Below are 57,671 nucleotides of genomic sequence, written 5' to 3'. Positions count from 1 at the left end.
ACCGCCGGGCCCGGCTGGGCGTTCGTGCTGGACGGCGCCTCCTTCGCACTGAGCGCCGCGCTGCTCACCCGGCTCCGCATCGACCACGTGCCCGGCGAACCGCGCTCGCTGCGCCGGGACCTCGCCGAGGGCTGGAACGAGGTGCGCTCCCGGGACTGGTACTGGACCAGCCTGATCGCCCACGGGGTGTGGAACGGCGCGAGCTCCGTGCTGCTCACCCTCGGCCCGCTGATCGCCGCCACCCGGCTCGGCGGGGACGGCGCCTGGGTGGCGCTGACCCAGGCGGGCGCGGTGGGTCTGCTGATCGGCTCGCTGATCGCCGGACGGCTGCGGCCCCGCCGCCCGGTGCTGGCCGGGAACCTCGCCCTCGCGCTGTACGGGCTGCCGCTGCTCGCGCTCGCCCTCCCGGCCCCGGCGCCGCTCGCGGTGGCCGCACAGGCGGTGGCGATGGCCGGGTTGGGCTTCCTCAACCCGCTCTGGGAGACGGTGGTCCAGCAGGAGTTCCCGCCCGGGGCGCTGGCCCGGGTCACCTCGTACGACTGGCTGCTGTCGCTGGCCGGTGCCCCGCTCGGGTACGTCCTGGCGCCGTTGGCCGCCGACGCCTGGGGCGACCGGGTGCCGCTGCTGGCGGTGGCGGGGCTGGTGACGGCGGTCTGCGCGGGCACGGCGGCGGTGCCCGGCGTCCGGCGGTACGGCGCCCGGCGGGCCGCCGGAACCGCGCCCGCGCCCGGGCCGGCGGCCGAACGGCCACCGGCCCGGACCCGGGCTCACGATCGGGCTCGGACCCCGGATCAGGAGCCGGACCAGGCCCGGGAGCAGGCCCCGGGACGGGACCGGACCCCGGAACAGGACCCGGCCGGAATCAGGGCCTGACCGCCGCCGTTCAGTTCCAGATGCCGGTGATGTCGGCGGCGGAGGCCGCGTTGCCCGCGTGGCCGGAGGTGCCGGCCAGGTCCTCCAGGGTGCGCAGCACGTTGTAGTGGTTGTAGGTGGTGGCGCTGCTGCTGCCGGGCGTCACGTGGGCGCCGTAGATCACGGTCGGGATCCGGTTGCCGGACAGCTTGTTGTCCTCGTCGAAGGTGACGACCAGCAGGCTGTTGTGGGTCTGCGCCCAGGTGGCGTACGCGCCCAGGTTGTTCTTGATCCAGGTGTCGCCGGTGCCGACCGAGCAGTCGTGCATGTCGCTGCAGAGGTTCGGCACCACGAAGGAGACGTTCGGCAGGGTGCTGTAGTCGGTCGGGAACTGGGCGAAGGTCTTGGCGGAGCCGAGCGGGACGTTGCCGAAGCCGAACCAGGGGTTGTGCTTCTGGGCGTAGCTGCCGCTGCTGCACACGGTGCTGCCCTGGCTGGGCAGGGACTCGTTGTAGCTGCCCCAGGTCTTGCCGGCGGCGATCACCTCGGAGGCGAGGTTGGCGGCCTGGAAGCCGCCGACCGTCACACAGCTGTCGTCGACGGTGCCCTGGGTGGAGCCGGAGAACAGCGCGTAGTAGTTCGGCTCGCTCGGGTGGGTGATGCCGAAGGACTGGGTGAGGTTGGCCCCGCCGGCCTTCAGGGTGTTGTTGATGTACGGGGCGCTGCTGCTGCCGATGACCTGGGTGTAGGCGTGGTTCTCCATCACCACGACGACGATGTGGTCGGGCGTGGGCAGCGCGGCGGCCTGGGCGGTGGTGGCGGTGGCCGCCCAGAGGCCGGCGGAGGCGGCGAGCAGGGCGACGGCGGAGCCGATCGCGGTCGCGGTGCGGCGGGAGCGGGGGCTCAGGGCCTTCGTGGACGAAGTCATGACAATTCCTCGGGTGGAAGACGGCCCGGCGAGCCGGGCACGGGACGGGAGGTGCCTGCCGCCGGTGTGCGGCGTCCGGGGCGCCGAGCCCGGGGTACGGCCGGGCGCAGAGCGCCCGAACAGCATCGGGCGCCGCGTTCGACGCGGGTAGGCGACGGCAGGTGAAACCTTGGCCCCGGCGCGGGAAACGAACGGTGCGGCCGCCGACCGCCGCATCGACAACGCGAAATGCGGGCGAACCGGTTCACATTGCCACGGACCGCCCGGGCCGGTGATAGTGATCTTCGAACGACGCGGTCCGACACCGCGTCAGCTCACGAGAGAACCGGAGAACATGGCGAAGACCAGCCTTCTGCGCCCGCTCGCGGTGGCCGCCGCCGGCGCCGTCCTGGTGGCGACCGGTGCCCTGCCCGCCGCGGCCGCCGGCCAGAACACCACCGACGCGACCGCCCCCGACCTCGCCGGTGTGCGGGCCGCCCTCCAGGCCACCGTCTCGGCCGGCGCCCCGGGCGCCTTCGCGGTGATCCGCGACCACGACGGCGGCGACCGGACCCGCTCGGTGAACGTCGGCCTGGCCGACCTGGACGGGACCCCGATGAACTCCTCGTGGAGGTTCCGGGTCGGCAGCAACAGCAAGATGTTCACCGCCGTTCTCGTGATGCAGCTGGCGCAGGAGGGCCGGATCGACCTCGACCGGCCGCTGCGCGAGTACCTGCCCGCGGGCACCCTCCCGGACGGCTGGACCATGACGGGCCGCCAGGTGCTGGAGCACCGGGCCGGGATCTTCGACCACACCAACGACCTGCTGGAGCAGGCCGGCGAGGAGACCACCAGCGCCTTCGAGGCCCGCATCCGCAGCACGGTCTACGACCCGCGCGAGCTGGTCGCGATGTCGGTCAAGCACGGCCTGCAGTACACCCCCGGCACCCGCTACTCCTACTCCAACACCGACTTCGTGCTGATGGGCCTGGCGGTCGAGCACCTCACCGGCCAGCCCTTCCCGGAGGTGCTGAACGAGCGGATCATCCAGCCGCTCGGGCTGCGCAAGACCTCCTTCGTGGTGCCCGACCAGGCGATCCGCGGCGCCCACGTCACCGGCTACCTCACCAACGACGACCGCACCAAGCCACTGCTGAACTCCACCGAGCAGAACGGTTCCTGGGTCTGGGCTGCCGGGGCCGTCATCTCCACCGCCGAGGACCTCGACCGCTTCCTCACCGCGCTGACGGCCGGCGACAACGGCGGGCTCGTCTCGACCGCCTCGCTCCAGCAGATGACCGCCGCCCTGCCCACCCCCACCGCGAAGATCTCCTACGGCCTGGGCCTGCGCCGCATCTCGCTCTCCTGCGGGGACGTGTACGGGCACGGCGGCATCGTGCAGGGCTTCAACACCCAGTCCTTCACCACCCCGGACGGGCGGCGCAGCGTGGTGGTCTTCGCCAACGCCTCCAACAACGGCTCGGTGACCCAGGGTCTGATGAACACCCTGGAGCCGGCCTTCTGCGGCAAGCAGCCCACCGTCGCTCCGCGGACGGCCTTCGCACCCGCCTCCGCACCGGCCTCGGCACCGGTCGACTCGCTGCCGGTGGTGGAGGACACCCGGATCTGACCGGTCCGACCGGCCGCTCCGGCCCGCGCGCCCGCCCGCTTCCGGTGAGACCGGGGCGGGCAGGGGCGTTTCCGGTTACGGCCGACCGGCTCTGGGTGCCACCGGCAGTGCTCCTCGGGAGAACCGGTCAGTGCCGGGCGCCCGCCCCGCGGGGGCCCTCCGCGCTCAGATCGGTGAGCGCCTCGGTCAGCAGCTCGCGGGCCTCCTCGGCGCGGCCCTGCTCGATCAGCGCGGTGCCCAGTTCGGTCAGCGTCTTGGTCATGCTGTCCGGGCGGCCCACCGCCTCGAAGTGCACCAGGGCCTGCCGGTAGGCCTTCTCGGCGGCCGGCCAGCGCCTCAACGCCGCGCGGTCCAGACCGAGTTCGTGCGCGGTCATGGCCGCCAGCAGGTGCATCAGCGGCGAGGACCAGCGCTCCACCAGCTCCAGCGCCCCGGCCAGGGCCCGCCGGCGCGAATCCGCCGCCTCCTCCGCCCGACCGGACTCCCGCAGGCAGTTGGCCGCGCCCCGCAGGGTGACCAGCCGGCCGATCATCGCCGAGCGGCTGGCGAGCTCGGCGAAGGCGTCCGCCGCCCGGCGGAAGGCGTCGGTCGCCTCCCGGTGCCGCTGGAGGTGGCGCAGGCCCGAGGCGAGGTAGGTGAGCGCCCAGCCCTGCTGCTCCCGGTCGCCCACCGCGAGGGCCAGCTCCAGCCCCTCGGTGGCCAGTTCGATGCCGCGCTGGTAGCGGTGCAGGCAGGTGATGTACGTCCAGGCCAGGTAGTTGACGTGCACCGCCTCCACCCGCCGGTCCCCGGTCGCGCGGGCGGCGTCCGCCGAGAGCTGGAACACCTCGGCCCAGATGCCCCAGCTCAGCAGCCGGTCGGAGAACCAGTGCATCGCCTCGGCCGTGTCCACCACCTCCCGGTAGCGGCCGGCCAGTTGCGCCTGGTGCAGGGCGGCCAGCCACTCGGGGTGCTCGTACTCCAGCCAGGCGGCCGCCTCGGTGAGGTGCGGGGGCGCGGCGCCGCCGGTGCCGGCCGCGTCCGTGGCGTGATCCGGGTCGAACCGCAGTCCGTACTCGGCCGCCCGGCCGAGGATCCAGCGGCCCGCCCGGGTGCGGGCCTCGGCCAGCTCCTGGCCCGTCTCGTCGGCGGTCAGCCGCTCGCCCGCGTAGAGCCGCACCAGGTCGTGCAGGCGGTAGCGGTCCGGGGTGGCCGCCTGCATCAGCCCGGCGTCGACGAGCTGCTCCAGCACCAGCTCGGTGCGGGCCGCCGACAGGCCCGCGTAGGCCGCGGCGATCTCCGCGGTGAAGTCCTGCCCGGCGGTCAGCGCGCAGCGGCGCAGCACCAGTTGGGACTCGGCGGGCAGTCGCCGGTAGGACAGCTCGAAGGCCGGGCGGACGGCCAGGTCGCCGGTCTCCAGCAGGTCCAGCCGGTTCTCCTCGGCGGTGAGCTGGCGCACCAGGTGGGTGACCGGCTGCTGCGGGCGGGCGACCAGGCGCTGCCCGGCGATCCGCAGCGCGAGCGGCAGGTAGCCGCAGAGCCTGGCCAGCTCGGCGGTGGCGTCGGGCGCGGCCTCGATCCGCTCGCGGCCGGCGATCCGGGCCAGCAGCCCGGCCGCCTCCGCCGGGGAGAGCACGTCCAGGCTCAACCGGTGCACCGACTCCAGGCCGGGCAGCACGTTGCGGCTGGTCACGATGGTCACGGCCGGGCCGGAGCCGGGCAGCAGCGGACGCACCTGGCCCTCGTCGGCGGCGTTGTCCAGCACCAGGACGAGCCGCCGCTCGCGCACCAGCGCCCGGTAGAGGCCGGCCCGCTCCTCCGTCCCGGCGGGCACCGCGGCATCGGCCACGCCCAGGGCGCGCAGCACCTGACCGAGCGCGTCCCGGGCGGGCAGCGGCTGCGAGGACATGCCGCCGAGGTCCAGCGAGAGCTGGCCGTCCGGGAAGCGCGGGGCCAGGACGTGGGCGGCGTGCAGGGCGAAGGAGGTCTTGCCGAGGCCGGGCTGGCCGCTGACCAGCACCACGCGCGGGTGGGCCGGCCGCTCGTCCTCGGCCAGCCGGGCGAGCAGGGCGAGGGCGTCCTCGCGGGCGGTGAAGTCGGCGATGTCGCGGGGCAGTGCGAGGGCGCTCTGACCGGTCTCGGCGGCGGGCACGGCCGGGGCCGCGGCGCGCGGCGCGTCCGTACCGGCGGCGGCCTCGTACGAGGCGGACCGAAGGGGCCGGGCTCGGCCCCCGGCGGGCGCCGAGCCCGGCCGCACCCCGCGCGGGCGTCCGGACTGCGCGGCCCGGTCCAGCGCCTCCGCCTGCACGCCGTCCAGCCCGAGCGCCTCGGCCAGGGCCCGCACGGTGCGCCGCTGCGGGCCGCGGGTGCGACCGCGCTCCATGTCCCCGAGGGCGCGCAGGCTGACCCCGGCGGCCGCGGCGAGCTCCTCCTGGGTCAGGCCCACCGCCACCCGGTGCCCCGCCAGCAGACAGCTGAACTCGTTCGCGTCCGTGTCCGTACCGCCCCCGGCCGCCATACCCCGCCCCCACTCACTCGGTCCTGCGCAGTTCCGCACTTCTGCCTGGAGTCGCCTCCGGCGGTTCGTTCCAGGCAGAAGTATGCCCGGGCGGAAAGATTCCTCCCAGTCGCCCCTCCCTCAGGATATCCACCCAGGTCAGGAGGGATGCGTGCGGGCGGGGCGACGCGGGCGGGGACGGTTGCGCGGGAGCGGACCGCCGATAGTTCCGCCTGTGGTTCCGCCGGCCGATCAGCGGTTTTCCGCCACGGACGGCCGGTCTCGGGCGGCGGTTTCCCGCCGCCGGGGCGGCCGGGACAGGGCCCGGCGGGCGGCGGCCCTACACCGGGCGTCTCGCCTCCGCGCCCTCGACGGTGCGGCCGAGGGCGTCCAGCAGGTCGGCGAGCAGGCCATGGGAGCGGGCTTCGAGGGCCGGGTCGCCGACGGTGCGGCCGAGGGCGACGGCGAGCCGGGCCGAGGAGAGCGCGGCGTCCCGGCGGCCGAGCGCGTGCAGGGCGCGGGCCCGGCTGTGGGTGGCGAGGACGGCCTCGGCGCCGCCGGAGCGGGCGGTGGCGGCGCGCACCGCCTCGTCGGCGTGGCGCAGGGCGGGCCCGGGGTCGCCGGCCAGGACGAGCGCGTCGGCGAGGTCGGTGAGCGCGCGGACCAGCAGGTGGTCGGTGGCCGGGGTGCGGGCGGCGGCCACCAGGTCGCCGAGCATGGGCACCGCCCGCTCGTACCGGCCGGTCCGCAGCAGCGCGGCCGCCACCCGGCTGCGGCAGTGGTGGCGCAGCGCCGCGTCGCCGGCCCGGTCGGCGGCGTCGACCGCCCGCTCCAGCTGGTCGGCGGCGGTGCGGTGGGCCGCGCGGTCGACGTGCAGGACGGCGAGGTCGGTGCCGAGCCGGGCGACCGCCGCCTCGTCCCGGTCCGCGTGCGCGGCGCGCAGCCCGGCCTCGACCACGGCCCGCCACTGCGTCCGGTCGTGGCCGGTGGTCTCGTACAACCGGCCGACCCGGTGGGCGAGTCGCCAGGCCGCGGTGGGCCGTCCCTTCTGCTCGGCGCAGAGCACGACGGCGCGCAGGGCGCTCTCCTCGCGGCGGAACCAGGCCGCCGCCGACCCGCTGCCCCCGGCCCCAGCCCCCTCGCCCGCCCAGTCCGCGGTGACGTCGAGGTAGTGGGCGATCAGCCGGTCGAGGGCCAGGTACCGCTCCTCGCAGGCGAGTTCGGCGGCCTGCGCGGCGGCGTGGCGGCGGACCAGCTCGCGCCGGGCGTACCGGCCGGGACTGGTCTCCTCCAGCAGGTGCACGGCGTCGAGCCGGGTCAGCAGGGTGCGGGCGGTGGCGGGCGGGAGGTCGGCGAGGGCGGCGGCGGTGTCGGTGCCGATCTCCGCGCCGGGGTGCAGGCCGAGCAGGGTGAACAGCCGGGCGGCGTCCGGGGCCAGCGCGCGGTACGTGCGGTCCAGCGCCGTGGTGAGGCCGAGCGGGCCGCGGTCGGTGCCGGTGCCGGCACCGGAGAGGGCGGCCAGGCCGGTCTGCTCGTCGGCGAGTTCGGCGGTGAGGTCGGCCGCGGACCAGTCGGGCCGGGCGGCCAGGCGGGCGGCGGCCAGGCGCAGCGCGAGCGGCAGGTGGTCGCAGCGCTCGGCGAGTTCGGCGACGGCCTCCGGCTCTCCGGCCGTGCGGTCCGGGCCGAGGATGCGGGCGAGCAGGTCGGCGGCCTCGTCGGCGCCGAGCGCGCCGAGCGGCACCGGCATGCCGCCGGTGCGGACCAGCAGGTGGCGCAGCCGGCTGCGGCTGGTGACGATCGCGACCGGGGCGGGCTCGCTGTCGGTGGCCGGCGGGTCGGGCAGCAGCGGGACGAGCTGCTCGTAGGAGGCGGCGTCGTCCAGGACGACCAGCATCCGCCGGCCGCCGATCAGTTCGCGGTAGCGGCGGGCGCGGTCCTCGGCTTCGGCGGGCAGCGCGTCCGGGTCGACGCCGAGGGCGGTGAGGAGCTCCCCGAGCACCTCGCCGGGTTCGCGCGCCCCGTCCGGGTCGAAGCCGCGCAGGTCGGCGTGGAGGACGCCGTCCGGGAAGTAGGCGTCGCCGCGCCGGGCCGTCCACTGCCGGACCAGGCTGGTCTTGCCGACTCCCGCGGGCCCGGTGACGAGGATCGGCCGGCCGTCCCGTGCGGCGGGCAACACCTGGTCCAGCCGGGCGAGTTCGACGCTCCGGCCGACGAACCGGCGGTCGGCGGCGGGCCGGGCGCCGGCCAGCTCGCCGGCCCGGCGCAGTTCGGGGCCGGGCGGCCAGCTGAGCCGGGCCACCGCCCGCTCGTAGCGCTCCCGCGCCTCGGCGCTCCGCCCGTCCTGCTCCAGGCAGCGCACCAGCCGGGCGGCCAGCGGCTGCCGGGCGGGGTGGCCGTCGGCGGCCTCGTCGAGTTCGGCGGCCAGTTCGCCGCCCCGGCCGGCCCGGAGCAGGCCGTCGGCCAGGAGCTCCAGGGCGCGCAGCCGCAGGTCGGTCAGGTACGGGAGGGTCCGCTCGCGCAGCAGGGCGGAGCCGCAGTCGGCGAGCGCCGGACCGCGCCAGAGGTCCAGCGCGGCGCGCAGCAGGGGCAGTGCCCGGTCCGGCGCGGCGCCCCGCGGCGGGCCGGCGGGCTCGGGGAGCAGCACACCCGCCTGCTCGCAGAACCGGGCGAAGCGCAGCACGTCGATCCGGTCGGGCTCACCGGCCAGCAGGTAGCCGGAGCCGCGGGTGTCGAGTTCCAGTCCGGGGCCGTCCAGCAGCTGGCGCAGCGCCGCGACGTGGCCCTGCAGGGCGGCCCGCGCGGTGGGCGGCGCGCAGCCCTCCCAGACCAGCTCGATCAGCTCCTCGGTGGCCACCGTCCGGTTCAGCCGCACGGCGAGCGCGCTCAGCAGCGCCCGGCGCTTGGGCGCCGAGGGCGTCACCACCGTCCCGTCCTCCCGCCGCACCACCACCGGTCCGAGCAGATCGATGTGCACGCGCCCGTTCCCCTCCCCCGTCCTCGACTCCCCGACCCGACCGAGGATAGGGCCGACCAGGCCGTTCGCGCCGGTCCGGGGCCGTCCTCGGGCACCGTACCGCAGGGGTACGACACGGAGTCCCGGCCGAACCGAGGGGTACGGCAGGGCGTTCCGGCCCGTTCCCCCGCCGGCGCAACCATCGGCCGCTCCCGACGCGTCAACCGGGGGCAGGGACGACCGACCGACATGACCGGACATCTTCTCGCACTACACTGCTCCACCCCGAGGGCCGATGGCCGCTTCGGGGTGCGATGAGCGGTTCTGCGGTGAAGTGGGGGTACTGGTGCGGATTCGGCTGCTCGGGCCGGTGGAGTTGCGGATCGGGGCAGGCGGCTTCACGAGCGTGGCGGGCGCGCAGCGGCGGGCCGTGCTGGCGCTGCTGGCGCTGCGGCTGGGGCACCTGGTCACCGTGGACCAGCTGTGCGAGCTGCTGTGGGACGAGCAGCCGCCGCCGAGCGCGCGGGCGGCCGTGCAGGGCCACGTCGCCGCGCTGCGCAAGGTGCTCGCCGGCACCCCGTTCGAGCTGCACACCCGGGACTCCGGCTACCTGCTGGCCGGGCCGGCCGACGAGGTGGACGCGCTGCGCTTCGAGGAGCTCACCGGCGCCGCCGACCGGCAGGCCGGCCATGGTGACTGCGCCGCGGCGGTCGCGCTGCTGGAGGGGGCACTGCGGCTGTGGCGCGGCGAGGCGCTGGCCGACCTGCCCGACACCCCGCTGCGCTCCGCCGCGGTGGACCGGCTGCGGCAGTCCCGCACCTCCGCCCTGCTCCGCTGGGCCGGACTGCGGCTGGGCCAGGGCGCCGGGGCGTCGGCCGTGCCGCTGCTGGAGCAGGGCGTCCGGATGGACGGGCTGCGCGAGGAACTGGTGGCGCTGCTGATGCGCTGCCTGCACCAGGCGGGCCGGCCGGCCGAGGCGCTGACCGCCTACCACCGGGCCCGGATGCGGCTCGCCGAGGAGCTGGGCATCCACCCCGGCCCGGCGCTGCGGGCGGCGCTCGCCGAAGTGCTGGCCGACGACCGCACGGTGGAGCCGGTGTCCGCCGCTCCCCCGGCCGCCCCGCCGGTCCCGCAGGTCCCGCCGGTCCCGCCGGTGCCGCGCCAACTGCCCCGTCGCCAACCGGACTTCGTCGGCCGCACCGGCGACCTGGCCCGTCTCGACCGGGCCTGCGGGCCGGGCCCCGGCGAGGGCGGCCGGGCCGGGGACGGCCCGGTGCTGGTGGTCGGCCCGGCCGGGGTGGGCAAGAGCGCGCTGGTCACCGCCTGGGCGCACCGGGTCGCCGACCGCTTCCCGGACGGCCTGCTCCACGCCGAGCTGCACGGCCTCGCCCCGGACGGCCCGGCCCGGCCCGAGGCCGTCCTGGCCGGCTTCCTGCGCGCGCTCGGTGTGCCGCGGGACGGCATCCCCGCCGGGCGTGCCGCCCGGGCGGCGCTCTACCGCGAGCGCACCGGGGGCCGGCGGCTGCTGGTGCTGCTGGACGACGCCGCCGACGCCGACCAGGTCGCCGACCTGCTGCCCGCGGGCCCGGCCGGCACCGCCGTGGTCACCGGCCGGGGCGCGCTGGAGGGCCTGGTCGCGCTGGAGGGGGCGACCCTGCTGCGCCTGGCCGCGCTGTCCGAGGACGACGCCCTGGACCTGCTGGAGCGCGCGCTGACGCCCGAGCGGCTGCGCGCCGAGCCGGAGGCCGCCGCCCGTCTCGCCGGGCTCTGCGACCGTCTACCGCTCGCCCTGCGGATCGCCGCCGCCCGGCTGGCCGCCCGGCCGGACTGGACGATCGCCGAGCTGGTCGCCGAACTCGCCGACGAGCGGACCGGGCTGGCCGCCCTGGACGCCGACGGCACGCTCTCCGTCGCGGGCCGGCTCCGGCTGACCCACCGCCGGCTCTCCGAACCCGCGGCCGAACTGCTGACCGTCCAGGCCGCCCACCCCGGCCGCGAGCTGGACCCTTCGGCGAGCGCCGCGTTGCTCGGCAGCGACACCGCCACCGCCCACCGGGCGCTCGGCGAGCTGACCTCCCACCACCTGCTCACCGGCACCGCCCCCGGGCGCCACGTCCGCACCGACCTGGTCCGGCGCTACGGCGCCGGACTGCTCGCCGAACGGCCCGAGCGGCACCGGCGGCTGCTGCGCGAACGCCTGGCCGACCACTACCTCACGGCCCTGCGGCACTGCGGTGCCTTCCTCGACCCCGGCCAGGAGGACACCGCCCCGCCCGCCGGCCCGGCGCAGTCCCTGCCGGCCGCCGTCGACATCCGCACCGCGCTCGACTGGTTCGACGCCGAGGAGCCGGCGCTCTCCGCGCTGGTCGCCTCCCCCGACACCGACCCGGCCCGCGCCTGGCGGCTCGCGCTGACCTGCGGCTCGCTCTACTACGGCGCCAGCCGCTTCACCGACTGGCTCGCCTGCGCCCGGCTGGGCCAGGCGGCGGCCGAACGGTGCGGCGACCCGGTCGCGCTCGGCCTGCTGCTCAACTGCCGGGCGCAGGCCCTGGTCGCGCTGGAACGCCGGCAGGAGTCCGCGGAGGCGGCCCGGCGGGCGGTGGCCGCCGCCGAGTCCGGGACCGGGCCCGCGGCCGTGTCCGCACACGTCCGGGCGCTCGCCACGCTGGCCATGGTCACCGCGATGCTCGGCCACGGCGCCGAGGCCGAACGGCTGGCCGCCGGCGCCACCGCGCTCGCGCTGGAGTCCGGCGACCGCCGGCGGCTGGTCGACGCCAAGGTGCACCAGGGCTGGGTGAGCCTGGCCGTCGGGGACCGGGAGGGCGCCCAGCGCCGGTCCCGCGAGGCCCGGGAGCTGCTGCCGGCCACGCCCGTCACCCAGGTCCACCTCTGGTCGCTGCTGACCGAGGCGCAGGCCCTCCCGCCGACCGTCCGCGACGTCGCCGCCGACCTCGCCTGGCACCGGCTGCTCGCCGCGTGCGAGGAGGCCGGCCTGCTGTACCTGCACGCCGTGGCCGAACAGTCCTACGCCGCCCACCTGTCGGCCCGGGGCCGGGAACCGGAGGTGGGTGCCCGGCTGCGCTCGGCGCTGGACCGCTTCCGCTCGCACGACCGGCGCGCGGGCTACCGGAGCGGGTTCACCACCGGCGTGGAGGAGTCGCTCAAGCTCCGCACCGGGCGGCGGCAGGCGGACGACTGACCCGGGCGGAGGCCGGCCCTGGCGGCGGCCGGCGGGAGGCGGGAGGCGGGAGGCGGCGGCCGACAGCCGGCCCGGGCCGCCCGACGGGACGGCGGCCCGGTCAGCCCGCGGCCGAGGCGGCCCCGCGCTCCGTCGGGGCGTACCCGTGCTCCGCCGCCAGCACCGGGCGCAGCGCCCGGATCGCGTAGAAGTTGCGGGACTTGACCGTCCCCGGCGGCACCCCCAGCCGGGACGAGGCCTCCAGCACCGAGCGGTCCTTGAGGTGCAGCTCGACCAGCACCTCGCGGTGGTGCTTCTGCACCCGGCGCAGCGCCAGCGCGATGTCCCGGGCCACCACCACCCGCTCGTAGGGGTCGTCGGCGACCGGCCGGTCCTCCATCGGCTCGCCGATCACCTCCTTGGCGCGGGCGGCGGCCATCCGGTAGTGGTCGATCGCGATCCGGCGGGCGACCGTGAACAGCCAGGGCCGGCTCGCCTCCGGCCCGGCGGACAGCGCCTCCGGGTGCTGCCAGGCGCGCAGCAGGGTCTCCTGGAGGATGTCCTCGGCCTTGCCGCGGTCCCCGCCCGTGGCCCGCAGCAGCGCCCGCAACAGGTAGCCGCCGTGCAGCCGGTGGATCTCGGCGAGCGTGTCCGGGTCGAGGGTCGGACGGACCGGGGCGGTGACGCCTTCCGGCGCGTCCGCCGGACCCTCGGACGACGGGGTGACGGACGTGGGCTGGGCGACGGACGGCTTCGACACGCGCTACCTCTCAGGTCGGGCAGGGGCGCAGCACGGGCAGGGCGTGCTGGGCAGCGACCGGACAATCCCCCGGCGGTGGCTGCAACAGCACACTGCCGGAGGCCGCCAAGTCCGCACCAAGGCAGCACCAACGCCCCCGCCGGGGCACTCGGCGCGGTCCCGGGTGCCACCGTTGGCGGGCGCCGACGACTGTTGGCCGGTCGTTAGCGGCCGTGGGCCGAGGCGCCCGGACCGCCCCGGGCCCGGGGCCGACACCGCCCGGGCCCGGCGGTGTCAGCCCCCGCCGAGCGCCCGGAGCAACTCCTGCACCCCGTCCTCGCCCCGATGCTCGATCAGCACCGCGACCCAGCCCGTCAGCCGCTGCCGCTCCGCCTCCGACCACTGCGGGGCCGACGGGTGCTCGTCCACCACCAGCGCCGTCGCCATGTCCAGCAGCGCCGTCGCGGGCCGCGGCCACCACCGGCCCTCCGGCACCACGCGCAGCGCCATCCGCCGGGCGACCGCGATCACCTCCTCCGCCGCCGCCGCGGGCACCGCCAGCGCGGCAGGCCCGTCCGCGCTCGGTGCCCCGGCCCGCACCAGGGCCGCGACGAACTCCCGCGCCTCCGGCCCGTCCGCGGCCATGCCGCGTCCCTCCCCCGTCCCGTTCACGGGACTCACGCTCCTTCCGACTCGGTGGCACTCGGCAGGCGCCGGGTGCCACCGGATGACGGTACCGATCGGTAGCCGGTGGGGCGGAGGGTTTTCCGATGCGGACCTCCCGATGCGACCAGGGGTGCTCCGTGCACCCTGCCCCGCTCAACGGGCCCACCACCGAGGGGGGTTCAGTGAACCGGAGGGGCGCCTTCAGCCGTACTCCCGGCTGTACGGGCCGGCCGGACCGCAGGCACCGGTCCGGCGCACCCTGGACCGGGAGGTCATCCGATGGCTTTCTCCGACGGCACCGCGGGCGCGGGCAGCACCACCCCGGCCGCACCCGACTACTCGCCCGCCGCCTGGCCCGAGCCGGTCGCCCTGCTGCCCCGGCGCCCGCTCGACCCGCTCGGCACCGTCCTCATCCCGCCCGCCGAACGGCAGCTGTTCACCCGTGCCCCGTCCGCCGAACCTCCCTCGGCCGTCCCGCCGGCGGAGCCGTCGGCCCGGGACGCCGACACCGGCGCGGCACCCGGACCGCTGCCCGACCCGCCCGCACAACCCCCCCGGACGGACCTCCCGCGCGCCCTGCGGCTCGTCCTGCCCGGCGGCGGGGAGGCACGGCGGCGGCGCCTGGTCGAACGCGTCCGGGTGCCGCTGCGGTCCTGCCACCGGATCGCCGTCCTGGGCGGCCCCGCCGAGGGGGCCGCCGCCGTCCTCGGTGCCCTGCTCGCCGAGCACCGGGCCGACCCGGTGCTCGTCCTGTCCACCACCGGGCCCGCCGGGAGCGAGTGCCGGACCGGCGGCCGGCTCGTGCTGCGGTCCGTACGACCCGACCCGGCCGCCGTACGGGAGGCCCTCGACGAGGCCCGCGGCCACTACCCGGTGGTCCTCGCCGACACCACCGGCGCCCCGGCCGAGGTCCAGCTCGCCGCCGTCGACCGGGCCGACCAGCTGATCCTCTGCGCCCGGGCCTGCGCCGACGGCGCCCGCACCGCCGACACCCTGCTCGACCACCTCACCGCCCTCGGCCACGACCGGCTGGCCCGCGGGGCCACCGCCGTCTTCACCCCCGCCCCGCCCACCGAGCGCCCGGTCGCCGACCGCGACCTCCTCCCCCACTTCCGCACCCGCTGCCGCGGCGCCCTCGCCCTCCCGCTCCCGGGCCGCCCCCAGGCGGCCCCCGCCGCCCTGCGCCCCCGGGCCCGCCTCGACTACCTCGAACTCGCCGCCCTCGTCGGCGACGCCATGGCCGAACGCCGGGGCTGAGGGAGGCCGGAGAAGGAGCGGGGACCGGAGAAGGAGCGACCCACCGCCCGCGCCCTGCCGGACGGGCGCAGGCCAAGCCGCCTCCCGGCGGGCGCCGGGAGGCCGGGAGGCCGGGAGGCCGGGAAGCGGACGGCGATCCGCCGCAGGACACCGCCTCGCCCACCCCACGAGGAGGTCTCTCCCCCCGAGGTCCACGCCGGGAAGCCCGCGCGGCAGGCCGCTGGGACCGCGTTCGGGCGCGGCTCAGCGCCCCTTCGGGTGGCGGACCCGTCGCACTGCCACTGGTTGGCGGTCGCACCGATGTGGGTGGCGTCGCCCCGGGTCTCCGGGCACGTGCCCGAGTTCGCGTTGCCGAGCGCGCTGGCGGGACACCGGTACCACTGCCGGGTTTCCGGCCCGCTGCCGTCCCGCCGGCCGGCGCGGGCACGTCGACCTCGCCGCCCCTCCCGTCCCCGCCGACCCGTCAGCTCTCCTCCGCCCGGCCCGGGCGCCAGCCCCGGGCGCGGGCACGGGGGGCCACCGCGCCCGCCGCCGCGACGAGGGCGACGAGGGCGAGGGAGGACAGCGCGATCAGGCCCGCCCGGTGGCCGGCGTCGGTGGGGGGCGGGACGGGGGGCATGGTGGGGGCGGCGGCCGCGGTCGGCGGGGCCGGGGCGGCGGGGGCCGCGAGGCGGGTGACGGCTGCGACGGGGTCGACGGTGCCGTGGCCGTACTGGGGGTCGGGGCTGCGGTAGGCGGTGGCTTCCAGGCGCTGGGTCAGCTGGTCGACGGTCAGGTCCGGGCGGTAGCCGAGGACGAGGGCGGCGGTGCCGGCCACGAAGGCGGTGGCGAAGCTGGGGCCGGCGCCGGTGTAGTAGCCGCCGGGGGCCGGGCCGGGGCCGGTGACGGCGTCGCCCGGGGCGGCGAGGTCGACGCGGCCGCCGACCGGGACGGCCGAGGGGCCGTCCGGGAGCGCGCCGCCGGGGGCGAGGTCGCGGACGGCGAGCACCTCGGGGTAGGCCGCCGGGTAGGCCGGGCCGGCTTTGGCGGTTCCGGAGCCGTCGGTCGGGACGGTGTCGGGTGCGGCCGGGGCGACGATCAGCGCGCCCTTGCCGCGCGCCGCGCGGACCGCGGCGGCCAGGGCGTCGGTGCCGTTCGGCAGCGCCACCCCGACCGCGATGACCCGCGCGCCGCGGTCGGCGGCCGCGGTGATGCCCTGGGCCAGCAGGTCCGCCGAGGGGGTTCCGGCGTCGTTGGTGACCGGGACGGCGAGGATCCGGGCGCGCGGCGCGAGGCCGGCGAAGCCCGCGCCATCTCGCTGGTCGGCGGCGATCAGGCCGGCCAGGAACGTGCCGTGGCCGACGCAGTCCTGGGCGGGGTCGGGGCCGCCGGGCAGCTGGGCCAGGTCGAGCCGGCCGGCCAGCAGGCCGCTGCCGTCCTTGACCCCGGAGCCGAGGACGGCGACGGTGACGCCCTCGCCGCGGCTGAGCGGCCAGACCCGGTCGGGCCGCAGGAAGGTCTGCGGCCAGGGGGTGAGCTGGGTGCCCTTGGTGGACGGCGGCAGGCAGCCGGCCGACCGGCCGCTCGCGTCGCGCCGCTGCTGGCTGACGCCGGGCAGGGCGTCGGGGCCGGCCGGCGTGTCGGCGGCGGCCGTGCCCGCCACGGGCAGCAGCAGCCCGGCCAGGAGGGGCGCGGCCACCGCCCGGGCCAGGGGCGCCCGCTTCATGCGAGGCTGCCGATCCGCTCGGCCGGGATGTCCTGCGGCAGCAGCAGGCTGAGCTCGTCGAGGTCCGCGATGTCCAGCCGGGACAGCCGGCCCGCCTGCCGGGTGATCATCGCCTCCAGCACCTGCCGGGCGAACCGCCCGTTGCCGAAGGAGCGGTCGCGCGGGACGGCCGCGAACAGCGTGCCGAGCGCGGCCAGGGTCTCCGGGGTGCAGGTGTAGCCGGCGGCCTCGGCCTGTACCCGGACGATGGTGACGAGTTCGTCGTCCGCGTAGTGGTCGAAGGTGATCTCCCGGGAGAACCGGGAGGCCAGGCCGGGGTTGGAGGCGAGGAAGCCGCGCATCTCCTCCTGGTATCCGGCCACGATCACCACGACCTCGTCGCGGTGGTCCTCCATCAGCTTCATCAGCGTGTCGACGGCCTCCTGCCCGAAGTCCCCGCCGGAGCCGTTGCGGGGCGTCAGGGTGTACGCCTCGTCGATGAACAGCACGCCGCCGCGGGCGCGTTCGAAGGCGTCCCGGGTGAGCTGGGCGGTGTGGCCGATGTAGCGGCCGACCAGGTCGGCGCGGGCGGTCTCGATCAGCTGGCCCGAGGGCAGCACGTCGAGTTCGGCGAGGAGTTCGCCGTAGAGCCGGGCGACGGTGGTCTTGCCGGTGCCGGGCGGGCCCGAGAACACCAGGTGGTGGCTGATGGTGGCGGCGGGCAGCCCGGCCTCGACCCGGCGCCGGGTCTGCCGGGTCAGGTTGACCAGGTCCTCGACCTGCTCCTTGGCGGCGGCGAGGCCGACCATGGCGCGCAGCCGGTCGAGCAGGCCGGGTTCGTCGGCCTTCGCCTCGTCGGCGGCGGCCTGCTCGCCCACGTCGGCGGGAAGCAGCCGGGTGAGCGCATCGTTGTCGAAGTGCTCCAGTTCGGCGAGCCTGGAGGCCTGCCGGTCGACCATCTCCTCGAACACCTTGCGGGCGGCCCGGCCGTTGCCGAAATCGGCGCCCTTGGGCATCCGGTCGAAGTGCGCGGCGAGCGCCTCCCGGGTGCCCTCGACGAGTTCGTACCCGTGCCCGGCGGCGGCGTGCTCGACGATCGTGGTGAGCTCCTCGTCGCTGTAGTTCCGGAACTCGACGGTGCGGCTGAACCGGGAGGCCAGGCCCGGGTTCGACGCCAGGAACTCGCGGATCTCGGCCTCGTACCCGGCGACGATCACCACCAGGTCGTCGCGGTGGTCCTCCATCAGCTTGACCAGGGTGTCGATGGCCTCGCGGCCGAAGTCCGGTCCGGTGCCGCCGGAGCCCGCCGACAGGGTGTACGCCTCGTCGATGAACAGCACCCCGCCGAGCGCCTCCTTGACCACCTCGGTGGTCTTCAGGGCCGTCCCGCCGATGATCGAGGCGACCAGGTCGGCCCGGGCGACCTCGACCAGGTGGCCGCTGCGCAGCACGCCGAGCTCGGCGAGGATCGCGCCGTAGAGCCGGGCGACGGTGGTCTTGCCGGTGCCGGGCGGGCCGGCGAAGACGAGGTGCCGGCTCATCGGCAGGGCGGGCAGCCCGGCCTGCTCCCGGCGCCGGGCCAGCTTGTTGAGGTTGACCAGGGTGGCGACCTGCTCCTTGACGCCCTGCAGCCCGACCAGGGTCTGGAGGACGGCCTGCGGGCCCTGCGGTGCGGCCGGGGCGGGAGCCGCGGCGCCCTCGGCCGGGGCGTCCGACCCGTCGCCGGCGGGGGCCGCGCCGGGCTCGGTGGTGGCGACGGCCGCCGCGCCGTGGGCGTCCGGGGCGCGGTTGTCCCGGCTGTCGAGGTTCTCCACGGCGAGGCGGTCGGTCGGCTCGGTCTGCCGCAGCCCGGCGCCCTGGTTCTCGGCGGCCACGCAGTCGGTGAGCCGCACGGGCTCCACGGAGTCGGAGCGCAGCCCGTCCACGGTGTTGTCGCTGAGCTGGCAGGCGGTCAGGGTGGCGCGGGCGCCGGACCGCAGGTGCAGCCCGTGCCGCCGGTTGGTCCGCAGCCGGGTGCGGGTGGCGGTCAGGTCGCCGCCGTGCTCGACCTCGGCGCCGTCCAGGGCGTTGTCGGCGGACTCGACGTCGCGCAGGGTGGCGATGCCCTCGGCTCCGATCGAGATCCCGCAGGATCCGCTGCCGCGCACCAGGCTGCCGCCGAGGTAGGTGTTGGCGCCGTCGGCGATCCGCACCCCGTGCCCACCGGCGTCGACGACGGTGACGTCCTCCAGCCGGCCGCGCCCGTCGCGCAGCGCCTCGACCCCGTGGCCGCCGGCGGCGGTGACGGTGCTGCGGCGCAGCAGCGGGTTGGCGCCGTCGCGCACCACGATGCCGACGCCGGCCGCGTCCCGGACCTCCAGGCGGTCGAACTCCGCGGCGCTCTCCCCGGTGAGTTCGACGCCGTCCGTCCCGGCGTCGCGCACCACCGCCCGCACCAGGCTCGGCCCGGCCGACTCGCCGACGTGGATGCCGGCCAGGGCGGGGGCGGTGACCTCGCAGTCCTCCAGGGTGCCCCGGGCCCGGCCGGCGATGTGCAGGCCGTGGCCCTGGGGGCGGACGGCGCGGCAGCGGCGCAGCAGCGGGTCGGTGCCGTTGGTGAGGACGTAGCCGTGGGCGCGCACGGCGGTGACGGTGCAGTCCTCCAGCACGACCCGGGCGGTGGAGCCGATGAAGACGCCGAGCGCGCTGTCCCGGATCTCGGTGCGCAGCAGCCGGGTGGTGCTCTGCTCCTCCAGGGCGACGGCGGGCTTGTCGGTGGCGGAGATCTCGCAGTCCTCGACGAGGCCGCGCGCCTCGCCGTTGGCGCACAGGCCGTTGCCGCGCGCGTCGCGCAGCACGCAGCGCCGGACCGTCGGGTTGGCCCGCTCGCCGATGACCACGGCCGAGGTGCCCAGGTGCTCGATGACGCTGTCCTCGATCACGCTGGTGCCGGTGGAGGTCTCCACCAGCCCTGCTCCGGCCGGGTTGGTCACCCGGCTGCCCCGCATGGCGAGTTCGCCCTGCTGGCGGGTGAGCACGGCGGTCCACGCGTTGCCGATCACCTCGCAGTCCTGCATGGCCAGTTGGCCGCGCGGGACGTCGACGGCGGGCAGGTCGTCGTCCTGCCCCTGGAGCACCAGGCCGGTGAGCTGGACGGCCTCGGTGAGCACCTGGACCACCGAACCGCGGCGGGGACTGATCCGCACACTGCCCCGGACGTCCTCGGCGGTGATGCTCACCACCTTGGTGAGCACCAGGTTCTCGTCGTACCGGCCGGGGCGGACCGAGATCACCGCGCCGCTGCGGGCAGCCTGGAGGGCTTCGCCGATCGTGCGGTAGGAGCCGGGCTCCCGCTGCTCCGCGCAGACCGTCAGCACCGGGCGCGACATGCCTGGGGTTCCCTTCGTCGTGGGGCGTTGTTGTTCGGTTCGGGTTGGTCGGGTTGTTCAGGGGGGTTCGGGCGGGGTCAGGCCGTGCAGGTGGCGCGGACGGCGGCGGCGGCGTGGTGGGCGAACGTCTCGGTGCTGCCCGACCAGTCCAGGCCGCGGCTGTGCAGCGTCAACGAGATCGGGCCGCGGTAGGAGAACGGGCCCTGGTTCACCCAACTGCCCCGGCTGGCCGTCTGGTTGATGGAGAACGAGCCGATCTGGCCGCCACCGCTCTGCACCGTGTAGAGGCTGGGGTTGCCGCCGACCTGCTTCACGTCGCCGCTGCCCGGGATGTAGACGGACAGGGTGCAGCTGCTGACCTTGTCCACGGTGAAGGTCCAGACCACCGAGTTGCTGTTGTCGTCCTTGTTCGCGTCGCCGGACATCGGCATCGAGGCGTACGTGCCGTTGCAGCCGTCGCCGCTGTAGCCGCCCGAGTTGTTGCGCCAGCCCTTGGTTCCCTGGTCGTACCAGCCGTTGGTCTTGTACTGGCCGCCGCCCGAGCAGTACGGGCCTGCGATCACGGTGACCGGTGCCGGCGGCTTGGCGGCGGCCGGCGGCGGCGCGGGCTGCTGGGCCGCCGGTGGCGGCGCGGCCGGCGGGTTCGCCGGGGGCTGGTTGGGGGCCGGGTTGGCCGCGCCACCACCCGTGCCGCCGGAGGCCGAGCCGCCCGAGGCGGCCGCCGCGCCGCCCTGGGAGCGGTCGGTCCCGCCGCCCGGGGCGGGGTTGGCCGCGCCACCGCCGGGACGGGCGGCCGCACCGGCACCGCCGGCGCCGTTGGGGACGACGGCGCCGTTGGGGGCCGAGGCCGCCTGGTCGCCCGGCGAGGGTGCGGCCGAACCGTCGGGCAGCGGGACCACCGCACCCGGCTGCCCGTCCGGCGGGGCGCCCCCGCCGGTGCCGCCGTGCTCGTCGAAGCCGGGGACGTAGCCGCTGCCGCCGTCCCCGCCGCCCTGCCCGTAGCCGGGCGGGACGTCGGCCTGGGCGGGCCCGTGCTTGGGGTCGTTGCCGCCGAGCTGGGTGACGACCACGGAGGTGCCGACCAGCACCAGGCCGACGGCGACGGCCGCGGCGATCATCGGCCGGGAGACCCGGCCGGGGCGCGGTCCCGGGTCCGTGGCGCCGTCACCGGCCGGCTCGGCGGACGCGACAGCGGCGAGTGCCAGCGCCTCGGGCGCCCCGGGGGCGGTCGAGGCCGCGACGGGGGACGGCAGCGGCGCCGGCCCGATACCCGTCGGCGCCTCGGACTCGGGCTCCGCCTCGGGCTCGGCCTCGGGCGTCGATCCGGCCTCGGGCTTCGGTCCGGTCCGTGCCCCGCCCGTCGCGGCGCCCGCGGCACCGGCACCCGCACCCGCACCCGCACCCGACGGCGACGGGAGCACCGCCGTCGCGGCACTCGCGGGCTCCTGCGCCGGCTCCGCCCGCTCCCCGGGGTCCGCCTCGGCCGCCAACGCCCAGTTCACCGCCGGGAGCTGGAAGCCGCCCGCCCTCCGCTCCGGCTCGCCGCGCTGCTCCTCGCCCACCATGCATCCCCTGCGTTCGACGACACTCCTGTGGGGAGCTACGGCCCGCGTGGCCGAACCGGTTCAGCCGGACCGGTTCGGCCGGCCGGCGCGCTTCAGCTCCCGACCGTCCAGACCGGCTCCGCGGCCGCCTCCGGCGGGGACAGCACGAAGGACACCGCCTGCTCCAGCACCGCCGCCGAGGGCTGCGTCCACGGCTCGTCGAGCTGCTCGCGCACGTGGGCGAGCAGCTCGGGGTCGGGCGCCAGCCCGTACTCCTCCAGGTAGTACGTCACGGTGTCGGTCCAGATCCACCGGCCGTCGGTGCGGAAGCCCATCGGCACGACGCCGCGCCGCCCCGGGTCGACCACGTCGTCCATCAGCATCGGCGTCAGCAGCACCGTCGCCCCGGCCCGCAGGTACCGGGCGACGGCCTCGCGCTCCGTCCCCGCCGCCAGCCTCGGCCGGTCCGGCGCGAACCCGGGACCGGTCACCGGATCCACCGTGTCGAACACCGCCGCCAGCCGGAACCCGCCGTTCACCGTCTCGCCCATCCCCGTGCTCCTCCTGCCGATCACCACAGCCCTACGTTCCGTCCGACGGCCCGTCGACGGCGCGGGGTTCACCGGAACACCCGTGCCCCGCCCGTCGGCGGTCGCTGGGAGGATCCAGCGCGCGGTGACACGAGGAGGCCTTACCGGGGTTCCGTGACCACGGCGGCAAGCACGGCCGGAAGGGCTTCCGGCCGTGCTCCCCGCGGGACTTCCCTCAGATCTACCAAATACGCTTCGCGACCGCCGCGTTGTCGGGGAACAGGGTGCTCCTGGCGCCGTTCCACCTGATCGCGATCGTCCACGAGACGTTCCCCAGGGGCGTCGGGAACACCGCCGGGGTCGAAGCCGACGGGGCCGGAGCGCCGGCCGGGCGGCGCCAGCCGTCGAAAGTGCGGCCGCCGTCGTTCGACGTGGTCTCCCACACGTACCCGTCGTTTCCGACACAGGAGATCATGACACGCTGCTGGTCGGAGTAGCCCGTCTGACCGGGGCTGACCACGGTGGTCTGGTTCCCGAGTCGCGCCGCCCCCACGCCGCTGGCGCACTCGCCACCGCCGTCCACCTCGGACAGGCCCAGGACCGCGCCGGTCGTGGGATTCGTCGTCTCGCGCCACACGCGGTGGTCGGTCCCCGTGAAGAAGCTGCGCAGCACCGACTGGTAGTACTCGGTGCCGTAGACGGCGATCTGGCTGTCACCCTCGATGTCGGTGGCGTTGGTGCCGAGGAGCGCGTGCGAGGTCACCCGCCAGCCGTCGGCCGTCAGTGTTCCGTTGTAGTTCCTCAGGAACGTGATGTTGATGCGCCGGTTGGCGTTCGGTGCCTCGATCATGAGGTCCCGGGTGGCCGAGCTGATGGTGAGGATCGGGCTGCCGATCGCGTTGGCACCGGCCGGGAGCCGCACCCAGTTCGTCCAGTAGTTCAGGGAACCATTGTTCGCCTGGCTGTACCAGATCTCCCCGTCCAGGCCTCGGATGACGACCATCGCACGCCCCGGAGGGAACTCGACGATGCGCGGCGGCGACGTGGTCCTGGACGCGTTGTCTCCGCCGAGGGCGTGCCAGCTCCCGCCGTTGTAGCGGAACCAGATGTTGTTGTCCGTGCCCCGGGCGACGTCGTACGTGGCACCGCCGATCGTCGCCGAGTACACCGCCGACAGCACCCGTGACTGATTTCCGTCGAGACTGATCCACTCCGTCTCCGCGGCCTGCGCCGGACCGGGCGTGCCGGCCAGTACCAGGACCACCCCGGCGAATGCGGCCAGCACCGCGCGCCAGCCGCGGGCCATACGCTGACGAACCAAGGACACAACGACCTCCCTGCCGTTTACCTGCGACGTCCGGCGTTCCGTACGTGGCATTCGGGTGAGGAGTCTCGTCCGTCGTGGTCACCGTGGTTGCCACTGCGCGCACAGGAGGATGCCCCCCAGCGCACAGGCGCGCCACCTCCGTGCCGCACCCCGCGCGCTGTCGGCCCCGACGGCCGGCCGACGGCGCGGGGTTCACCGGGGAGGGCCGCCCCGCACCTGTCGGTGGTCGCTGGGACGATCACCGCGCAGTGACGCGAGGAGACCACCATGGGCACCTGGGGCATCGGTCCGTTCGACAACGACACGGCGGCGGACTTCGCCGACGCCCTGGACGAGGCCGCCGAGCGCGAACGGGAGGCCGTGGTCCGAACGGCGCTGATCCGCACCGTCCCGCCCCGGGGCCGGCCGGAGTACCTCGAGTACCGCGAAGGAACGGAGGCCGTCGCCGCCGCGGCCCTCGTCGCTGCCCAGTGCCCCGGCGACGCACCGGTCGACACGAGCTACCGGCCCGACCAGGCCCTTCCGGTCTTCGCCACCGGTCTGCGGTCGCTCGCCGTCGAGGCGCTCCACCGCGTGGTCGCCGAGGCGTCCGAGCTCGCCGAGCTCTGGGACGAGGCGCCCGGCGGCACGAAGTGGCGCCAGGCCGTCAGGCGCCTGCGCGCCGTGCTCGCGCCCGATCCCGAGTCGCAGGACGCGCTGTTCGACCTCTAGCCGGGCTCCGCCGATTCGACCGTCAGTCGGTGCCGGCGCCCAGCGCCAGGGCGTAGCGGGACGGGTCGGCGGGGCGGACGCGGTCGGCGGGGGCGACGGCGTCGCGGCGGGCGAGCCAGGTGCGCAGCCGGTCCGGGCCCGGGCGGACGCCGCCGATCTCGTGGAGCAGCACCCGGGCCGGACGGCCCTCCTCCGGGGCGGCCGGCTCGACGTCGACCACCTCGAACTCCGTGCCCGGGGCGAAGATCACCGTCGGCTGGTCGCCCGGACCGCCGAAGGCCGAGCTGCGGCGGCCGCTGACGGACCAGATGGCGAACTCGATCCCGATGTCCTCCCCCAGGTCCGCTCCAGGCGCCGCCAGGCCGGTCACCGGGGCCCGCTCGGTCAGCACCGCGCCCGGGGCGTACGCGGCGAGGTCGCAGTCCTGCGCCGGGCCCGCGACCAGCACACCGCCGTAGTGGCTGGGCAGCCGCCGCAGGCCCGCGGCCAGGCAGCGCAGGTACGGGCCGTAGGGGCCGGGCGCGCCGGACCGGGCCGCCGCGAGGAGTTCGGCGCGCGGGGCCAGCGGGCCGCAGTCGCCGTGCTGCAGCAGGACGGCGACCAGTTCGGGGCCCTGCTCGCCCTCCTCCGCCCGGGCACGCAGGGCGGGCAGCCGGGAGGCGACGTCCTCGGCCCGCCGCGCCAGGCGCTGGTAGGCGGGGCCGAGCCGGGCGGCCAGAGCCGCGCCGTCCTCGGCGGGGGTGGCGGGGTCCGCCTCGGGCGGCGCCGCCGACGCGGGCGGGGGCGTCACGGGCGCCACCGGTGTCACGGGTTCGGGGACCGGGTCGGGCTCGGGGACCAACTCGGGCTCGGGGACCGGCTCGGGCTCGGGCTCGGGCTCGGGGACCGGCTCGGGGACCGGCTCGGGCTCGGGGGCCGCCTCGGGCTCCTCACCGACCGCCTCAGGGAGCAATATTGTTCCTTCGCCGGTTTCCCTTGAGGTCTCCGCCACGAAGGCCCCGCCCGAGGTCGACACCCTGGCAGCGGGCTCCGGCACCGTCACCGGTTCGGGAGCGGGCACGGGTTCGGGTTCGGGATCGGGCACGGCCACCGGCTCCACCGCAGCCTCGGCTTCAACCGCAGCCTCGGCCTCGGCCCGGGGCCACGGCTCCACCGCCACCGACTCCGCCCCGATCCAGTCCAGCCCGTACAGCCGCGCGCAGAACCGCCCCACCGCCGCCGACTCCACGTCCAGCATCCCCGCCACCGCGAGCGCGAGCCGCGCCGCCCCGGTCGGGAGCGAGCCCAGCAGCGCACCGAGGTGGTCCCAGACCGTCTCCGGCACCGGCCGGCCCGGCGTGCCGACGACCAGCACCGGCCGCGCCGGGTCCGGCCGGCGCAGCCGGGGGCCGCGGTCCGCGGTGGCGGCCGGGCGCAGCCACAGTCCGGCCGCCACCGCCTCCAGCTCCCAGCCGGGGAAGGCCGGGTAGCGGGCCGTCCCGGGGGCCGGGGGCAGGTCGGGGCGGGTGCGCCAGCCGACGGCGGTGACGGTGCGTTCGCTCGGGCGGGCGACCAGCTCGGTGAGGTACGGTTCCCAGCCCTCGCCGCCGTCCGCCGCCACGTGGACGGTCCGCACGTCGGGCCCGGCGGCCCCCGCCGCACTCACCGGCACGCCGATCGCCGCCCGCACCTCCTGCCGGAGCGAGGCCGCCAGCACCGCCGCCAGTTCGATGAGTTCGACCGGCGCGGCCCACGGCGCGCTCAGCACGAGGTGTTCCGTCCGTCCGGCCGTCTCCTGCAGCAGCACCGCCGCGTTGGCCAGTTGGGCGCCGCTGGGCAGCGGCCCGGCCGGCTCGCCGATGATCAGCAGCAGCCCGTCCCGCGGTGCGGCGGCCCGCTCCAGCACGGCGGGCCGGGCGGGCCCCACCGCCGCCTCGGTGACCCAGAACGCCCCGCCGGCCAGCGGGGTGATGGTCGCGGCGGCGGGCCAGCGGCCGCCGAGTGGTTCCGCGCCCCCGCCGGGCCGGCAGCGCCACCACGTCCCGTTCACGGCCGGCAGGGTGCCGTCCGGCTCGACGCTGACCACCGCGTCGGGCGCGACGACCGTCAACCCGCAGCGCCTGGCGAGCAGTTCGGCGGGCCGGCGGCCGTCCGGGCCGAGCGCCGCCAGCCCGGAGGCGGCCAGCACCAGCACGTCGGCGTCGCGTTCGCGCGCGGCCCGGGCGAGTTCGTCCAGCGAGGCCAGCAGCACGGGTGCCGCGTCCTCGGCGGCGGCGAGCAGCAGCAGGGCCCGCGGTTCGGCCCGTACCGGCGCCAGCGCCTCGGCCAGTCCGTGCGCCTCCGCGCCGGGCAGTGCGATCACGTAGTGCGGGCCGAGCGCCCGCAGCGTCGAGGCGCCCATCACTCCTCCTCCGCCAGCTGCCCGGTCTGCACCTGCACGGTCCGCCGCCGGGTGATGTACAGGCCGCGGCCGGCCGGGAACTGGCGGGGCTTGAGGTTGCCGAACAGGTAGCCCTCGGAGGGCGGGCAGGACATCAGCAGGGTGGGCGAGTTGACCTCCTGGAGCTTGCGGATGAGCGGGTCGCCCAGCGATCGCCCGATGCCGTTGGCGCCGCGCGCGACGACCACGTGGAGGCCGATCTCGGCGCCCTGGGCGAGGTCCTCCAGCAGCACGTTGAAGGGGTGGCCGCCGCTGCCCGAGCCGACCAGGTCGTAGTCGTCGACGAGGATGAACAGCTCGGGGCCGGTCCACCAGTCGCGCAGCCTGAGCCGGGCGGGGGTGATGTCGGCGGGCGGGACGCGGTTCTTCATCGCCCGGGACGCGCCGTCCACGATCTGGCGGAGCTTGTCGACGGCCACCGCGTAGCCGAGCCGGTACTCCTCCGGCACCGCGTCGTACAGGCCGCGCCGGTAGTCGACCAGCATGATCCTGGCCTCGGCCGGGGTGTAGGCGGTGGTGATGGCCTTGATCATCAGCCGCAGCAGGTTGGTCTTGCCGGATTCGCTGTCGCCGACCACCAGCAGGTGCGGGTTCTCCTCGAAGTCGTGCCACAGCGGCGAGACCTCGGTCTCCTCCAGGCCGATCGGCACCCGCAGCCGGCCCTCGGGGGCGGGCAGCCGCTCGGCGTCCAGGACGAGCGGCAGCATCCGCACCTCGGGGGCGCGCGGCCCGGTCCAGTGCGCGGCGACGGCGTCGACCAGGTCGGCGACGCCCTCGCCGAGGTCGTCGGTGCTCCCGGAGCCGTCGATCCTGGGCAGCGCGGAGAGGAAGTGCAGCTGCTCGTCGCTGAGGCCGCGGCCGGGCAGCTTGGGCACCTTGGCGGCGGCCCGCATGTTGATCATCGAGTCGACGGAGTCGCCGAGCCGCAGCTCGAAGCGGGTCTGCAGCTGGTCGCGCAGACCGCCGGTGATCTCGCCCCAGCGGGTGGTGCCGACGACCAGGTGGACGCCGTAGTTGAGGCCGCGCTGGGACATCAGGGTGAGCGGCTGGACGAGGTCGTTGAACTCCTGGCGCAGGGTGTTCCAGCCGTCGACCACCAGGAAGACGTCGCCGTGCGTCTCGTCGGGCAGCTCGCCCGCGGCCCGGCGGCGGCGGAAGGACGCGACGGAGTCGATGCCGAGCTCGGCGAAGTACTTCTCCCGGCGGATGATGATCCCGTTGACCTCGGCCACGGTCCGCAGCACCCGCTCGCTGTCGTGCCGGCCGGTGACTCCGCCGACGTGCGGCAGACCGCGCAGCGCGGAGAGCGTGCCGCCGCCGAAGTCCAGGCAGTAGAACTGGACCTCGCGCGGGGTGTGGGTGAGCGCGAGCCCGGTGATCAGGGTGCGCAGCAGGGTGCTCTTGCCGCTCTGCGGGGCGCCGGCGATGCCGACGTGGCCGCCGGCGCCGGAGAGGTCGGCGGTGAGCAGGTCGCGCAGCTGGTGGAACGGGCGGTCGACCACGCCGACCGGCAGGCCGAGGGTGCCGTGCCGGGCCCGGTCCTCGGTGGTGAGGCCGCGCTCGGGGTGCGGTACGAGCGGCGGCAGCAGCTCGTCGAGGGTGGGCGGGACGTCCAGCGGCGGCAGCCAGACCCGGTGGGCGGGCGGCCCGGCGTCGCGGAGCCGGCCGGACGCGATCTCCAGCAGCGAGCCGGCCGAGACCTGCTCCTCCTCGGTCTCGGTCGCCGCCGCCGGCAGCTGCCGGGGCATCACGTAGTCGGTGCCGTACGCGACGACCTGCCCGGCGATGGCGGCCTGCTGGGCGGCACGGCGCTTGGGACGGTACGGGCCGGAGACGTACGCGGCCTTGAACCGGGTGAGGGTGGAGATGTCGCTGCGCAGGAAGCCGTTGCCGGGCTGGGAGGGCAGCTGGTAGGCGTCCGGGACGCCGAGCACGCCGCGGCTCTCCATCGCCGAGAAGGTGCGCAGGCCGATCCGGTAGGACAGGTGGGACTCCAGGGCGCTCATCCGGCCCTCGTCGAGTCGCTGCGAGGCCAGCAGCAGGTGCACGCCGAGCGAGCGGCCGAGCCGGCCGATCATCACGAACAGTTCCATGAAGTCCCGGTGCGCGGACAGCAGTTCGCTGAACTCGTCGACCACCACGAACAGCGTGGGCAGCGGCCGCAGCGCGGTGCCGGCGGCGCGCGCGGTCTCGTAGTCCAGCAGCGAGGCGTACCCGGCCTCGCGCAGCACCTCCTGGCGGCGGACGAGTTCGCCGTGCAGGGCGTCGCGCATCCGGTCGACCAGGGCGGCCTCGTCGGCGAGGTTGGTGATCACGGCGGAGGTGTGCGGCAGGGTGTCCAGGCCGAGGAAGGTCGCACCGCCCTTGAAGTCGACCAGGACGAAGTTGAGCACCTCGGAGGAGTGGGTGACGGCGAGCGCCAGCACCAGGGTGCGCAGCAGCTCGGACTTGCCGGAGCCGGTGGCGCCGATCAGCATGCCGTGCGGGCCCATACCGCCCTGGGCGGACTCCTTGAGGTCCAGGTCGACGGGCCGGCCGTCCGGGCCGAGGCCGAGCGGGACGCGCAGCCGCTGCGGGATGCCGCGCTGCGCCCAGAGGGCCTCGACGTCGTGGGCGTGCAGGTCGGGGATACCGAGCAGGGCGGTGAGGTCGAAGTCGGTGGCGAGCGGTTCGGCGGCGTCGACGCCGTCGGCGATCCGGTAGCGGGCGAGCCGGGCGGCGAGGCGGGTCGCCGCGGGCAGGGGGAGCCCGTCGGGGCGGCCGAGGTCGGTGACGACGTCCTTGCGGTTGCGGTCGGCGCCGACCATGGTGAGCCGGCCGTCCTCGATCCGCAGCCGCAGGGTGGTGCGGGCCGGGCGCCATTCCAGGGAGTCGGCGAGGTCGATCAGGACGGCGTTGCGGTAGCCGGCCAGCGCGGCGCGGCTGCCGGAGTGGGCGCCGGGGCCGTCCAGGACCAGGACGGTGAACGGCTCGTCCCGGGCCGGTACGGCGTCCGGCTCGAAGCCGGGACGGCCGGTGAACTCCTCGCCGAGCAGCTGCTCGACCTCGCCGAGGCTGCCGGCGACCAGCCGGACCGGGCCCGCGCCGTCGGTGTCGGTCGGGTGCAGGGCGTGCGGAAGCCACTTCGCCCACTCCCACTCGGCCCGCCGCTCGGGGTCGGTGACGACGGCGATGCACAGCTCGTCCGGGCCGTGCACCACGGCGAGCTGGGCCAGCACCGCCCGCACCAGCGAGCGGGCGGCCTCGGGGTCGTCGGAGCGCAGCAGCAGGTGGGCGAAGCCCCTCAGGTGGATCGCCATCGGCTGGTCGGCGAGCGTGCCGTAGGCGTGGATGAAGCGGCGCAGCGCGTGGGCGCAGAGCGGCTCCAGGTCCTCCACCGGCTTGGTGGCCAGCGGCGCGAGCGGGGTCGCCAGGCGTTGGGCGCCGAGCGCGATCCGGACGTCGCTGAAGTCGGGGTGGGAGGCCCGTCGCTCCCACAGCCGGGTGGTGCCGACCAGCGAGCCCAGTTCGGACGGCGCCGGGTGCCGCCACGCCAGGGCCTTGCGCTGGGCGTCGATCGAGCGGCGCACCTGACGGCGCATCTGGGAGAGGTAGCGCAGGTAGTCGCGGCGCTCGGCGCGCAGCTGCTGCTTGCGGTCGCTGGAGCCGCGGATCAGCTGGGTGACCAGCATCCCGACGGCGGACAGCGCCATCATGCCCATCGCGACGTAGCTGAGCATGCCGCCGCTGCCCTCGCCGCCGCCCGGGTGCAGGAACATGAACACCATCGACAGCGAGCCGAGCGCCATCGGCGCCATGCTGATCACGCTGGCCATGCCGCTCTGCTTCTCCGGCAGGCCCGGCGGTTCCTGGAGCTGGATCTCGCCGTCCGGCATCTCGGGCCCCGGACGCCGGGGCGTCCGGTTGATCAGCTCCACGCTCACTCAGGGCTCCTTCTCACCACGGCCGTTCCCTCTGGGTGACGGACGGCGCGGCACCGGAGGTTCAGCGGTGCGGGGTTCGACCGCGGCACACCGGTTGAACGCAGCACGCCGGGCAGGCCGTTCATCCGGGCGGAGAGGCGGACCACCGCCCAGCGAACCGGAGGACCGGCGTGAGCAGCAGTGTCGTGGCAGGACTGTGCCGATTGAGGTTCCATGCGCCGGGGACGGCCTTCGAGCTGGCCGTCCCCGCCGATGTGCCCCTGGCCGACCTGCTGCCCGCCGTCCTCGGGCACGCCGGTCCCGGGCTCGCCGAGGAGGGCCTGGAGCACGGCGGCTGGGTGCTCCAGCGGCTCGGCGAGGAGCCGCTGGACGAGGAGCGCACCGCCGAGGCGCTCGGCCTGCACGACGGCGACGCCCTGTACCTGCGGGCCCGCCACGAGGCCCTGCCGGAGGTGCACTTCGACGATCTGGTGGACGGCGTCGCCACCGGCATGAACGAGCGCGGCGACACCTGGCGCCCGGCCCTCACCCGGGTCCTCTCGCTGGCCCTGGCGCTGACGGCGCTGGCGGCCGGCTGGGTGCTGCTCGCCCTGCCCGGCCCGGCCGCCCCGCGCGAGGCCGCCGCCGCGGCGGTCGCCGTCCTGCTGCTGCTCGGCGCGGCCAGCGCCTCCCGGGCGATGGCCGACGCGGGCGCGGGCGCCGCGCTGGGCGCCGCCGCCGTCCCGTACCTGGCGCTCGCCGCGCTGCTGCTGCCGAACGGGCCGGGCGGGTCCGGCGGGGGCGAGCTGCTCGGTGCCCGGATCCTGGCGGCCTCCTCGGCCGGGGCCGGGGCGGCGGTGCTGGCCCTGGCGGCGGTGGGGGCGGCGGCGCCGCTGTTCCTCGGGGTGGCGCTGGTCGCGCTGCTCGGGGTGCTGTCGGGGATGCTGGTGCTGGCCGGGATGACGCTCGCCCAGCTGGTGGCGGTGGTCGGGGTGGTGGCCGTGCTGGTCGGCGCCTTCGTGCCCTCGCTGGCGTTCCGGCTCTCCGGGCTGCGGCTGCCGATGCTGCCGCGCAACGCGGACGAGCTCCAGGAGAACATCGAGCCGGTCCCGGCCGCCGCCGTGCTGCCCCGCGCCCTGGTCGCCGACGACTACCTGATGGCCCTGCACACCGCGATCGGCGCCGTCTGCGCCGTCTGCCTGACCGTGCTGCCCTTCGCCGACGGCTGGGCCGGCCCGGCCGAGGCCGGCGCACTGAGCCTGCTGCTCCTGCTGCACGGACGGGCCGTCGGCAGCATCCGCCAGCGCCTGGCCGTCCTGCTGCCCGGCGTCCTCGGCGGCCTGGTGCTGCTCACCCGCGCCGCCGCCGGTGCCTCCGCCACCGACCGGCTGCTCCTGCTCGCGGTCCTGCTGACGCTGACGGCCGCCCTCCTCGTCGCCGCCTGGACCGTGCCCGGCCGCCGTCTGCTGCCCTACTGGGGCCGCCTCGCGGACGTCCTGCACACCCTGTCCGCGCTGGCCCTGCTGCCGCTGGCGCTCCAGGCCTGCGGGGTCTACCACACCCTGCGCGGCCTGGCCGGCTGAGCCGGGCGGGGATCCGCGGGCCCGTCACCGTTCCCCGGTGGCGGGCCCTTCCGCTGTCCGCCCCGTGGCGGGCGGGCACGGCCGAACGGGCACAGCGGACCGGCTCAGCCGAACGGGCGGAGCGGGCCGCCCCGGTCGCCGGCCCGCTCCCGGGCGTCGAGGGCCGCCCACAGGGGGCCGGGCTCCAGCCTCATCGCGGCCGGGGCCCCCGGGTTGACGACGATCCCGAGGCCGGGGGGCAGCCGTTCCAGGAGCGTGCCGGGGCCGACCACCGCGTGCCCGGGGCTTCCCGCGGCCTCCAGCCAGGAGCGCGCGGAGAACACGACCACCGCCGGTTCGCCGTCCGGGAGTCCGAAGCCGCCGACGGTGCCGAACTCGTCCAGCAGCACGGCGACCCGGGCCGAGGCGAGCGCGCGGTAGACGTCGTCGCCCGGCCCGTACCCGGTCGCGGCCAGCTGGACGGCGGCGTCGACCGGGTCGGTCGGTGCGGGCCACTCGCGCGCCAGCGGCGACGGGCGGTACTCCGCGTTCGGCGCGAACTCCTCGACGGAGCCGTCCTCGCCCGCACGCCACCGGCCGATCACCGCCCAGTCCGGCGGCTGCCCCTCGCCCTGCCAGTTCGGGTCGACCAGTCCGATCCACTGCCCCGGCGCGGCCCGGGCGGCGGCCAGGATCCGCTCGGGCACCGGCGCCGTGTCGGGTGGCGGCGTGGCGGCCGTCGGTTCGTCGTGGCCCTGTCCGGGAGCGGTCATCGCGGTCCTCGCTGTCTGGTGGCTGTCAGTCGTCGGTCAGGCCGTAGTCGGGGTTCGGCGCGAACTGCTCCGCCGTTTCGTCCCCCATCGGCTCGAAGTCCTCGTCGGCGTCGTCGTCCGGCGGCTCCACCCTGCCGTAGACGATCCACTGGCTCTCCGGGGGCACGTCCGCCTCCCCGCCGTCCAGGGCCCCCTGCTGCAGGGGGTGGTCCGGGGGGATGATCCGGACCGGCCGCCAGCGCAGTCCGGCGCCGAGCAGGATCTCGTTCTCGGCCGGGCTGTGCGAGACCTCCCGGAGGAACGCCCCCGGTGTCCGGTCGGGCAGCATCAGGTACAGCCGGATGAGGCGTTGGCCGAAGGCCCCGTGCAGCCGGCTGCCCGCCGAGACCGAGACGTACGTGGGCTCGGTGACGACCTGCCCGACCTCCAGGACGCCCGGGTGCATCCCGGGTCCGACGTACGGCGCTCCCCTGCTCACCACGAGGTCCCCCGTCACCGGGCTCTGCTCGATGGAGCTGTCCAGGTTCCCGATGACCTCCCGCACCGGGCCCGGGGGCAGGGCGGTGTGGTCCCGGCCCGCCATGGTCAGCTGCCACCGGATCTGCTTGATCTCGTAGTACGAGAACTGCTCGGCGACCTCGCCGTCCCCGGTCTCGCTCGGGGCGGTGTAGAACTCCAGCGCCCCGCGTTCCTCGTCGCTCAGCCCGCGGACGAGCTCCGCCATGGGTTCGAGCCCCTGCCGGTCGTAGTAGGCGTCGCGGCCGAGCCTCTGCTGGTCGGTCCCGAAGAGCTCCAGCTGCGCGAGGCGCTCCCGGAACGCCCGCGGCATCGCGTCGAACTCGGCCGTGCTCATGGTCCAGCCCCCGTCGCGCCAGAACAGGTCGGCGGCCTGGGTTCCGTCGATGCCCGCCAGGGCCCAGCCGGACGGGTCGGCCCAGACCTCCGGGTCGTGCTCCGGGAGCTGGTGGTGCCAGCCTCCGGGCGGCGCCGCGCTGTTGTCGGAGTCGGACCCCACCGAGGAGTCGTCGCCGTTCACGATGTTCAGCCCGCCCAGGCCGTTCAGGACGCTTTCGATGTCGTCGGCCGTGTGGTCGCCGACGTGCCCGCCCGGGTTCCCGTCCGCTTCCGCGGCGGGCTCCGTCAAGCCCATCGCCGCGGTCTGCTCCGGGGTCCGGTGGTCCGGCCGGTAGGCCTCGTTCGGGACGAACTCGACCGCTTCCGTGTACCGGCCGCTCTCGTGGTCCAGTTCGGTGCCGCGCACCAGTTCGACGCCGACGATGTACCGGCCGTCGATGCCCCCGGGGAACGCGACCTCCTGTTCCTCCTCCGAGAGGCCCGGACGGTTCAGGGTCTCCCGGACGTCGATGCCTCCCGGTGCGTCGATCACGTAGCGGTGCCAGGTCCCCCAGTCGACGTGCTGGGCCGTGCGGGAGCGTGTCGTGCTCACCAGGGCCGACGCCTCGTTGCTCCCCACGTAGTCCTGGAGGTCGGGGTAGCGGTCCTCCTGCCTCGGCCGCATTCCGCCCTCGAAGACCTCGGGGTAGTCGACCATGTCGGAGCGGCTCCGCTCCCACCGGTACAGGTGGCCGGAGTCGTACCGCCACATCAGGGGCACGGACTGGGCTTCCCGCAGCGCGTCCAGGTCGACGTACCGGCTCGTCGCGACCGGGATCGGGGGCTCCTGCGCGGCGGCGTGCGGGACGTCGTCCCTCGGCACCAGCGGGACCTCGGGCACGCCGAACTCGGTGTCCAGGTAGGCGTTCCGCTCGTCGAGGGCGACGTCCAGCGGGCGCAGGTCGGGCCCGTGGTGGTGGTCCTCCGGCGCGCGGTACCGCTCGACCAGCCGGCCCTCGCCGTCGTAGGTGTCCACCCGGCCGTCGGCGAGGTAGCGGGTCTCCCCGCCGCCCGGGAAGCGGTGGATCTCCGTCCCGTCCGGGTGGCGGTGGATCTGCGTCCCGTCGGTGAGGTAGTGGACCTCGCGGTCCGCCAGGTAGTGGACCTCCCGGTCCTGGATGAAGTGGATCTCCCGGTCCGCGAAGCGCTGGATCTCCGTTCCGTCGGTGAGGTGGTGGACCTCGCGGTCCGCCAGGTAGTGGACCTCCCGGTCCGGGAAGAAGTGGACCTCCTCCCCGGTGGCGTAGCGGTGGATCTCCACACCGTTCTCGTGGCGGACCTCGGGGCCGGACCGCGAGGAGCCCTCGCCGTTGCCCGTGTTGTCCAGCGCGTGTTCCATCGGCGCCGGCCGTTCGGGCCGGCCGGCCGCCGGGTCGCGCGGCGGCGGCGTCCCGCCCGGGGCGGCGCCGGCCGGGTCCGGGTGGAAGGTCCGGAACAGCCCGGTCGACCCGTCCGGGCCCGGCTTGACGTAGACGCTCACGGTCGACGGACCGTCGGGGCCGCCCGGCCTGCCGCTGACGCCGGTGCGGCCGGTCGGCGCGTGGACCGGCAGTCCGGTCTGCTGGGCGACGGCCTGGGCCTGCTCGGCGGACTCGCAGCTGAGCAGCGTGATCGAGGCCGGCCCGCGGCTCGCGCCGCCGTCCGCGTCGGCGTTCCGGTTCGCGTCGGCGTTCACGTCCAGATGCGCGTCGGCCGCCTTCAGCGCGAGGTCGGCGAGCCGGCGCTTGAGCAGGGCGCCGACCTCGGTGCCGGTGACCCCGTGGGCCTTGGTGCCGTCGGTCAGCGGGAGGTCGAATCCCTCCGGACGGCCGTGCGCGGCGAAGAAGTAGGTGTGCTTCCCGTCCCACGGCACCTGCTGCGGCACTCCGGTCGCGAAGCCTTCGGCGGAGCGCGGCACGAAGCTCGTGACCTCGCTCAGCTCGGGGTACAGCGTCGACCGCTTCGCCCAGTCGGCCTCGTCGAAGAGCGCCTGCCCGGTCTCCCGGCCGGTGGCGTCGGTGATGGCGTGGGTGAGCAGCAGCTCGTCGGGGACGGTCCGTCCGTCCGCCAGGCGCACACCGCCGGAGGCCGGCCCGGTCTCCTCGGTGACGTCCGTGGCGGGCCCGTCGCCGGCGCGCCGGGGCGGCGGCACGGCGGCCGTGTTGTCCGTCTCCTCGGACGCCGACTCCCGGGCCCTGAGGCGGACGTACGTGACGCCGTCCTCCGTCCGGGTCAGCGTGCGCTCGGTGACCCGCATCCGGGCCCCGGGCAGGAAGAGGACCTCTTCCTCCTCCATGTGCGAGGAGAACGGCGCGATGTCGCGGCCGTTGAGGCCGGTCGCCTCCAGCTCCAGCAGGACCCGGTACTCGTCCTGGCCGTCGTACTTCTTCATGAAGCCCAACGAGGTGCTCTCGTTGGTGCTGAAGCTCGCGAACGTCCGGTGCAGGATGACATCGCCGCCGTACTCGGGCCCGGCGGGCCGGCCGGTCGGCCGCATCGGGTCCTCCAGGGTGCCGTCGCCGCGGAACAGCGTCCCCCTCGCCGCGGGCAGCAGCCGCAGCGCGTCCGCCAGCAGGTGGCTGTGCAGCTGCATCTCCCGCTGGATGCCCGCCAGTTGCTCGGCGGTCAGGGAGTCGGCGAGACTCCACGGTTCGGTCCTCGCCCGCATGCCCTCGTGCAGCTCGGGGATCCCGGTGATCGAGCCGGGCAGCGCGGTGCCCGGGTCCCGGTAGTGCTTGGCGATCAGCGCCGCGATCTTCCCGCGGAGCGCGGGGACGGCGTCGGGGCCCGGGTTCTTGAGCAGCACGTTGATCAGCGAGTAGGCCGGGCCGGTGTAGGTGTACAGCGCCACGAAGTGCGCGGGGCCCAGCAGGTCGGTCACGTCCGTCGCCCTCGCGACGCCGTTGCGGGCCATCCACTGCAGGTACGGGGGCGCCCCGAGTCCCTCGTCCGGGTTGGTCTCGGTCAGCGACTCCCAGCGCCGCCGCGTCTCCTCCAGGACCGTGTCGTTCACCTCCTTCGAGGTGAGGGCCCACTCCAGGTAGGTGCGCTCGTGCGGCAGTCCGGCCGTCAGCTCCGCCGGTGCCGGGTGGTCGAAGGCCGGCCTGACCGGCCCGTCCCAGCCCTCCACCGGAGGGCGCAGCTCCGCCGGCGGGACCCCGGGCACGTTCCGGTACAGCTCGGCGCCGTCGGCGTAGCGGTGGCCGGGGAAGGCACCGGCGAGCCGCATGCCCGCCACCACCTCGTGCAGCGAGTGCTCCCCGCCCGTCAGCAGCCAGCCGTACAGCGCCCGGGCGAACAGGTCGTGGTCGCCCTGCCCGAGGAGCCGGTACGCCTGCATGGCCTCGGCCGCGACCCGGGAGGCCGCGCCGTCCGCCGTCCTGATCCCCAGCTCCCGCAGGTCCGTCTGCCGGACGGCGTCGGCCCGCAGGGCCTCGGAATCGTCGAGCCGGAACCGCTCGTCGCGGGCCAGCCGGTGGAACTCCCGCATCACCTCGTGCAGGCTCCCGCCGGTGACGAGGTGGGCGGTGCCCTCCGCCCCGGTGGCCTCGGCGATCCGGCGCAGCGCCGCACGGGCCCGGTCGATCACCCGGGGGTCGCCCGCCGTCCACGCTCCGAGCTCCCGGTCGAAGGCCTCCGCGTGGTGCCGGTACCGCGGCTCGTCGAAGACCGTGTGCCGTACGACCGCTGCCGTGGGCGGTGGCTGGGCACCGGGGAGCACGGCGGGCGGGGTGCCGTCGCCGGGGTGGAGCTGCTGGTCGAGCGGCGTGCCGGTGTCGAGCGGCGTGCCGACGCCGAACTTCACCGCTCCGTCGATCCCGCCGTGGACGTCGCCCCGGTCGGCCTCCGGGTACGCCGCCCTGCCGTCGTCGTTCAGGTAGGCACCGAGGTCCACGGTCCCGTCCTGGGCGATGCGCTGCCAGTTGCCGCCGCGGACGATCACCGGACGGCCGTGCGCGTCCATCCCGACGCCGGAGGTGACCACCAGGTGGCCCCGGCCGTCGCCCGCCGCGCCGGCCGCGGGAGCCGGCGGGACGAACCAGACCTGGCCGTCGGCGGCGTAGGCGACGGCCTTGGGCAGCCGGGCCCACACGTGCTCCATGACCTCGCGCACGTACTCGCGGTCCGGCCGGACGTTGAGGTCGCAGGCGACGAAGCGCACCGGCTTCTCGCCGTCCCAGCCGTCCTCCTCGTAGAGCTTGAGCAGCCCGCCCGCGACGTCCGCCGGGGCGACCATGACATGGCCCATCACGGGCACGCCGTCGGCGGTGTGCATGGCCAGGGTGAGGTAGTCGTTCGCGTGCGGGAGGTTCGGGAAGACCGACTCGGTGAGCGTCCGCCAGTCGGCGTGCCGGTCGCCGACCCAGTACAGCGCCTGGGACTCCAGCACGGTGAGCTCGGGGGCGGGTTCGTACCCGGGGTCGCGCCAGCGCTGCTCGACCTCGGTGACGGCCACCGCGCGGCCGGGGCGCTTGAGCTTGTCGACCACGTCGACCAGGGTCCTCAGGTCACCCGCGTCGACCTCACCGCCGCCGTCGCCCTTCAGCGTCCGGACGTGGTCGACCAGATCCGCCCTGGTCACCTGCTGGTCGGCCGGCAGGTGCCGGGCCTCGCGGACGAGGTCGGCGGTGCGGCGCAGCCTGGTGAGGTGCGCCAGGGTGATCCGCTCGGTGCCCTGCTGCAGTTCCTGGGCGAGCTTGGCGGTGCGCCAGGCGTTCATGCTCGCCTCGCGGCGGGCCGCCTCCCCCGCGACCAGGTCGGTGACCCGGCCGGCGAGCGGGCGCCCGTGGTCCGCTCCGATGTACTCGGCCAGTGGCCACAGGTCGTCGTGGGTGCGCAGCTCGGGGACGTTGGCGAGCTTGGCCAGGGCCTCGTGCAGCCGCTGGTCCGCGTCGCTCGCCTTCGGGAACGGCGAGGGCGTGGTCCGCTCGGTGGCCTCGATCTGCACGTACGGCTCCCGCAGCGGGGATTGGAGGAGTTGCCGCCCGCCGAGGTCGAAGGTGCTGCCGGGCCGGATCAGGACCTCGGCCTCGCCCTGCTTGTCCGAGAACGGCTGGATGTCGAAGGCGCTGCCGCCGCCGCGCACGGAGAAGTGCAGCAGGGCGCGGTAGGTGAGCGGGAGTTCCGTGCGGGTCTGCATGAACATCATCGCCGTCTGGCGGTCCATGCTGGTGCTCACGAAGTCGGGGTTGCTGAAGGTCTCTCCCCCGTAGGAGGGCGACAGCCGCCTGCCGACCGGTCCCGGCACGCCCAGGACCCGGTCGCCGCGCCAGAGCTCGCCGGAGTACGGGGGGAGCTTGGCGAGCGACTCGGAGATCAGTTCCGCGTGGGCGATCAGCTCCCGCTCGATCTGCGGGAGCCGCTCCTTCACGGCGCTCTTCAGGGCCTTCCAGTCGTCGGCGGTGCGGTTGCGGGGCAGCTTGGTGAGCAGTGGTGCGAGCACCTGGTCGTGCTTGAGGATCGACGGCAGGCGGGCCGGGTCCGGTGCGCGCAGCAGCCCCGAGATCTGGACCTCCAGGGCCCGCTGCCGGGTGAGCGGACCGAACCTCAGGGCCACGTTGATCAGCGCGTAGGCGGGGCCGGTGTAGACGGCCAGCGCGTCGAAGTGCGCGGGGGTCAGCCGGTCGAGCACCTCCCGCGCGCTCAGCGGGTTGCGGCCCAGCCACTCGGCCACGACCTGCGAGGCCCGGGTCGGGTCGTTCGCGGCCAGCGTGAACCCGTCGCGGTTGCGCTGCGCGTTCTCCACCACGTCGTCCCGCCAGCCGCCGTCGGCGCGCGGCTTGTGGAGCAGGTCGTGGTAGGCCGCCTCGTGGGGCAGCATGCCGTCCTCGCCCAGCAGCGCGCGCACCTGCTGCTGCGGGATGCCCGGGATGTGCTGGTACAGCGTCGAGACGTCGTCCAGCGCGTTCGGCGGGAGCGGGGGCAGTTCGTCCAGCAGCTGCGCGCCCTTGAGGATCTCGTACAGCGAGTGGTCGCCCAGCGGCAGCATCCAGCCGATCAGGGCCAGCAGCATGTCCTGCGGTGCGCTGTCCACGACCTTGAGCAGGCGGAAGGCGTTCAGCATCTTCGCCGTGGTGGCCGAGATGCCGGTGCTGAGCGGCATGCCCTTGTCGCGGTGGGCCTCGCCGTACCAGGCGGACTTCTCGTTGAGCATGTAGTGCGCCCGGCCGGGCTTCCACGTCAGCGCCTCCCCGTCGCCGACGCCCTGCTGGTACGCCAGTTCCCGGGGGCTCAGCGGCATGCCGCGGTCCTGGAGGCCCTGCGCCGTCAGGTCGTTCGGCGGCACCGGCTCACGGGCCTGGCGGGCCTTCAGGCTGGCCAGGTACTCGGTACCGGCCTTGAGCGGTTCCGCGCCCTGCTTGATGACGGTGCCGGTGCTGAAGTGGTCCTTGGCGAACATGGTGTTGAGGCCGGGCAGGATCTCCAGCACGGAGCGGGTCCCGCTGCGGAGGAAGTCCTGCTGGGCCGCCAGCTCGCGCGGGTCCAGCCCCATCGTCTCGGCCGTCGCCGTGGGGTCGGGGGACTCCAGCATCCGCTGGAGCACCTGCTTGAGGCCGAACGGGGAGTCCTTGACGTAGGCCGCGTTGTAGAACGCGGTCAGCAGTTCCCGGGTGTTGCCGGTCCGCATCATGGTACGGAACTCCGCCAGGCCGAGCTGCTCGCCGACCTGCCCGGCGGAGCCCTCGTCCGGCTTCCTGTCGGTGTTGAGGAAGACCTGGTAGAGCTCCCCCTCCGGGGTCTCGGGGTGGGCGGCCCGCAGGGCGTCGTAGAGCCGCTGGACGGCGTTGCGGGCCGCGGCCTGCGCCTGGGGGTGCGCGAAGGCGTAGGCACCCAGCCGCGCCTCGAACTCCTCGGCGCGCCGCCGGTGTTCCGGGGTCGCGTGGAGCGCCTGCTTGGGGACGCCGAGTGGCTGGAGGTCCCGCTGGTCGACGACCGGGTGCTGCGCCGTGGCCTCGGCGAGCGGCTGCGGGTCGTGCAGCTGCGGGCCGTGGACCTCGACGACCTCCACGACCGGCCCGTGGTCCGGCGGCGGGGCGTGGACACCCGCCCCGTCGTCGACGGTCGGGGTGTGCGCCCCGGCGCCCTCCACGGGCAGCCTCAGGTGGAGCCACTGCCCGCCCGCCTCCAGCCGGGGCCGGCCCGAGGCGTCCCAGCCGACCCGCGAGCCGACCACCAGGTGGGTGCGGCCCTGGTCCTGGACCACCCAGAGCTTGCCGTTCGCGACGTACGCCTCCAGCTCCACCCCGGGAAGCCGCTCGCGCAGGGACCCCAGCACCTGGGTGACGTACTCCTGGGCGTCGCAGGCGACGAACCGCAGCGGGCGGCCGTCCCACTCGCCGGTGGCGTGGAGCTCCGCCAGCGACTGGGCCAGGTCGTCCGGGTGCAGGGGCCAGCCGTTCCAGCCCGGCGCTCCGTTCTCCGTGACGGCGTGGTAGGCGATGGTGAAGTAGCGCGCGTCCTCCTCGATCGACCGTACGCTCCGCTCCAGGTTCTCCTGCGTGGCGCGGTCGGCGAGCGGGTCCCGCAGGACGCGGACGCCCCCCTCGTGGTGCGGTGTCAGGGCGCGTGCCACCTGGATCCCGACCGGGCGCTGCGGCAGCGCCTCGCCGTCCGGGCGGGCGGGCGTGAACTGCGTCCAGTGGTCCGCGGGCGAGACCCCGGCCGTGGTGTCGGCGTGCGGGATCTCCAGCTCGACCGGCATCAGCCCGGACAGCGACCGCTCGTTTCCGGGGTCCTGGCCGGCCGGGTCGCCGCCCTTGTGGAGGGTCAGTTCGAGCTGAACGTAGCCCGTGTAGCGGGCCATCGGGGTGTTCGCCTTGGCGTTGGCCACGTTCCGGCCGCCGGCCTCGGTGACGGTGCCCAGCCGCTGCCGGTAGGCGCCGCCGACCAGCAGCGAGCCGGTGCCCTCGACCAGGGGGCCGAGGTCGCCCTGGACGCCGACCTGGCCCCGGAGGTTCCACTGCCGGCCGGCCAGCTGCGTGCTCCGGTTGCCGCCGCCCGACTCGTTCGCCGGGCTCAGCGCGGCCCTGGCGCTGTCCCCGTGGTACTCCAGCTGGACGAGGGAGGCCTTGACCGCCACCTGGACGTCGTCGACGAACCAGCGCCGGCTCACGGACGGGGTGCCGATCGCCCGCTGCGGGCCGACCGCCCCGCCTGCGCCCTGGTGGGCTCCGGCCGCCGGGGTCAGCAGGGCGGAGAGCTGGGCGTGGCTCAGCCCGGCGGAGACCACGGGCTCCAGCCGCTTCCAGGGTCCCTCGCCGAAGAAGCGCGGGCCCTCGGTCCGCAGGAGGCTCCGCAGGCCCGCGGTGTCGCCGACCCATCGCAGCACGTCGCCGGGGCGCAGGCCGGAGGTGAAGACCTCGGCGGGCGGCACCCGCAGCTCCTGCGGCAGGACGGGCCCGCGGCGCCGTCCCGGAACGGTGGCGGCCGGAGTGGAGCGGTTGGTCTCGGTCAGCACGTCGGCGTGGACGACGGTCTCCGCGACCGTACGGCGTAGCCGCCACTGCGGGACGACGGCGTTGCCGGCCTCGCCAAGGCGGTGGACGACCCCGGACATCCCGGACCGAGGGGTGCCGGTGACGGGGACCACCGGCCGGGTCTCCAGGGACAGCGGTACGGCGGGACGCCGCTCCATCACCACGGAGAGCCGGATCGCGGCCCGGTGCGCCTCGGCCGCGAGCTTGGTCTTGACGGCCGTTCCGGTCACGACGACGTCCCGGCGGTAGTCCAGCGCGTCCTGCCGCCGGGTGTGGGCGACGCCGCCGCCGACCACGGCGGACACGCCGGTGCCCACGGTCCCCAGCACGGTGAGCCCGAGCGAGTCGGCCTTCCCGCTGCCCGAGTTGGTGCCGGCCTCGGAGCTGGTGAAGGCGGTCTGGGTGCTGGAGCCGATGTTGAACTCGACCTGGGGCGCGTCGCCCGACTTGGTCACCCGGTCCACCGAGGCGGTGATCCGCACCGTGCTGCGGCCGTGCGTCAGGACGATCTCGTGGCCCGACGTCATGGGCTTCAGCAGCGGGTGCAGCTTGTCGAAGTCGAGGGCGTCGAGGAGCTTGGCCCTCATCCCCTCCCAGTCCCGGCCGAGCACCGCCCGGCCCTTCGGCTGCAGCTCGGCGACCACCGTGGCGACCGCCTCGGGACCGGTGTGCACCGTTCCGTCCGCGCCCTCCAGGTGGACCCGGGTGACGATGTCCGATGAGCCGAGCCGCTTGTCCGGGAGCTGCAGGGCCGGCGGGTTGTGGCCCGCCGGGGGCAGCACCACGTCGCGGTGCGGCGCGGCCACCAGGACCGGCGCCGACGCGGTCGTCCCCGCGAGCGACCGCTGGAACCGCTCCGGCACGAACCGGACGGTGAACACGGCGTCCCCGTCGAACAGTTCGGCCGTCTCCACGCTCTTGCCGCGGCTTCCGGTGCCGCCGGTGCGCTCGATGGTCAGGCCCCGCACGCTGTCCCTGGTGCGGGCGTAGTCGCCGGTGACGGTCACGTGCGGGACGGTGCCCTTGAGCGCGGCCCCGGCCCGCCAGCGGTTCAGGCGGTCCCAGCTGTAGCCGACCACGGTGCGCTGCTGGCTCCCGAGCTCGAACTCGAAGCCGTCCACCGTCCGCCGGTGCCGCAGGGCCAGCGGGGCGACGGTGACCTCCACCGTCCCCTTCCAGCTCCCGGTGTCCACCGCCACGCCGAGCCTGCCGCCCCGGCTGAGCCGGGACAGCGAGGCGGTCAGGCCGGCCCCGTCCAGCTGGGCCGCCAGCCGGACGGACGCCTGGGCCGACACCGGGCCGACCGTGCCGAGGAGCCGCTGGACCTCGTCCAGCACGGACGGGCCGCGCCGGCCGACGCCGAGCACCACGTCGGAGTGGCCGAGCCTGTCCGGGACCCGCAGGTGCGCGGGGGCCTGCCCGGTGTGCTCCGGCTGGGGCAGCGCCACGTCGGGCCGCGGCGCCGCCCCGTCGAACGGGTTGCCGATGACCCGGCTGTTCCGTGCCTGGGGGCGGGTGTGCGCCTGCTCCATGCTCAGCGAGGCCTCCAGCACGACGTGTTCGCCGTGCGGCTTGCCGTTCAGCGTCAGCCGGAGCTCGAACCGGGCGTCGTACAGCACCTGCGCGCTGCGGTACTTGCCGCTCGCGTAGCTCTTGGCCGAGGTCCCGCCCCGCCAGCCGTCCCGGTCGCGCACCTCGCGGGTGACCGTGGCGGTGCCCTGGAGCGTGTCCGTGAACGGCTTGCCGCTCTCGTCCAGCACGTTCTCGCGGGTGTGCACCGGCCCCTTGCCGAAGCCCTGGGCCGAGACGTTCCAGGTGTCGGAGTCGAGGAGCCGCTTCGACTCGAAGGTCGTGCTCTCCCGGACCGGGTTGAGGTCCGCCGACGACTGCTCCCGCCGGTACGTCAACGCGGTGACGTGCGCCGTGACGCCGAGGCCGAGCTTGCTCAGCGGGCCGAGCGCGACCGCGGGGCTGCGCAGCGGAACGTCCTGCGTCATGCCGACCAGGTGGGCGCCGACGGCCGACTGCGAGAACGCCCGCAGGACGTCCTCCCTGACCCCGGCCCAGGCCTTCGCCCCCAGGTGGGCGCCCCCGAGCTCGTCCAGCCGGGCGTGCAGCGGTGCGACGCTGCGCACGTCGCGGACGACCGTGGTCTCGGGCAGCCCGGTGTAGGCGGCCGAGCCGTGCCAGATCCCGGAAGGCGGGTGCGGGATCAGGGCGCCGGGCGGCAGCGCCGCGTGGTCCGGGTGCGGGGCGGGCTCCACCTGGCCCGGGGTGACCGGGCTGGTCTCCGACCGGTCGACGACCACCCGGAAGCCGAGCCCGGCGTCGACCGAGCGGGCCTGGACACGCTGCACCCTGCCGAAGGCCCCGAACTCGACCTCGATCCGCGCCTCGCCCTCGAACACCACCCCCGCCGTCTTCACCTTGGTGCCCAGCGACAGTTCGTCGCCGCCGCCGTTCAGCACGACCTTCTCCCGGCCGGTCCTGACGCCGGCGCCCAGGCCTCCGCCGCCGCTCTTGGCCGATCCGGTCGCGCTGCCCACCAGCGGGAACTGCCATCCCGAGTCGGTGGTGTCCTGCTCCGTGTGCGAGCGGGACGTCCCGGTGGCGATGTTGAACTCGGTGGGCGGCAGCTCCGCCGTCGGTTCGATCGTGTGGATCCGGGCGTTCTTCAGGGTGATGACGGCCTTGGGGCCGAGGAGGCCGTCCACCTCGATCGTCCTGGTCTCGCCCGACATCAGCGCCTTGAGGTCCTGGTGCAGCGTGCCCAGGTCGACCTGCTCCAGCAGCCTGGCCTTCAGCGCGGGCCAGGTGCTGCCGAAGTGCTCCCTCGCCTGCGCCTCGAAGCCCGCGACGAACTCGGTCATGCCCTTGGCGGCGGTCCTGGGCGCGTTCAGGTCGACGAGCGGGATGCCCTCGGCCTCCTCGGTCGCCTCCGGCCCGCGCCGCAGCGCCCACACGTCCGTCACGATGTGCGAGCCGGACAGCCTGCCCCCGCCCGGCCCGGCCCCGGGCGGGGGCAGCAGCGGAAGGACGGCCGGCTGCGGAGCGCCGGTCTCCCGGAGCGGAACCGCGACCTGGGCCTGCACGTCGACCGGGGGGACCGGCTCCGAGGACACCTCCCTGAACACGCCGACCGTGCGCCGGCCGAGGTCGAGGAACTCCGCCTTCAGGCGGAAGACGGTGTCGAACAGGGCGGCGGTCTCCGACGTCTTGCCACGGGCCACCATCCGGCTCGCCTGGGCGTCGGCCGTCCCGTGCTGCCAGCCGTGCTGGTAGCCGACGGTCTCGGTCAGGTCGGCCGGCTTGCCGAACTTGAACTTCGCCTGGGCGCCGACGTTCAGCTGGAGCAGGCGGTCGCCGGTCACACCGACCGAGGTCTGCCGCTCCGACCCGTACTCGAACTCGAAGTCGTCGGCCGCCCTGACGAAGGTGCTGCCGCCCAGGTCGGCCCCGACCCGGACGGTACCGGTCCAGGTGCCCACCGAGAAGGGCACGTCCCAGACCTCGCCCCGGGACAGTGCCGTGAGCTTGGCCTGGAGGGTCTCCGCGCCGAACAGGGTCTCGGCGAGCGTCCTGGCCGCCGCGTCCTCTCCGTGCAGCACCTGGGCGAACCGGTTCGTGAAGTGCTCCAGGAGCTGGGTGCGGGTGCTGCCGAGCCCGATCAGCACGTCCGAGGCCGCCAGGCCGTGCTCGTCGATCCGGGGCGGACGGGCGGGCAGGACCGGGCCGAGGACGGTGTGCTGCGTCCCGTTCGCCTCGGTGACGACGTCGCCCGGCTGCAGGACGGGGCCGTCGTCCTCGTGCTGTCCTTCGGTCCGCGTCGTGGAGTCGATGAACTCCCGGAAGCCGTCGAGCACTTCATCCTCGCTCGGCCGCACGACCGACCGGCTCTCCCCCTCCACCGATTCCATGAACGCCCGGAGCCTGCCGAACACCTCCTCCTCGCCCGGCCGCACGACCGACCGGCTCTCCCCCTCGACCGATTCCATGAACGCCCGGAGCCTGCCGAGCACTTCGTCCTCGCTCGGCCGCACGACCGACCGGCTCTCCCGCTCGGTCGACTCCATGAACTCCCGGAAGCCGGTGAACAGCTGCTCCTCGGCCTCGGCCCGGCTCACCTGGTTGGCCGGCTCCGGGTGGTCCGCCCGCGGGTCGGCCCCGAAGAGGTGCTCCAGCAGCGGCACCAGCTCGGGCACGTTCTCCCGCACCCACTCGGCGCCGTTGTTGCGCGCCAGCCCCGTCAGCGGGTCGCTGCCGTGGTTGTGGCCGAAGTACGCCGTCACCAGCTGCGCGAAGAACTCGTGCTCGTTGCGCGCCGAGTAGTTCCCGACCCGGTTGCCGCCCCCGTCCGTGAGCCCGCCGTCCGGCCACGCCGAGACGGACTCCTCACCGAACAGCTCCGCCAGCGCGTCGGAGACGCTCCGGTCCGCGAACGCCTGCCCCACCAGCTCCCGCTGCGCCTCGGTCAGGCCGAACTCGTGGATCGCGTGCGCCAGTTCGTGCGCCGACGTGGAGTACCCCTCCGTGTACGTCCGGTGCGGTCCCACCGGCGTCCGGGTGCCCAGCAGGTTCTCCTCCGTGATCAGCACCAGCCCGTGACTGCTCGCCCCCCGGACCAGCGACCAGTCACGCCCGTCCCCCGCGCCGTGCCCGGACGCCGCGAAGCCCGGGACCTCCGTCATCGGGACGTCGCGCGGCACCACCACGACGCGCACCCCCGAGGCCACCAGCCGATCCGCGACCTCCTTGTTCGCCAGCATCCGCACGACCAGGTCCTCGGCCGTCCGCCGCGCCGCCACCGGCTGGTGCGCCCTCGGATCGACCTCGACCAGCAGCCTGGCGGCCGCCTGCACGAAGTCCTCCGGCCCCAACTCCTCGCGCAGGCCCGTCAGGTACGCCTCGTCCGCCGCGAGTTCCCGCCGGTCCTCCGACGACAGGTGGTCCAGCGCCTGCACCCACTCGTGCAGCGGCCCGGGCACCGGCATCTCCCCGCCGCCCAGCCCCACCGGCGGCCGGCCCACCACGGCCTGTCCGTCCTGCCCGGTCGAGGCGGGCGCCGGGAACGTCGGCGACGTCGGCGACGTCGGCTGCGGCCCCGTGCCCGTCGGCGACGGCGGCTGCGACACCGGGCCCGGCGGCGGAGTGGGGGCCGGTCCGGTGAGCCGCAACTCCGACGGCAGTTCCGTGGCGACCTGGTCGACGGGAACCCCCGAGTAACCGGCCGGCACCTCGAAGACCGCGGGCACCATCTGCACGCTGGTGCCGTTCTGTCCCGCATCGGCCTTGACCATCATCCACGTACCGCCCGTGGCGACCACCGGGAAGCCCTGGGAGTCGTAGCCGGTCGAGGACGAGGCGACGAAGGTCCGGCCACCCCCGGCAGGCACGGGATCGCCGATGTGGCGACCGGGGAACGGCACGAACCAGAGGTCCTCCTTGGGGGCCCGAAGGGTGACGTGCACGTCCCGCATGGAGAGGTACACGTGGAGTGTGGCCAGGTACACGCCGCCCTGCGTCGCACCGAGGCGGGGGACGGCGAGCTCGATCTCCCCCGTCCCGCTCCAGTACCCGTGCTTCTTGAGGTCCGCGATCAGACGGGCCATCTCCCAGGAGGTGACCTGGTGCCCGTCGACCGTCGGGAAACCGTCCGCATCGGCGCGGCCCACGATCTCGAACGACATGGCCGAGCTCTCGACGTACCCGAACTCCGGCAGCACCGTGCCGTCCAGCACCCAGCCGTGGAACCCTCCCGAGGTATCCGCGAGCGGCCGGCCCTGCTGGACCCAGGCGTCGCCCGGCAGTCGGTGGACGACCGGACCGGACACCGGCGGCAGGGTCGGCGGCAGCTGAGCGCCCGGTCCCGCCTGCTGCCCCGCGGCGGCGTTCCCGTCCCCCGTCGGCGATCCGTGCGCGGTGCTCCCGTCGTCCCCCACCAGGTCGTCCAGCTCGATGATCTTTCCCTCGGACTCCTGCCCCGGCTCGTGCACCGGTTGGTCGTCGGCCGGGTCCGGATCGAGGTGCGTCTCCCAGGAGGTGACCTCGGTGCTGAGCCCGACGGTGTGCGGTGCCGGGCCCACGAGCGGCGTTCCTTCGCCGTTGCTCACCCTGAACTCGGTGTTCTCGTCCGCGAAGTACGGCCCGAGCTTCTCCGACCGGCTCCCGTGCTCCAGCCAGACCCAGTTCCCGGGGCCGACGTGCACCTGCTCTCCGACGAGGGACAGGCCGACCTTCTCGGCGACGAGGAGGTGCGTGGTGCCGAGCGGCGAGGCGGCGATCCAGACCTTCCCCGCCGCCGCGAGTGCGTGGATCCTCCGGTCCATCCGCCACAGGTGGTTCAGCATCTGGTCGGCGTACGACCGGTGGGCGTCCGACGCCAGGTCGGTGGCCAGCAGGCGCAGCGGCCTGCGGACGTCCCAGCTGCCGTCCTCCACCAGCTTGAACAGGGCGTGCGCGGCCTCGGCCGGGGTGAGGACGGTGCCGTGCAGTGCGGGGCGCCCGCCGACGGTGTCCAGCACCACGGTGAGGAAGTCGTCCCGGAACTGCAGCGTCGTCAGGAGCGGCACCAGGGCGTCGTGGTCCGCGGGCCGGTCCCCCAGCAGGTACAGGCCCGGTTCGCCCGGGACCACCGGCTCGGTGTCGGCCCGCCCGACGGCCTCCCAGGCCGTCCGCAGGTCGGCCAGGGCCGAGGCGTGGTCGGTGTACTCCACGTCCTGTGCGACCGCCAGGAGCCGGCGCAGGTCGTGGTCGCCCGTTCCGGTCCTGCCGGTCACCTGTCCGGTGAACCGCTGCAGGTCGTCCTGGGTGATCCGGTGGTCCGGGGACAGACCGAGTTCGGTGCGGGCCAGGGTGGCGACCAGGGAGACACCCGTGAGCTCGGCGAGGGTGTGCCCGACGGCCTCGTGCAGGGTGGCGGTGATCCGCGCTGAGTCCCACAGGTGCTCGGTCGCCCGGCGGACCAGGACCTCGTCCGGAGCGTCCGCCTGGGCCCGGTGCGCGTCCGGCAGCCCGACGTGGGCGCCCGCGGCCTTGGCCAGCTGCCAGAGGTCCCGGTGGAACCGCGCCTCGGACGTGTTCGCCAGGCCGGCCAGCTGGGACCTGAGCTTCTCGTGGAGCCGCTGGGGCCACTGCGGCGACCCGTCCTGCCACTCGAACGGCCGCGCGGATCCGGTCTCCATGTAGTCGATCCGCTCGTACGGTCCGGTGCTCGCGCTGCCGGTGCCGCTGCCCGTGACCGTGAGGACCGCACCGGGCTTCATCAGGATCTCCCGCTCCCCGTCCCGGAAGCGGGAGAAGGGCGTGATGTCGACACCGCTGTCGCCCGCCAGGCGGATCCGGGCCAGGACCCGGTGGGCCAGTCCGTACTGGGCGAGCTTCTCGTCGGGCGCCAGGAATTCCTGGGCCGTCTCCTCCAGCCGGCTGGTGCTGAGCAGCCCCGCACTGCTCTGCTTGTCGCCGGGCCTGGCCGCCGTGAACACGCTCTCCGGGCCGTCCAGGCGGCCCAGCCCCCACTCTCCCCGGTACACGACCCCGGTCACCGCCGGGAGCCGGTCCAACGCCTCGATGATCATCTCGGCGTGGATCCGCAGCTCCTTCTCGATCTCGGGCAACAGTTCCCTGGCCATCCGGGAGAGTTCCGCGGTGTGCTCGGGCGTCCGGTGCTTCGGCCCGGGAGTGGCGATGAGCCCGCCGAGCTCCGGGTGCTCCAGGAGCATCGATGGCACCGCGTCGACCTTCCCGGCCAGCAGGGCGTCGATCTGCTTGGCCAGCGCGGTGTGCAGCAACGGTCCGTCGTACTTCAACAGCGCGTTGACCAGCGGGTAGGCCTTGCCGGTGTAGATGTTGAGCGCCTCGACGTGGGCCACGCTCAGCCGCGCGCCGAGTTGCTCCCGCGTCAGCCCGTTGTCCGTCAGCCACTCCCGCTCGTACGGGTACGGCACCTGCCCCGGCTCGACCATCCGCTGCCACACCCGGCGCGCGGATTCCAGGCCCTCCTCCTTGAAACCGCCGTTGCGGCGGGAGCGGCTCGCCAGGGCGTGGTACACCGACTCGTGCGGGAGCATCCCGAGTTCCCGGCGCAGAGTGCTCTCGGGCAGGCCCGGAACGTGCCGGTACATCGCGGCGGCCTCGGTCAACAGGTGCGACGGTACCGGCGGGAGCTCCCCGGCGAGTTCGGCGCCCTTGAGGATCTCGTAGAGCGAGTGGTCGCCCAGCGGCAGCATCCAGCCGACCAGCGCGAGCAGCATGTCCTCCACCGGAACGTCCGGGACCTTGAGCGCGCGGAACGCGCCGAGCATCTTCGCCGTCGTCGCCGAGACGCCGGTGCTGAGCTGCATTCCCTTGGTGTTCCGCGTCTCGCCGTACCACGAGGAGGCCGTGTTGACGTCGTGCTTGAAGTTGCCGGGCTCCCACTGGAGGGTCCGGGAGGATTCGGCGCCCTGGAACGTCGTCTCCCGGGGGCTCAGCGGCATCCGGAGCTCGATGAGCTTGCGGTCCAGCTCGGGTGGGTTCGTCTCGGTCCGCGGCGTGCGGGCGTCGGAGCTGGCCCGGTACTCCCGCTGGAGTGCCATCGGGGCCCGGTGCGCGACCGCACCGGTGGCGAAGTAGTCCTTGTCGAAGTAGCCGGCCCCGCCGGTCAGCGCGTGCGAGACCTTCCGGGTGGTGCTGTTGAGGTAGTCCAGCTGCTGCGGTACCCGGGTGGTGTCCAGTCCCAGCTCGCGCAGCCGGGCGGCCGGATTCCCGTGCTCGGTCAGGCCGGTCAGCACCTGCTTGAGACCGTACGAGCCGGGCGCCTGCGTGCCGTCGTGGGCGTAGGCGGCGTTGAAGAAGGCCGTCATCAGCTCGCGGAGGTTGCCGTTCGCCAGCAGCTCGTGGAACTCGTCCCGGGTGAGGTGCTCGCCGACCTGCCCGGCCGAGGTCAGGTCCTTGCTCAGGAACACCCGGTAGACCTGCTCGCCGGTCGGGTCGCCGTGCGCCGCCTTCAGCACCTCGTACAGCCGGTACGCACTTCCCCGGGCTGCTTGCAGCGCCCGTTCGTCCCGGTAGGCGAGCAGGCCGACGGACCTCTCGAAGTTCTGCGCGACGGTCTCGTACTCCGGCGCGTTGTACAGGTGCTTGCGGCCTGCGCCGAACTCGTGCGCCTGCGGGTCCGGCGCGACGATCCGGTGCTCGGGCGTGGCGGTCAGCGGTGCGGACCCGCCGTCCTGGTGGGCCGGCAGTTCGGTGGCCACCACCTGGACGTGCTCGGCCGGGACGTGCTCGGCCGGGGCGTGCTCCGCCGGGGTGTGCTCGGCCGGGGCGGTGAGCCGGACCCAGTGGCCGCCCGGCTCGACGCGCGGGAGCCCGGCGCTGTCGAAGCCGACGTCGCGGGTGACGACCAGCCGGCGCGAACCGTCGCCCGCGACGCGGTCGGGCACCAGCCACAGGGTGCCGCCCGGGGCGTCCACCTCGACCTTCAGCGCCGGTCGCTGCTCGCGCAGCGCGGCGACGAAACGGGCCGCGTACGAGTCCGCGCCGCCGCGGCCGACGTCGCAGCCGGCCAGGCGCAGCGGCCGGCCGTCCCACACACCCCGGGCGTACAGGTCGAGCGCGGTCCTGGCCAACTCGCGGGGCGGGACGGGCTTTCCGTCGACATGCGGCGCGCCGTCCGTTCCCTTGCCGTGGAAGACCAGGGTGAAGTGGGACGGGTCGGAGGGGAAGTGGGCGAGCGCCTCGTCGGTGGCGCGCGGGTCGGAGCCGCGGTCGGCCAGCCAGTGCACGCCGGGGCGGATCTCGGTCGTGGCCGGCGGGCGCTCGTGGAGGGCGCCCGGGGCGCCCAGCGCCGAGGCGACGACCGCCGTCAGGTCGTCCCCACCGGGCAGGTCGGCGGTGTCCCGGGCCCGGACGGCACCTCCGCCGTCGGCCCCCCGGTCGTCGGCCCCTCGGTCGTCGGCGCCGCCGTGGTCGCCGCCGGTGGTCCGGATCAGGGCCCCCGCGGTTCCCGCGTCCGGGGAGCGGTCGCCGCCCTCCTCGGGATGGGCTTCCGTCCGGCGGCCGAAGACGTCCTCGTGTGCGCGCTGGTGGGCCTTCCATCCGGCCGCGTCGAAGTGGGCGAGCGTCCACAGTTCGCGGTAGTGGGCGATGAAGTCGTCGCCGTACTCGCGCTTGAGGTGGTCGGTCAGGGCCTCGTTGAGGTCGTGGCGCGCCGCGAGCCCGTCGAAGCCCTTGGCGGCCTCGCGCAGGGCGGGGGCGGCCTCCTTCTCGAAGGCGGCGTGCTCGGCCAGTTCCCCGGTGAGCTCGCGGCGGCTCTCCTCCCAGTGCTCCTGGCGGCCGGCGAGGTCCTCGTGGGAACGGAAGGACTCGTCGAAGGCGCGGGCGATCCGGTCGCCGTGGCCCTCCGCCAGGCGCTCGGCGGCGTGCGTGGACAGGCCGTGCTCGCGGGCGACGGCCTGGGCCTCCGCGGTGGCCTGCCGGCGGACGGCGAGGCGGGCGGCCTGGTGGGTGAGCCGGTCGTGCAGGGCGGCGGAGTCGGTGAGCCGGTCGAGGGCGCCGCGGAGCGCGGCCGGCTCGCCGACGCGTTCGGCGGCGGCCCGGTCCGCTTCCTCGGCGAGTTCGCGGAGCACCGTGTCCCTGGCCCGCAGCACGTCGGACTCGCCGGCGCCGAACTTCTCGGCGAACTCCTTGCGCGCGGCGTCCTCGGCCCAGGATTCGGCCGCCTTCTCCGTCTCCGCGACGGCCCGGCGGATCGCCGCCTCGCGGACCGCCTGGACGGCGAACTCGTGCGGCAGCGACCGGTCGTGCCCGGCCAGGGACCGGGTGAACAGCTCCACGGCCTCGTCGCGGTCCCGGCGCTTGCCGGTCGCCGCGTCGAGCGGGCCGGCCGCCTTCTCGAAGTCGGCGGCGAGGCGGTCGCGCAGCCGGTCCCGGACCGCCTGCATGCTGCTCGACGACAGGTCGGGGCGTTCCGTCACCCCGGCGGCGTCGAGCAGTTCCCGGTCGGCCGGGGAGAGCCGCTCGTACCAGTCGTGGGCGGCCCGCTCGACCCGGTCCTTGGCGAGAGCCAGGGCGTTCGCCCGGTCGGTGTGCAGGGCGAGTTCGTCGCGCGCGTGCTCGGTGAGCCGCTGGAGGGCGTTCCCCGCCCGGGTGTTGGCCTCGGTGGTGAGGCTGTCCGCGTCGGCGTAGATCCGGGCGACCTCCGCCTCTGCCCGCGCCTTGAAGTCCTGCCGGACGAGGTCCACGACGGGAGCGGGGGTGCGGTCGGGGGTGTGGGCGACGCCGGTGTCGCCGTCGGTGATCCGCGGGGCGTTCCAGGCGGCCGCCGCCCGGTCGAAGTGCTGCACCGCCACCCGGACGGCCGCCTCGCGGACGGAGGCGACCCGCACCAGGCCGTCGAGGTCGCCGAGGATCCGCTCGCGCTCCCCCGGCCGGGCGGCCAGCTCCTCGTACATCATCGCCCGGGCGCGCTCGTGGACCGCTCCGCGCAGGTTCGCCGGCGCATCCTCCGGGAACCGGCCGGGGGCGTCGAGGGCCTCGTTCAGCAGCCGCTCGGCCTCGTCCTCGCGCCGGTGGCCGCTGCCGTCCGGGTCGGCCCGCAGCTCCTCGGCCGCATCGGTGAGCTTGGCCTCGTACTGGTCCTGGAGGTCCCGCTGGGTCCGGCGCCACTGCTCCGCCCGCTCGCCGTCCGCCTCGGCGCGGATGTGCTCGGGGGCGTCGGTGTAGTGGTAGGAGTCCGGTTCGGTGCCGAAGCGCACGGCGGTGTCCATGGGGCGCAGGTCGCCCTCGGACTGGTGCTGGTACTCCGTCGGCTTCGTCGACGCGGTCGTGGTGACGATCGGCTGGTCGCCGTCGGGCGACTTGGCGTACGTGTGCCATTCGCCGCCGCCGACGACCGCCGGGCGGCCCAGCGAGTCGAAGCCGACCTTGTCCGCGACGATCACGTGGCCGGTGCCGGAGGCCGTCTTCATGGTCGTACCGTCGAACCCGGGCGCCACCCAGACCGGCCCGTTCGCCGCGACGGCCTTCAGGTCGGCGAGCTTCGGGTGCGACCAGACCTCGGCCATCACCTGCCTGATGTAGTTCGGGTGCGCGCTGTCGAGGTTGCAGGAGACGAACTCGATCGTGCGGCGACCGCCCGACAGGTGTCCGAGGCTGTCCAGGCCCACGATCACGGCGGCCAGGTCCTTGGCCGATACGGGCACGCCGCTCCCGTCGGTGTGGATCGCGACGGTGTAGCGGTCGTTCCGGACGGGCAGCAGCGACAGCACGTCCGGCAGGTCGGCGCCCGGCTTGCCCGCGACCCACCCGGGCTGCCGCCCCTCGCCCTCGGGCAGGAAGTTGCCGCGGTCCCACGGGACGTCGCCGTCGCCGCCCGTGCGGAGGTAGTCCAGGCGCTCGTGGACGACCGGCTCGGGCTTCGGCTGTGCGTCGGGCTTCGGCTGCAGGTCGGGCTGCGGCTCCGGCCGGGGCCTCGACGGCCCGTCGGACCCGTCGGACCTGTCGGATCCCTTGGGCTCCTTGGGGTCCTTGGGATCGTTGGGGTCCTTGGGATCCTTGGGGTCGTGCGAGTCCTTCGGCTTCGGGTCGAGGTCCTGCCGCTCGCGGGTGCCCTGGTTCCCGCCGTCGTCCTGCTGCCGGGGCGGTGCGGCCGGCTGCTCCACCGGAATCGGTGCCTCGGCCGACGACTCCGTCCTGGACCGCGTCACGGGCGGGGCGGACCCCTCCGAGGTCTGCTCCGCGGTCCGCTGCTCCGCGGCCGTCTGCTCCGCGGTCTTCTGCTCCGCTTCGTGCCTCGGTGCCTGCTCCGGCGTCTCCTTCGGGCCCCCCGTCGTGTTGGCCGGCTTCGGCGCCTCCGGCCTCTCGTTGTTCGAGGAGGACTTGGGCGCCTCGGACGACGTCCTCGTCGAGCCGTCCCCGCCGGTCGTCCTCGGACTGCCCGCCGGGGGCTTCGCCGACTTGTCCCCGGCCGGGGCCGCGGAGCCGTCGGAGTCCGTCCTCAGGTTCTCCGGCCGCGAGGCGTCCAGCGGGCCGGTCCCGGGCAGCTTGCCGCCGATTCCCTCGGGGCCGACGCCCACCGCCCCCGCCCCCTCCGGGCGGGAGACCCACAGGGAGGTCGGGTGGCCCATCAGGGTGGACACCACGGCCAGCGGGAAGCGCGCGTAGTTGGGGAGGTTGATGTCCTCCATCCGCAGGCGCAGCGGGCCGCCGGCGATGTGTCCGAGGTGGCCGAGCGCGCCCATGGCGACGCCGCCGTAGAAGCTCTCGACGCTGACGGTGAACTTGTGGTTCTCGCCGAAGGCCAGGTTGTACGCGCCCTCGGTGACGATGTTCTGGACGCCGCCCTTGAGGTAGTTGCCGACGCCCTCGCCGAACCGGTACAGGAACTGCCCGGCGGTCTGCGGGTGCAGGCCGTCCATCAGGCTCACCGCACGCCCCGCGAGGTCCTGGGTGGCCTGGATGGTGTCCCGCAGGTGCTGCTGCTCCGCCTGGAGGAACTTCAGGTCCCTCATCCCGCTGTCCAGCGCGCCGCCGCCGAGCTGCTTCAGCTCGTTCTGCATGTGGCCGATCTGCTTGGTGATGCCCTGCAGTTCGGCCCTGAGCGTGCCCGACTCCATCCTTCCGCTGGCCGCGACGAGCGTCGACACCAGCTTGTTGACGGTTCCCAGGTCGATGGCGTAGCGGGCGCCCTGGCTGGCGAGCCGCGAGGCGATCAACCGGCCCGCGGCGTTGGAGAGTTCCTTGTCGATGCCGAGCTCGAGGAGCTGCCGCTCGAAGGTCTCCCCCATCTTCTGGGTGAGCTTCTCGACCTTGCTGAGGTGCTCGGCGACGTTCTCGATCCCCTTCTCGCCTGCCTCCTTGCCGAACTTCTCCCCGACCTTGTCCGCGAGCTCCTTGAGGGCGTTGTCCTGGACCTTCTTCTCGGTGTTCTTCGCGACCTCCTTGGCGGTGTTCTTCGCGGCTTCCTTGGCGGTCTTCTTCGCGAGGTCCTTGGCGACGTTCTTCTCGGCCTGCTCGATGGCGGTCTTGAGCGTGAGGCTGCCCTCCTTCCGCATCAGGTTGAGGGCCTCCTTCAACGTGCCGGTCGGGAGGTTCTTCAGCAGGCCCTTGAACTCGGAGCCGGCCAGCGCCTTGAGGTCGGCCTGCAGCCCCTTGCTGACGCCGCGCCCGAAGATCCGCCCGAAGGCCTTGCCGAGGCCGAAGGTGAACAGCTCCAGCGGACCGGTGAGCAGGCCGTTGATCGCGCCCATCTCGATCGACTGGATGAAGGATTCCTTCTCCCACTTGTCCTTGTGGCCCTGGCCGATCTGGATGCCCTGGATGATCCCGTCCATCAGCATGGCGGTGGTGATGGAGAGGAACTCGTGCAGCAGGAGCTGCTTGAACAGCCAGATGAAGACCTGCTTGATCACCGCGCCCGCGGTCTCGTAGGCGACGAAGATCCCCGCGAGCGAGCCGCCGAAGGTGATCGGCGACATGGCGATCGCCCAGGCGATCTGGGCCACCAGCTGGATGAGCTGGGCGATGATCATCCACTTGGCGTACTCGACCTGGTTGGCCACCTTGTGAGCGAAGTCGCCGAGCTGCTTGGCCATCTCGCCCGCCGCCGAGACGTAGTCCGGGCCGTCGGTCTCGCCGATCAACTGGCGCATCTGCTCCATGAAGGCGTCGGCCGCCGCGCCCTCGAAGCTCTCGCCGCAGAGCTTGACCAGCTCGACCAGGTAGCCGCGGAGCTCGGGGACCTTCTCGTGGATGGCCAGGTAGTCGTCGCCCGCCGCGCGCAGGTGGTCCTCGTTCGCCTCCGGCCACTTCATGCCGGTCACGATGCCGAAGAACTTCGCCAGGCCCGGCGGCAGCATGATCGACACGGTGGTGCACTCCTGGCAGTGGACGAGCGGGGAGGGGGGTGCCCGGCGGCGGAGGACCGACGGACCGGTGGGGCCCGCCGGGGCACGGCGGGCCGGAGGCCTCGTCAGGCGTTCTTGGCGTCCTGGTCGGCGTCGTTGAGGATGTTGGAGGTGTTCGTCCCGCCCCTCCCGGCGCTCTCGACCGTTTTCCGCACCTTCTTGAACAGCGCCGTGATCGACGTGGTGGGCTCGTCGACGTTGTCGTGGTACGTCGTGCCGATCTCGTCGTGGCCGGCCGAGTTCTTGTTGTACTCGTTGATCTCCCCGGTCTTGACCTCGAACTCATGGAAGAGGTCGGACAGTTCGGGGTACTTGGAGAACTTGTCGGTCAGGTCCGACAGCGCGGTCAGCCTCGGCTTAGCCACGGAACTCCTCCTGCCGGTCGCGCTTGCGCCGCTCCTCGGCCGCCGCCGCGTCGGCGAACCCGGGCCGCATCTGCCGCAGCGGGGCGAAGAGGTCGTCCAGTTCGGTGCCGCCGGTCATCGAGGCCGCCAGGCTCTCGCCGAGGCCGCTGAACCCGCTCATCGTCTCGGCCACCCGGTCGCCCATGTCGGCCCGCGCGGTGTTCAGCACGTCGATGAGGGCCTTGGACAGCTCGCCCGGGGCCATCGAACGGTAGGCGGTGGTGTGGAAGGTCAGCGACACCACCTGTCCCTGCGCTCCGACCACGGCGGTGACCAGCCGGTCCTTGGAGGTCACCGAGGCGGTCGCCGTCTCCAGCTCCTTGGCCGCCGCGGCCATCCTGGCCTGCTGTTCCCCCAGCGCGGCCATCGCCTGCTCGATCTGTGCGGTGAACGGGAACTCCACGCCCGCACCTCCCTCTCTTCCCGAGGGTGCGTCCCGGGCCCGGAGGTGTCGGGCCCGGGACGCCCCCGGGCGAGGGGGGGGTAAGGGGGGTTGAACGCGGGCGCCCCCCCCCCCCCGGGTGAACCGGCCCGGGCCGCCCCCAACTCGGGCCCGG

At 75.1% G+C, this 57,671-nt stretch carries 22 protein-coding genes (1 of these 22 cut by a window edge); 6 read left to right on the top strand and 16 right to left on the bottom strand.

What is annotated here, in order from left to right; translation table 11 throughout:
- Positions 1-873, top strand: partial view of an MFS transporter gene (locus ACWGJO_RS06605; protein ID WP_452182475.1) — the 3' portion only. 489 nt of this gene lie to the left of the window's left edge; only the last 873 of its 1,362 coding nucleotides appear in the window; its start codon lies beyond the left edge, outside the window; the stop codon is at positions 871-873.
- A gap of 10 nt (positions 874-883) precedes the next feature.
- Here ACWGJO_RS06605 and ACWGJO_RS06600 read toward each other — a convergent pair whose 3' ends face one another.
- Complete coding sequence (locus tag ACWGJO_RS06600; RefSeq protein ID WP_387693850.1) at positions 884-1,780, bottom strand: alkaline phosphatase family protein; 897 nt, start codon at positions 1,778-1,780, stop codon at positions 884-886.
- A 334-nt stretch (positions 1,781-2,114) separates the two neighbouring features.
- Between ACWGJO_RS06600 and ACWGJO_RS06595 the strand changes: the two genes are divergently transcribed.
- On the top strand, positions 2,115-3,389 hold the full coding sequence (locus ACWGJO_RS06595) for a serine hydrolase domain-containing protein (RefSeq protein WP_452182474.1): 1,275 nt from the start codon (positions 2,115-2,117) through the stop codon (positions 3,387-3,389).
- A 127-nt stretch (positions 3,390-3,516) separates the two neighbouring features.
- On the opposite strand, the gene ACWGJO_RS06590 is transcribed toward ACWGJO_RS06595, so the two are convergent.
- Both ACWGJO_RS06590 and ACWGJO_RS06585 read right to left on the bottom strand, forming a co-directional pair.
- A complete protein-coding gene (locus ACWGJO_RS06590) occupies positions 3,517-5,886 on the bottom strand; it encodes an ATP-binding protein (RefSeq protein WP_452182473.1) in 2,370 nt (789 codons plus the stop codon).
- Positions 5,887-6,205: 319 nt separating this feature from the next.
- Positions 6,206-8,839: a BTAD domain-containing putative transcriptional regulator gene (locus ACWGJO_RS06585; protein ID WP_452182472.1), complete on the bottom strand. Its 2,634-nt coding sequence runs from the start codon at positions 8,837-8,839 to the stop codon at positions 6,206-6,208.
- 325 nt (positions 8,840-9,164) lie between these two features.
- On the opposite strand from ACWGJO_RS06585, the gene ACWGJO_RS06580 reads away from it, so the two are divergent.
- A complete protein-coding gene (locus ACWGJO_RS06580; protein WP_452182471.1) occupies positions 9,165-12,017 on the top strand; it encodes a BTAD domain-containing putative transcriptional regulator in 2,853 nt (950 codons plus the stop codon).
- Positions 12,018-12,117: 100 nt separating this feature from the next.
- On the opposite strand, the gene ACWGJO_RS06575 is transcribed toward ACWGJO_RS06580, so the two are convergent.
- Both ACWGJO_RS06575 and ACWGJO_RS06570 read right to left on the bottom strand, forming a co-directional pair.
- Positions 12,118-12,756 (bottom strand): sigma-70 family RNA polymerase sigma factor, encoded by a 639-nt coding sequence (locus tag ACWGJO_RS06575; protein WP_452182470.1) that lies wholly within the window; start codon positions 12,754-12,756, stop codon positions 12,118-12,120.
- Positions 12,757-13,029: 273 nt separating this feature from the next.
- Entirely contained in the window at positions 13,030-13,407 is a 378-nt protein-coding gene (locus ACWGJO_RS06570; protein WP_452182469.1) for a hypothetical protein, read from the bottom strand.
- Between the two features lie 273 nt (positions 13,408-13,680).
- Between ACWGJO_RS06570 and ACWGJO_RS06565 the strand changes: the two genes are divergently transcribed.
- Positions 13,681-14,658, top strand: a complete 978-nt coding sequence (locus tag ACWGJO_RS06565; RefSeq protein ID WP_452182468.1) for a hypothetical protein — start codon at positions 13,681-13,683, stop codon at positions 14,656-14,658.
- A gap of 463 nt (positions 14,659-15,121) precedes the next feature.
- On the opposite strand, the gene ACWGJO_RS06560 is transcribed toward ACWGJO_RS06565, so the two are convergent.
- From ACWGJO_RS06560 to ACWGJO_RS06540, 5 genes are all read right to left on the bottom strand, one after another.
- Positions 15,122-16,363, bottom strand: coding sequence for a S8 family serine peptidase (locus tag ACWGJO_RS06560; protein ID WP_452182467.1), 1,242 nt, complete (start codon positions 16,361-16,363; stop codon positions 15,122-15,124).
- Positions 16,360-19,710 carry a right-handed parallel beta-helix repeat-containing protein gene (locus tag ACWGJO_RS06555; RefSeq protein WP_452182466.1) on the bottom strand — a complete coding sequence of 1,117 codons (3,351 nt, stop codon included), beginning with the start codon at positions 19,708-19,710 and terminating at the stop codon, positions 16,360-16,362. The genes ACWGJO_RS06560 and ACWGJO_RS06555 overlap by 4 nt, the downstream gene beginning before the upstream one ends.
- A gap of 77 nt (positions 19,711-19,787) precedes the next feature.
- Positions 19,788-21,275, bottom strand: coding sequence for a hypothetical protein (locus tag ACWGJO_RS06550; RefSeq protein WP_452182465.1), 1,488 nt, complete (start codon positions 21,273-21,275; stop codon positions 19,788-19,790).
- A gap of 92 nt (positions 21,276-21,367) precedes the next feature.
- Positions 21,368-21,805: a hypothetical protein gene (locus ACWGJO_RS06545; RefSeq protein WP_452182464.1), complete on the bottom strand. Its 438-nt coding sequence runs from the start codon at positions 21,803-21,805 to the stop codon at positions 21,368-21,370.
- A gap of 220 nt (positions 21,806-22,025) precedes the next feature.
- Positions 22,026-23,105, bottom strand: a complete 1,080-nt coding sequence (locus tag ACWGJO_RS06540) for a hypothetical protein (protein ID WP_452182463.1) — start codon at positions 23,103-23,105, stop codon at positions 22,026-22,028.
- Positions 23,106-23,378: 273 nt separating this feature from the next.
- Here ACWGJO_RS06540 and ACWGJO_RS06535 point away from each other — a divergent pair, with 273 nt between their 5' ends.
- Positions 23,379-23,822 (top strand): DUF4259 domain-containing protein, encoded by a 444-nt coding sequence (locus ACWGJO_RS06535; RefSeq protein WP_452182462.1) that lies wholly within the window; start codon positions 23,379-23,381, stop codon positions 23,820-23,822.
- Between the two features lie 22 nt (positions 23,823-23,844).
- On the opposite strand, the gene ACWGJO_RS06530 is transcribed toward ACWGJO_RS06535, so the two are convergent.
- Both ACWGJO_RS06530 and eccCa read right to left on the bottom strand, forming a co-directional pair.
- Positions 23,845-26,202, bottom strand: a complete 2,358-nt coding sequence (locus ACWGJO_RS06530; RefSeq protein WP_452182461.1) for a hypothetical protein — start codon at positions 26,200-26,202, stop codon at positions 23,845-23,847.
- Positions 26,202-30,164 carry a type VII secretion protein EccCa gene (gene eccCa, locus ACWGJO_RS06525; protein ID WP_452182460.1) on the bottom strand — a complete coding sequence of 1,321 codons (3,963 nt, stop codon included), beginning with the start codon at positions 30,162-30,164 and terminating at the stop codon, positions 26,202-26,204. Before eccCa ends, ACWGJO_RS06530 begins: the two co-directional genes overlap by 1 nt.
- A 170-nt stretch (positions 30,165-30,334) precedes the next feature.
- On the opposite strand from eccCa, the gene eccD reads away from it, so the two are divergent.
- Entirely contained in the window at positions 30,335-31,726 is a 1,392-nt protein-coding gene (eccD, locus tag ACWGJO_RS06520) for a type VII secretion integral membrane protein EccD (RefSeq protein WP_452182459.1), read from the top strand.
- A 104-nt stretch (positions 31,727-31,830) separates the two neighbouring features.
- Here the strand turns inward: eccD and ACWGJO_RS06515 are convergent, their stop codons facing one another.
- The 4 genes from ACWGJO_RS06515 to ACWGJO_RS06500 all read right to left on the bottom strand — a co-directional run bounded on the left by ACWGJO_RS06515 (position 31,831) and on the right by ACWGJO_RS06500 (position 57,517).
- Complete coding sequence (locus ACWGJO_RS06515) at positions 31,831-32,478, bottom strand: type VII secretion system-associated protein (RefSeq protein WP_452182458.1); 648 nt, start codon at positions 32,476-32,478, stop codon at positions 31,831-31,833.
- 25 nt (positions 32,479-32,503) lie between these two features.
- Complete coding sequence (locus tag ACWGJO_RS06510) at positions 32,504-56,662, bottom strand: ADP-ribosyltransferase (protein ID WP_452182506.1); 24,159 nt, start codon at positions 56,660-56,662, stop codon at positions 32,504-32,506.
- 113 nt (positions 56,663-56,775) lie between these two features.
- Entirely contained in the window at positions 56,776-57,075 is a 300-nt protein-coding gene (locus ACWGJO_RS06505; protein WP_452182457.1) for a hypothetical protein, read from the bottom strand.
- On the bottom strand, positions 57,068-57,517 hold the full coding sequence (locus ACWGJO_RS06500; RefSeq protein WP_452182456.1) for a YbaB/EbfC family nucleoid-associated protein: 450 nt from the start codon (positions 57,515-57,517) through the stop codon (positions 57,068-57,070). The genes ACWGJO_RS06505 and ACWGJO_RS06500 overlap by 8 nt, the downstream gene beginning before the upstream one ends.
- Positions 57,518-57,671: the final 154 nt, after the last annotated feature.

Source organism: Kitasatospora sp. NPDC054795, assembly GCF_053611565.1.
Note: the sequence above shows the minus strand (reverse complement) of the source record. Positions and strands in the feature narration are given on the sequence as shown.

Coding starts and splice junctions, on each gene's coding strand:
- ACWGJO_RS06600 (WP_387693850.1), bottom strand. CDS start 1,780: ATGACTTCGTCCACGAAGGCCCTGAGCCCCCGCTCCCGCCGCACCGCG.
- ACWGJO_RS06595 (WP_452182474.1), top strand. CDS start 2,115: ATGGCGAAGACCAGCCTTCTGCGCCCGCTCGCGGTGGCCGCCGCCGGC.
- ACWGJO_RS06590 (WP_452182473.1), bottom strand. CDS start 5,886: ATGGCGGCCGGGGGCGGTACGGACACGGACGCGAACGAGTTCAGCTGT.
- ACWGJO_RS06565 (WP_452182468.1), top strand. CDS start 13,681: ATGGCTTTCTCCGACGGCACCGCGGGCGCGGGCAGCACCACCCCGGCC.
- ACWGJO_RS06560 (WP_452182467.1), bottom strand. CDS start 16,363: ATGAAGCGGGCGCCCCTGGCCCGGGCGGTGGCCGCGCCCCTCCTGGCC.
- ACWGJO_RS06555 (WP_452182466.1), bottom strand. CDS start 19,710: ATGTCGCGCCCGGTGCTGACGGTCTGCGCGGAGCAGCGGGAGCCCGGC.
- ACWGJO_RS06550 (WP_452182465.1), bottom strand. CDS start 21,275: ATGGTGGGCGAGGAGCAGCGCGGCGAGCCGGAGCGGAGGGCGGGCGGC.
- ACWGJO_RS06545 (WP_452182464.1), bottom strand. CDS start 21,805: ATGGGCGAGACGGTGAACGGCGGGTTCCGGCTGGCGGCGGTGTTCGAC.
- ACWGJO_RS06535 (WP_452182462.1), top strand. CDS start 23,379: ATGGGCACCTGGGGCATCGGTCCGTTCGACAACGACACGGCGGCGGAC.
- ACWGJO_RS06530 (WP_452182461.1), bottom strand. CDS start 26,202: ATGGGCGCCTCGACGCTGCGGGCGCTCGGCCCGCACTACGTGATCGCA.
- ACWGJO_RS06515 (WP_452182458.1), bottom strand. CDS start 32,478: ATGACCGCTCCCGGACAGGGCCACGACGAACCGACGGCCGCCACGCCG.
- ACWGJO_RS06510 (WP_452182506.1), bottom strand. CDS start 56,662: ATGCTGCCGCCGGGCCTGGCGAAGTTCTTCGGCATCGTGACCGGCATG.